The sequence below is a fragment of the Flavobacterium sp. Sd200 genome (genome assembly GCF_009826935.1).
Lineage (GTDB): Bacteria > Bacteroidota > Bacteroidia > Flavobacteriales > Flavobacteriaceae > Flavobacterium.
Genome location: NZ_WUMN01000001.1, coordinates 1037482 through 1095152, shown reverse-complemented (window position 1 = coordinate 1095152; position 57671 = coordinate 1037482). Strand labels below are relative to the sequence as shown.

54 protein-coding genes (2 of these 54 only partly in view) are annotated in these 57671 nt (G+C 37.9%); 26 read left to right on the top strand and 28 right to left on the bottom strand.

The features are described 5' to 3' along the window. The 3 genes in view from GR160_RS05020 to GR160_RS05010 are tightly spaced (at most 53 nt apart) and all read right to left on the bottom strand, a layout consistent with a single transcriptional unit that may run on beyond the window. Positions 1 to 126: the 5' portion of an alanine dehydrogenase gene (locus GR160_RS05020; RefSeq protein WP_160748725.1), read on the bottom strand. The gene continues 1068 nt to the left of window position 1, outside the view; only the first 126 of its 1194 coding nucleotides appear in the window; its start codon is at positions 124 to 126; its stop codon lies off the left edge, out of view. Between the two features lie 52 nt (positions 127 to 178). Next, positions 179 to 586, bottom strand: coding sequence for a tRNA (adenosine(37)-N6)-threonylcarbamoyltransferase complex ATPase subunit type 1 TsaE (gene tsaE / locus GR160_RS05015; protein WP_160748724.1), 408 nt, complete (start codon positions 584 to 586; stop codon positions 179 to 181). Between the two features lie 53 nt (positions 587 to 639). Then, complete coding sequence (locus GR160_RS05010; protein ID WP_160748723.1) at positions 640 to 2193, bottom strand: response regulator; 1554 nt, start codon at positions 2191 to 2193, stop codon at positions 640 to 642. Between the two features lie 132 nt (positions 2194 to 2325). Here GR160_RS05010 and GR160_RS05005 point away from each other — a divergent pair, with 132 nt between their 5' ends. Next, positions 2326 to 4812: a DUF4982 domain-containing protein gene (locus tag GR160_RS05005; RefSeq protein ID WP_160748722.1), complete on the top strand. Its 2487-nt coding sequence runs from the start codon at positions 2326 to 2328 to the stop codon at positions 4810 to 4812. Here the strand turns inward: GR160_RS05005 and GR160_RS05000 are convergent, their stop codons facing one another. Beyond that, a complete protein-coding gene (locus GR160_RS05000) occupies positions 4813 to 5706 on the bottom strand; it encodes an EamA family transporter (protein ID WP_160748721.1) in 894 nt (297 codons plus the stop codon). A gap of 161 nt (positions 5707 to 5867) precedes the next feature. Between GR160_RS05000 and GR160_RS04995 the strand changes: the two genes are divergently transcribed. The 7 genes from GR160_RS04995 (at position 5868) to GR160_RS04965 (ending at position 11879) form a co-directional block, all read left to right on the top strand. Next, positions 5868 to 6476 carry a hypothetical protein gene (locus GR160_RS04995; protein ID WP_160748720.1) on the top strand — a complete coding sequence of 203 codons (609 nt, stop codon included), beginning with the start codon at positions 5868 to 5870 and terminating at the stop codon, positions 6474 to 6476. Between the two features lie 465 nt (positions 6477 to 6941). After that, a complete protein-coding gene (locus GR160_RS04990; protein WP_160748719.1) occupies positions 6942 to 7175 on the top strand; it encodes a hypothetical protein in 234 nt (77 codons plus the stop codon). 160 nt (positions 7176 to 7335) lie between these two features. Then, positions 7336 to 7875: an ATP-binding protein gene (locus GR160_RS04985; RefSeq protein WP_160748718.1), complete on the top strand. Its 540-nt coding sequence runs from the start codon at positions 7336 to 7338 to the stop codon at positions 7873 to 7875. A 4-nt stretch (positions 7876 to 7879) separates the two neighbouring features. Next, positions 7880 to 9778 carry an ATP-dependent DNA helicase RecQ gene (locus GR160_RS04980; RefSeq protein ID WP_160748717.1) on the top strand — a complete coding sequence of 633 codons (1899 nt, stop codon included), beginning with the start codon at positions 7880 to 7882 and terminating at the stop codon, positions 9776 to 9778. Further along, positions 9778 to 10725: a methionyl-tRNA formyltransferase gene (fmt, locus tag GR160_RS04975; RefSeq protein ID WP_160748716.1), complete on the top strand. Its 948-nt coding sequence runs from the start codon at positions 9778 to 9780 to the stop codon at positions 10723 to 10725. The genes GR160_RS04980 and fmt overlap by 1 nt, the downstream gene beginning before the upstream one ends. 189 nt (positions 10726 to 10914) lie before the next feature. Then, positions 10915 to 11193 (top strand): HU family DNA-binding protein, encoded by a 279-nt coding sequence (locus GR160_RS04970; RefSeq protein ID WP_160748715.1) that lies wholly within the window; start codon positions 10915 to 10917, stop codon positions 11191 to 11193. Between the two features lie 125 nt (positions 11194 to 11318). Then, the gene (locus GR160_RS04965; RefSeq protein WP_160748714.1) at positions 11319 to 11879 is read left to right on the top strand and encodes a YqgE/AlgH family protein; all 561 of its coding nucleotides are present in this window, start codon (positions 11319 to 11321) and stop codon (positions 11877 to 11879) included. Positions 11880 to 11959: 80 nt separating this feature from the next. On the opposite strand, the gene GR160_RS04960 is transcribed toward GR160_RS04965, so the two are convergent. After that, positions 11960 to 12691, bottom strand: coding sequence for a DUF4197 domain-containing protein (locus tag GR160_RS04960; protein ID WP_160748713.1), 732 nt, complete (start codon positions 12689 to 12691; stop codon positions 11960 to 11962). 286 nt (positions 12692 to 12977) lie between these two features. Here GR160_RS04960 and GR160_RS04955 point away from each other — a divergent pair, with 286 nt between their 5' ends. The 4 genes from GR160_RS04955 (at position 12978) to GR160_RS04940 (ending at position 17204) form a co-directional block, all read left to right on the top strand. Continuing rightward, positions 12978 to 14459: a catalase gene (locus GR160_RS04955; protein WP_160748712.1), complete on the top strand. Its 1482-nt coding sequence runs from the start codon at positions 12978 to 12980 to the stop codon at positions 14457 to 14459. Between the two features lie 132 nt (positions 14460 to 14591). Further along, on the top strand, positions 14592 to 15107 hold the full coding sequence (locus GR160_RS04950) for a C40 family peptidase (protein ID WP_160748711.1): 516 nt from the start codon (positions 14592 to 14594) through the stop codon (positions 15105 to 15107). A gap of 104 nt (positions 15108 to 15211) precedes the next feature. Further along, positions 15212 to 16087, top strand: coding sequence for a carbon-nitrogen hydrolase (locus GR160_RS04945; protein ID WP_160748710.1), 876 nt, complete (start codon positions 15212 to 15214; stop codon positions 16085 to 16087). 49 nt (positions 16088 to 16136) lie between these two features. Continuing rightward, a complete protein-coding gene (locus GR160_RS04940; RefSeq protein ID WP_160748709.1) occupies positions 16137 to 17204 on the top strand; it encodes an agmatine/peptidylarginine deiminase in 1068 nt (355 codons plus the stop codon). A 34-nt stretch (positions 17205 to 17238) separates the two neighbouring features. Here the strand turns inward: GR160_RS04940 and GR160_RS04935 are convergent, their stop codons facing one another. Further along, positions 17239 to 17619, bottom strand: a complete 381-nt coding sequence (locus tag GR160_RS04935; RefSeq protein ID WP_160748708.1) for a DUF1573 domain-containing protein — start codon at positions 17617 to 17619, stop codon at positions 17239 to 17241. Positions 17620 to 17779: 160 nt separating this feature from the next. Between GR160_RS04935 and GR160_RS04930 the strand changes: the two genes are divergently transcribed. The 4 genes from GR160_RS04930 to GR160_RS04915 all read left to right on the top strand — a co-directional run bounded on the left by GR160_RS04930 (position 17780) and on the right by GR160_RS04915 (position 23722). Then, the gene (locus tag GR160_RS04930; protein WP_160748707.1) at positions 17780 to 20410 is read left to right on the top strand and encodes a valine--tRNA ligase; all 2631 of its coding nucleotides are present in this window, start codon (positions 17780 to 17782) and stop codon (positions 20408 to 20410) included. Between the two features lie 238 nt (positions 20411 to 20648). Then, positions 20649 to 21485: a 5-dehydro-4-deoxy-D-glucuronate isomerase gene (kduI, locus tag GR160_RS04925; RefSeq protein WP_160748706.1), complete on the top strand. Its 837-nt coding sequence runs from the start codon at positions 20649 to 20651 to the stop codon at positions 21483 to 21485. 48 nt (positions 21486 to 21533) lie between these two features. Beyond that, a complete protein-coding gene (locus GR160_RS04920; protein WP_160748705.1) occupies positions 21534 to 22316 on the top strand; it encodes a gluconate 5-dehydrogenase in 783 nt (260 codons plus the stop codon). A gap of 23 nt (positions 22317 to 22339) precedes the next feature. Beyond that, positions 22340 to 23722 carry an MFS transporter gene (locus GR160_RS04915; protein ID WP_202390711.1) on the top strand — a complete coding sequence of 461 codons (1383 nt, stop codon included), beginning with the start codon at positions 22340 to 22342 and terminating at the stop codon, positions 23720 to 23722. Positions 23723 to 24020: 298 nt separating this feature from the next. Here the strand turns inward: GR160_RS04915 and GR160_RS04910 are convergent, their stop codons facing one another. Both GR160_RS04910 and GR160_RS04905 read right to left on the bottom strand, forming a co-directional pair. Then, the gene (locus GR160_RS04910) at positions 24021 to 25193 is read right to left on the bottom strand and encodes a TlpA disulfide reductase family protein (RefSeq protein WP_160748704.1); all 1173 of its coding nucleotides are present in this window, start codon (positions 25191 to 25193) and stop codon (positions 24021 to 24023) included. An 83-nt stretch (positions 25194 to 25276) separates the two neighbouring features. Beyond that, the gene (locus tag GR160_RS04905) at positions 25277 to 26677 is read right to left on the bottom strand and encodes a rhodanese-like domain-containing protein (protein ID WP_160748703.1); all 1401 of its coding nucleotides are present in this window, start codon (positions 26675 to 26677) and stop codon (positions 25277 to 25279) included. A gap of 297 nt (positions 26678 to 26974) precedes the next feature. Here GR160_RS04905 and GR160_RS04900 point away from each other — a divergent pair, with 297 nt between their 5' ends. Continuing rightward, positions 26975 to 28249 (top strand): Glu/Leu/Phe/Val dehydrogenase, encoded by a 1275-nt coding sequence (locus tag GR160_RS04900; RefSeq protein ID WP_160748702.1) that lies wholly within the window; start codon positions 26975 to 26977, stop codon positions 28247 to 28249. 81 nt (positions 28250 to 28330) lie between these two features. Here the strand turns inward: GR160_RS04900 and GR160_RS04895 are convergent, their stop codons facing one another. From GR160_RS04895 to GR160_RS04875, 5 genes are all read right to left on the bottom strand, one after another. Then, entirely contained in the window at positions 28331 to 28813 is a 483-nt protein-coding gene (locus GR160_RS04895; RefSeq protein WP_160748701.1) for a DUF5362 family protein, read from the bottom strand. 26 nt (positions 28814 to 28839) lie between these two features. Continuing rightward, positions 28840 to 30084: an ornithine--oxo-acid transaminase gene (gene rocD, locus GR160_RS04890; RefSeq protein WP_160748700.1), complete on the bottom strand. Its 1245-nt coding sequence runs from the start codon at positions 30082 to 30084 to the stop codon at positions 28840 to 28842. Positions 30085 to 30329: 245 nt separating this feature from the next. Next, complete coding sequence (locus GR160_RS04885; protein ID WP_160748699.1) at positions 30330 to 30836, bottom strand: DinB family protein; 507 nt, start codon at positions 30834 to 30836, stop codon at positions 30330 to 30332. A 45-nt stretch (positions 30837 to 30881) separates the two neighbouring features. Beyond that, positions 30882 to 31865, bottom strand: coding sequence for a YafY family protein (locus GR160_RS04880; RefSeq protein ID WP_160748698.1), 984 nt, complete (start codon positions 31863 to 31865; stop codon positions 30882 to 30884). Positions 31866 to 31867: 2 nt separating this feature from the next. Beyond that, positions 31868 to 32431 (bottom strand): DUF1697 domain-containing protein, encoded by a 564-nt coding sequence (locus tag GR160_RS04875; protein WP_160748697.1) that lies wholly within the window; start codon positions 32429 to 32431, stop codon positions 31868 to 31870. 47 nt (positions 32432 to 32478) lie between these two features. On the opposite strand from GR160_RS04875, the gene rlmD reads away from it, so the two are divergent. From rlmD to GR160_RS04855, 4 genes are read left to right on the top strand one after another with little or no spacing between them, the layout of a single operon-like run. After that, positions 32479 to 33891: a 23S rRNA (uracil(1939)-C(5))-methyltransferase RlmD gene (gene rlmD / locus GR160_RS04870; protein ID WP_160748696.1), complete on the top strand. Its 1413-nt coding sequence runs from the start codon at positions 32479 to 32481 to the stop codon at positions 33889 to 33891. Between the two features lie 16 nt (positions 33892 to 33907). Next, positions 33908 to 34435 (top strand): DUF6452 family protein, encoded by a 528-nt coding sequence (locus GR160_RS04865; RefSeq protein WP_160748695.1) that lies wholly within the window; start codon positions 33908 to 33910, stop codon positions 34433 to 34435. Then, entirely contained in the window at positions 34407 to 35210 is an 804-nt protein-coding gene (locus GR160_RS04860) for a DUF6048 family protein (protein ID WP_202390710.1), read from the top strand. Before GR160_RS04865 ends, GR160_RS04860 begins: the two co-directional genes overlap by 29 nt. A gap of 34 nt (positions 35211 to 35244) precedes the next feature. Beyond that, a complete protein-coding gene (locus tag GR160_RS04855; RefSeq protein ID WP_160748694.1) occupies positions 35245 to 35547 on the top strand; it encodes a hypothetical protein in 303 nt (100 codons plus the stop codon). A gap of 44 nt (positions 35548 to 35591) precedes the next feature. On the opposite strand, the gene GR160_RS04850 is transcribed toward GR160_RS04855, so the two are convergent. The 10 genes from GR160_RS04850 to GR160_RS04805 form a co-directional block, all read right to left on the bottom strand. Next, positions 35592 to 35816 carry a hypothetical protein gene (locus tag GR160_RS04850; RefSeq protein WP_160748693.1) on the bottom strand — a complete coding sequence of 75 codons (225 nt, stop codon included), beginning with the start codon at positions 35814 to 35816 and terminating at the stop codon, positions 35592 to 35594. 113 nt (positions 35817 to 35929) lie between these two features. Next, positions 35930 to 37549 (bottom strand): sigma 54-interacting transcriptional regulator, encoded by a 1620-nt coding sequence (locus GR160_RS04845; RefSeq protein WP_160748692.1) that lies wholly within the window; start codon positions 37547 to 37549, stop codon positions 35930 to 35932. A gap of 76 nt (positions 37550 to 37625) precedes the next feature. Continuing rightward, complete coding sequence (locus tag GR160_RS04840; RefSeq protein ID WP_160748691.1) at positions 37626 to 38240, bottom strand: alpha/beta hydrolase; 615 nt, start codon at positions 38238 to 38240, stop codon at positions 37626 to 37628. Further along, positions 38233 to 38538 carry a GNAT family N-acetyltransferase gene (locus GR160_RS04835; protein WP_160748690.1) on the bottom strand — a complete coding sequence of 102 codons (306 nt, stop codon included), beginning with the start codon at positions 38536 to 38538 and terminating at the stop codon, positions 38233 to 38235. The genes GR160_RS04840 and GR160_RS04835 overlap by 8 nt, the downstream gene beginning before the upstream one ends. 18 nt (positions 38539 to 38556) lie before the next feature. Beyond that, a complete protein-coding gene (locus tag GR160_RS04830; protein WP_160748689.1) occupies positions 38557 to 39936 on the bottom strand; it encodes a sigma-54 dependent transcriptional regulator in 1380 nt (459 codons plus the stop codon). Between the two features lie 14 nt (positions 39937 to 39950). Then, positions 39951 to 40898, bottom strand: a complete 948-nt coding sequence (locus tag GR160_RS04825) for a sensor histidine kinase (RefSeq protein ID WP_160748688.1) — start codon at positions 40896 to 40898, stop codon at positions 39951 to 39953. Between the two features lie 133 nt (positions 40899 to 41031). Further along, complete coding sequence (locus GR160_RS04820; protein ID WP_160748687.1) at positions 41032 to 41901, bottom strand: nucleoside phosphorylase; 870 nt, start codon at positions 41899 to 41901, stop codon at positions 41032 to 41034. 97 nt (positions 41902 to 41998) lie between these two features. After that, positions 41999 to 42349 carry a translation initiation factor gene (locus GR160_RS04815; RefSeq protein WP_160748686.1) on the bottom strand — a complete coding sequence of 117 codons (351 nt, stop codon included), beginning with the start codon at positions 42347 to 42349 and terminating at the stop codon, positions 41999 to 42001. Between the two features lie 51 nt (positions 42350 to 42400). Further along, positions 42401 to 42775 carry a GxxExxY protein gene (locus GR160_RS04810; RefSeq protein ID WP_160748685.1) on the bottom strand — a complete coding sequence of 125 codons (375 nt, stop codon included), beginning with the start codon at positions 42773 to 42775 and terminating at the stop codon, positions 42401 to 42403. 66 nt (positions 42776 to 42841) lie between these two features. After that, positions 42842 to 43792, bottom strand: a complete 951-nt coding sequence (locus GR160_RS04805) for an isopenicillin N synthase family oxygenase (protein WP_160748684.1) — start codon at positions 43790 to 43792, stop codon at positions 42842 to 42844. Positions 43793 to 43989: 197 nt separating this feature from the next. On the opposite strand from GR160_RS04805, the gene GR160_RS04800 reads away from it, so the two are divergent. The 4 genes from GR160_RS04800 to GR160_RS04785 all read left to right on the top strand — a co-directional run bounded on the left by GR160_RS04800 (position 43990) and on the right by GR160_RS04785 (position 51559). After that, positions 43990 to 45288 carry an anthranilate synthase component I family protein gene (locus GR160_RS04800; RefSeq protein ID WP_160748683.1) on the top strand — a complete coding sequence of 433 codons (1299 nt, stop codon included), beginning with the start codon at positions 43990 to 43992 and terminating at the stop codon, positions 45286 to 45288. An 18-nt stretch (positions 45289 to 45306) separates the two neighbouring features. Further along, positions 45307 to 46614, top strand: a complete 1308-nt coding sequence (gene tilS, locus GR160_RS04795) for a tRNA lysidine(34) synthetase TilS (protein WP_160748682.1) — start codon at positions 45307 to 45309, stop codon at positions 46612 to 46614. 2 nt (positions 46615 to 46616) lie between these two features. Next, complete coding sequence (locus tag GR160_RS04790; protein ID WP_160748681.1) at positions 46617 to 48710, top strand: thioredoxin family protein; 2094 nt, start codon at positions 46617 to 46619, stop codon at positions 48708 to 48710. 296 nt (positions 48711 to 49006) lie between these two features. After that, positions 49007 to 51559: a TonB-dependent receptor gene (locus tag GR160_RS04785; protein ID WP_160748680.1), complete on the top strand. Its 2553-nt coding sequence runs from the start codon at positions 49007 to 49009 to the stop codon at positions 51557 to 51559. A gap of 297 nt (positions 51560 to 51856) precedes the next feature. Here the strand turns inward: GR160_RS04785 and GR160_RS04780 are convergent, their stop codons facing one another. The 3 genes from GR160_RS04780 to GR160_RS04770 all read right to left on the bottom strand — a co-directional run bounded on the left by GR160_RS04780 (position 51857) and on the right by GR160_RS04770 (position 53948). Then, complete coding sequence (locus GR160_RS04780) at positions 51857 to 52270, bottom strand: NAD(P)H-dependent oxidoreductase (RefSeq protein ID WP_370519198.1); 414 nt, start codon at positions 52268 to 52270, stop codon at positions 51857 to 51859. Positions 52271 to 52497: 227 nt separating this feature from the next. Further along, entirely contained in the window at positions 52498 to 53316 is an 819-nt protein-coding gene (locus GR160_RS04775) for a helix-turn-helix transcriptional regulator (protein ID WP_160748679.1), read from the bottom strand. Between the two features lie 104 nt (positions 53317 to 53420). Then, a complete protein-coding gene (locus GR160_RS04770; protein WP_160748678.1) occupies positions 53421 to 53948 on the bottom strand; it encodes a hypothetical protein in 528 nt (175 codons plus the stop codon). A 162-nt stretch (positions 53949 to 54110) separates the two neighbouring features. Between GR160_RS04770 and GR160_RS04765 the strand changes: the two genes are divergently transcribed. Continuing rightward, positions 54111 to 56453, top strand: a complete 2343-nt coding sequence (locus GR160_RS04765) for an ATP-dependent helicase (protein ID WP_202390709.1) — start codon at positions 54111 to 54113, stop codon at positions 56451 to 56453. A gap of 110 nt (positions 56454 to 56563) precedes the next feature. On the opposite strand, the gene GR160_RS04760 is transcribed toward GR160_RS04765, so the two are convergent. Together GR160_RS04760 and GR160_RS04755 are read right to left on the bottom strand one after the other, a co-directional pair. Next, the gene (locus GR160_RS04760) at positions 56564 to 57589 is read right to left on the bottom strand and encodes a M28 family metallopeptidase (protein ID WP_160748677.1); all 1026 of its coding nucleotides are present in this window, start codon (positions 57587 to 57589) and stop codon (positions 56564 to 56566) included. A gap of 31 nt (positions 57590 to 57620) precedes the next feature. Continuing rightward, positions 57621 to 57671 carry the final stretch of a DUF3667 domain-containing protein gene (locus tag GR160_RS04755; RefSeq protein WP_160748676.1) on the bottom strand. It continues 936 nt past the right edge of the window, so only the last 51 of its 987 coding nucleotides appear in the window; its start codon lies beyond the right edge, outside the window; its stop codon occupies positions 57621 to 57623.

Sequence of the window (57671 nt, the reverse complement as noted above, 5' to 3'; positions counted from 1 at the left end):
TATCCTGCGTTCCTGATATGATGTTTCTTTGGGCAGGCCAATAAAAAGCTCACCGCGCTGTTTTGCTACTTCGAGCATTTCTTCCTGCGGTAACAGCTGTTGCCTTGTAAAAGGTGTAAATGACATGGATAGGTTATAATAATTGGAGTAATTTACAAAAAACAACAAATATAAACAACTATTTTACAATAAGATGCCTTTGCCCGTTAGGTAAGGCTTTTATAGTAATTGTTGTATGGTCTAAAGGTATAAGATTAGGTGTTTTTTCGGGCCATTCTATAAGGCAGGTATAGCCGCTGTAAAAATACTCATCTATGCCCATATCATAGGCTTCCTCTTCGCTGTTAAGCCTGTAAAGGTCAAAATGATATAATGGTTTACCATCTCCGGTTTCATATTCGTTTACAAGGCTGAAGGTAGGGCTCGAGGTAATATCTTTAACCCCAAATTGTTTGGAAAGGGCTTTTATAAAAGTGGTTTTGCCTGCACCCATACTGCCGTGCAGTAAAATTATATTTTTAAGGTTTAGACCCAGCACCTGTTTTGCAGTGTTGTCTATTTCCGCAAGGGAAAAAGTGATTTCCATTACTAAATCAAAAAATTAAAATAAATACTAAATTAACTGTTTGTCCTTACTTTTTATTTAGGACTTAAAACCAAAAATGGCACGATCATTTCTTCAAGCGAAATACCTCCATGCTGATAGGTATTGCGATAATAGCTAACATAATGGTTGTAATTGTTTACGTAGGCAAGAAAATAATCGTTTTTGGCAAATATATACGAAGAACTCATGTTTATAGCCGGTAGCTGAATGCGTTTAGGATCTTTTACATGATATACGTCACGATCTTCAAACGTTAGGCTGCGTCCGGTTTTGTAACGCAGGTTAAGGCTTGTGTTCCTGTCGCCAATAACTTTGCTTGGGTCTTTTACATTTATAGTGCCATGATCTGTAGTAATAATAAGCTTAAAGCCCATTTGTTGTGCCTGCTGTATAATTTCAAGCAATGGCGAGTTACGGAACCAGCTAAGTGTTAACGATCGGTAAGCCTTGTCATTGCTGGCAAGCTCTTTAACAACATCCATTTCGGTCTTGGCATGCGAAAGCATATCTACAAAATTGTAAACTACTGTAGTAAGATCGTTATTTTTTAATGCCTTAAAGTTGTCAACCAGTTTTTTACCCGATGCAAAATTGGTAATTTTATAATATTCCTGTTTTAGGCCGCTAAGCCCAAGACGTTTTAATTGTTCTGTTAAAAACTCTGCCTCATATAGGTTTTTACCGCCGTCATCGACATCATTTTTCCAGTATTGAGGAAACTTTTTCTCCATTTCTAATGGAGTAAGGCCGCTAAAAATTGCATTACGGGCATATTGTGTTGCAGTTGGCAAAATAGCATAGTATGAAGTTTCTTTTTCAAGTTTATAATGGTTATTTACAACACTTTCAAAAGCTTTCCATTGGTCGTAGCGCAGGTTGTCTATAACAACGAAAAGTATAGGCTGTTTTTTTTGAATTTCGGGTACAACAAGCTCCCTGAAAAGATTGTGCGAAAGCACAGGTTTATCGGCTTTTGGTTCATACCAGTCTTCATAATTGCGTTCTATAAACTTACCAAACTGCGAGTTCGCTTCTACCTTTTGAGATTCTAATATTTCGATCATACTCTGGTCTTCAATATTTTCAAGCTCCATCTCCCAAAAAACAAGGCGTTTATAAAGATCTATCCATTCTTCCCAACTGTTTACCATAGCCATGTCCATAGATATTTTGCGGAACTCTTTTTGGTAATCAAGTGTGGTTTTAGAAGATACCAACCTGGAATGGTCAAGGTTCTTTTTAAGCGAAAGCAGTATTTGGTTTGGGTTTACAGGCTTAATAAGATAATCGGCAATTTTAGAGCCTATGGCATCCTCCATAATATACTCTTCCTCGCTTTTAGTTATCATTATAATAGGCACGGTAGACTTTTTCTCTTTCATTTCGGCCAATACCTCAAGCCCGGTAAGTCCTGGCATGTTTTCGTCAAGAAAAACCACATCAAAGTTTTCCTGATCAAAAAGGTCGAGTGCATCCTGCCCGTTGTTTGCCGTAGTAACATTATAGTTTTTTTTCTCTAAAAACATAATGTGTGGCTTTAGCATATCTATTTCATCGTCTACCCAAAGTATTTTAATCTCATTCATTTTTTATGAGCTATTTTTGTTCTTAAATTATACTGCAAGGTATAGCTATTTACGTAATTTTAGTCCTAATTTTTTTATAAAAATAAAATAGGGAAACCTTCTATAACTCTTGCGTTTACTAAAAACTATAAAATGAAAAAACTATTGTCCCATCCTTATTTTAATATCGCCGATCAAAATATCTTCAGGGTTTTATTATTTTTTGCTGCGGTCGTTTTTAGTGGTTGCTCTGCCAAAAAACAGGATGCTAAAGTTAGAGAAACCGTTTTGCTGACGGAAGGATGGAAGTTTTTTAATGGGCAGAACGATAATGCCTATCTTAAAAGTTTTGATGATTTAGCATGGGAAACCGTAACTGTGCCACACGATTGGGCCATAAAAGGGCCGTTTGATAAAAAATGGGATATGCAAAAAGTGGCCATTGTACAAAATGGCGAGAAAGAAGCGACAGAAAAAACAGGCCGCACCGGGGCATTGCCCCATATTGGTACAGGCTGGTACAGAAAAACATTTAAACTTCCTGAATTTAAAGAAGATAAAAAGGCTCTTTTAGTTTTTGAAGGCGCAATGAGCGAGCCCGAAGTTTACTTAAACGGTAAAAAAGTAGGGGAGTGGGCTTATGGATATAGCTATTTTTATATCGATATTACTAAAGATCTGTTGGTAGGAGAAGAAAATACACTTGCTGTAAAGCTTACCAATAAAGAATATTCGTCAAGATGGTATCCCGGAGCCGGGTTGTTTAGAAAAGTAAGCGTTGTTGTTAAAAACCGCGAGAGCTTTGACCAATGGGGTACATTTATTACCACGCCATTAATAACATCTGATAAAGCTACGGTAAATATTAAGTCGGAAGTTACAGGCAGTGGTGTGGTTATGGTAACAAAAATTTTAGATGCCATCGGTAAAGAAATAGCCACACTTACAAGCGAAGACAAAAAGGGTAAGCTCTTTGAACAGAACATAATGGTGCCAAACCCGCAATTATGGAGTCCGGAAACGCCTTATTTATACACTGCGGTTACCCAATTGTATTTAGGGAAAACACTTAAAGACGAAGTACATACAAAGTTTGGAATACGCGAAATAAAGTATGAGCCCCAAAAAGGTTTCAGCCTAAACGGTAAGGTAACTAAGTTTAAAGGCGTTTGCCTGCATCATGACTTGGGGCCATTGGGAGCGGCCGTAAACAAATCGGCTATGCGCAGGCAACTTACCATTTTAAAAGATCTTGGGTGTAATGCTATTCGCAGTTCGCACAATATGCCGTCTTTTGAGCAATTGGAACTGGCAGATGAAATGGGCTTTATGTTTCTGGCTGAGAGTTTTGACGAGTGGGCAAAACCAAAGGTAGAAAATGGCTATCACCGTTTTTTTGAAGAATATGCCGAAAAAGATATTGTTAACCTTGTGCGTGCTACACGCAACCACCCAAGTATTGTGATGTGGAGCAGTGGTAACGAAGTTCCCGACCAATATGGGGCTGAGGGAATTACAAGGGCTAAATTTTTACAGGATGTTTTTCATAGAGAAGACCCTACAAGGCCGGTAACTGTTGGAATGGACCAGGTAAAGCAAACCATGCAGTCGGGCTTTGGAGCACTTCTCGATGTGCCGGGGCTTAATTACAGGGTACATCTTTATGAAGATGCCTATAAGGCTTTTCCGCAGGGGTTTATATTAGGATCTGAAACGGCCTCTACAGTAAGTTCAAGGGGTATTTATAAATTTCCGGTGGTACAGGCTAAAGAAAAGCAGTATGAAGACCTACAATGCTCATCTTATGACCTTGGAGCCTGTAGCTGGAGTAATGTGCCGGACGAAGATTTTGTATTGCAGGATGATAAACCCTGGGTTATTGGCGAATTTGTATGGACCGGTTTTGATTATCTTGGGGAACCTACGCCTTATGATGAAAGATGGCCTTCGCGCAGTTCATACTTTGGGATTTCTGATCTGGCAGGTTTGCCCAAAGACCGCTTTTATCTGTACAGAAGTCGATGGAATACGAAAGACGAAACCCTGCATATATTGCCGCATTGGAACTGGGATGGGCGTGAGGGGCAAACCACACCTGTTTTTGTGTACACGAACTATGACAGTGCCGAACTTTTTATAAACGGTAAAAGCATGGGAGTGCAAAAAAGGAGCAATGCAACACCGCAAAACAGGTATCGCTTGATGTGGATGGATGTAAAATATGAGCCGGGAACCGTTAAAGTTGTAGCTTTTGATAAGTCAGGTAAACCTGTCGCCGAGAAAGAAATTAAAACAGCCGGGAAGCCACATAAAATTGTCTTGGACCCCGACAGGAAAAGTCTTACTGCCAACGGAGAAGATATAAGTTTTATAACCGCAAGTGTGGTAGATAAAAACGGAGTGCTGTGCCCAACTGCTACTAATCAATTAAACTTTAAAGTAAGTGGTGCCGGTACATACAGAGCAGCCTGCAATGGTGATGCAACTTCTACAGAAATGTTTCATTTAAACACCATGAAACTTTTTAGCGGCAAACTTGTGGTGTTGGTGCAATTGGCTAAAGAAGCAGGAAACATTCAGTTAGAAGTAACTGGAGACGGTTTGGAAACCGCTACTGTAAAACTTATATCGAAAAAATAGTTACTTTGCAGCACTGCGAAGTTTTAAATAACTTCCTATATTAAAAATAATTATAGATATAACTATAATGGAGTAGGCTACTATTTGTATGGCAGATATACTTTCTTTATAATAAAAGGCAGCTAACAAAAAGCCTATTATTGGGTTTATGTACAGTAATATGCCTAATGTTGATGAGTTTATTCCTTTTAATGCAAAAAGGTTTAACAACATTGGTATGATGGTAAACCCAATGGCAATAACTGCTATATAGCCATAGAATGAAGCTTCCTGAGGTAATGGCCCACTGTAAACAGGATAGAAAGGTAATAGTATTGCAGACGTTATTAACAATTGTACTGTTAGCAGCAAAAACTTATCTATACCGATAAACTTTTTTTGAAGCACAAGATAAATAGCATAGGTTGCCGCTACAATTATACTGAAAAACACATCGTTAAAATTATTATAGGATAACAACACGCAACTTACTAAACTAAGGCCTACCGACAACCATTGCAATGGTGTAAGTCGTTCTTTTAAAATTATAAAGGCAAAAACTGTGGTTAATAATGGGCATACCAAATAGGCAAACGATGCCGCCTTAACGCTTATGTGGTTCATTACATAAATAAAAAAGAACCAGTTGCCTGCCAGCATTAAAGAACTGATAACCGTTAGGATCATCAGATTTCTTCGAGTTTCAGGCTTTAGTAAGGCAAGGCTGCTTTTTGTTTCTGCTATGGCCTTTTTCCTGAATAATAAATTAGTGGCTACCATTAGTATAACGCAGCAAAATATACGGTAAAAAAGTATATCAGGAGACGGGTAGTTATGAAGGGGTTTTAGAACAAAGCTGAAACACCCCCATATAGCAAAGGCAGTGGCAGCGGCAAGATAATATTTATAGCGCATTTTTTATACCGGAAATATTGTGCAAAAGTAACAGATATTGATCATAATTTAAATGCTTCTTTTTTAATAAATAAACACTTTGTCTACTAAATGGATTATTGATTTATAATGCCAATATTCTGCACAGTATTGGTTAACTTTGTAATATTAATACTATTGCTATGAAAATTGTCTGTTTGTTTTTGCCATTGCTTATAATTTTGAGTTCGTGTAAATCAACTCCAACCAATGTTGCCGCTGATTTTAAACCTACGTCCGAAAAAGGTGTTGCAATTGCAACCATTACTTTTGAGGGAGATAAACCCGTTAACGAAATTTATCGGTTTTTTTATAGTGCCCAAAATGGTGATAAGGCCTTTAAAAAACGTAACGCTGGTAAGGTGGTTATTAGTGGCAGTGAAGTTAAAGACAGTTTTAACGGAGACTTTAATAATAAGAAATCTTATCTTGTAGTTATTGAGCGTGAGCCTGGTCAATATGCTTTTACCCAGTACGGTTTTTTAGATCATAAAGGGTCTAATGGCATGGTTAGCAGCAGCAGGTTGTTTTCTATTCCGTTTGAAATAAAAAAAGGAGAAATAACCTATATTGGTGAGTTGGATTATAAAGATGTGGTTGAAAAAGGTACGCCACGAATTTATGTAGCAGATTATTTTGATCGAGATCTGCCAGAATTCAAAAAGAAATATCCAATGACCGATTGGGAAAAAGCAATTAACAAATCGGTTAAAGCAGGAGATACCGGAGGTGGTATTGTAGATTTCAGGTAATCCAAAACAGCTTTTTTGAAATTGTATAATGTGTTAATATACAGCAAATGAATGCTTAATTTGACGTTTTATAAATTTACCTTTTTAAATTTTGTAAGACGTTTAATACTAAAAGGGATAGTATTCATATTTTAGATAGTGTTTTTACGTATTTTTACTTAATAGTCTCTTTAAGAAGCATTTGAAAGTAATTGCTGAGCGTAGTTTATTAAACTATTTGTGTATTATGGCATGTTTTCTTAATGTTAACACAGTAGTTAATCATTATTTATAATCTAATTTACACATTCTGCAAAAAATCTTATAATATTCAGTTGTGTTTTTTACTGTTTTTAACAAGATTTTATGTGATTTTTTCTCGTTTTTCTTCTAAAGTGTGTTAAATCGATAATGTTTAACACTTTTAGTGATATTTTATTCAGTTAATTCATTTATTTTTATCCTAACCTAAAAATCTTGAATAGCATGGAGAAAATTACTTTAGACGCAATGCGTAACTTTATTATTGAAAACGAATTGACGGACAGTGTTACAATTGCACTGCACCCGGACAGTTTTGATGTATTGGTACTTGAATACCTTGATACGAATGGAAATCAAATTGAAAGACCATTTGAAATTTTAGGAATCGAGATACTGCAGGATGAAACAGGTAATGTGCCTGTAAATAAAGTTCACCTGCTTGATATGGTAGAATAATAGAGTACCTTACTTTAAAAAGATCTATCCCGTTATGCCCCACCATAACGGGATTTTTTTTGCGCAAAAATCCTGTTAGTTTCTTTAAAGATAAACTATAACCATCATGGTTTTTTTATAAACAATCTTTGAATTAAATTTGCCTTTTTATATAAAAACAGTGGCTAAAGAAATTGTTGTACTTATTGGCGGGCCCGGATCGGGCAAGACAACCGTAATTGAAGAATTATTGCAAAAAGGGCATACGTGTTATCCTGAAATTTCGCGCGAGGTAATTTTAGAAGCGCGCAAACAGGGTATCGAGCAGCTTTTTTTAGAAAAACCTTTACTTTTTAGCGAGCTGTTACTTGAAGGTCGTAAAAAACAATTCCATGAGGCTAAAGCTGATGAAGCACATACTGTTTTTATAGACCGCGGCATCCCTGATGTGTTGGCATATATGCATTATATTGGAGACAGCTATCCTGCTTTTTTTGACCAGGCATGCCGTGATCATGTTTATACTAAAATATTTTTCCTGCCACCATGGGAAGAAATATATACCGCCGATGAAGCACGCTATGAAAACTATGGCCAGGCAAAGCTTATAGCAGACCATCTTCAGGAAACCTATACAAATTATGGATACGAGCTTATAGAAGTACCCAAAGACACTCCTGATAACAGAATTCTTTTTATATTAGAGCATCTTTCTAAATAACACTATGCAGCAACAACAGGCGCTTAGCATACTAAAAGAATATTGGCAACACGATAGTTTTCGCGATCCGCAGGATAAGATCATCCAGTCTGTATTAGATGGTCATGATACTTTTGCACTCATGCCAACCGGTGGTGGCAAATCGATATGTTTTCAGGTTCCGGCCATGATTAAAGAGGGGCTGTGTCTTGTAATATCTCCTCTAATAGCCCTTATGCAGGATCAGGTAGCTAATCTTGACAGACGCAATATTAAGGCCATTGCACTTACCGGAAGCCTAAGTGTTAATGAAATAAGTGATTTACTGGATAATTGCCGTTTTGGTAACTATAAATTTTTATATGTCTCACCTGAGCGACTTCAGGCTGATTGGATCATTGAGCGTTTAAAAGAACTTCCTATAAACCTGGTTGCAGTAGATGAAGCGCATTGCGTTTCACAATGGGGGCACGATTTCAGACCGGCTTACCTAAAAATATCTGTTTTAAAAAAGCACCTGCCACATGTTCCGTTTTTGGCATTAACTGCTTCTGCCACTATAAGAGTTCAGGATGATATTATTAAGCAGCTTGAATTACATAGACCTATTGTTTTTAAAAAATCATTTTACAGGGAAAATATTGCCTACATGGTTTTTGAAACAGAAGATAAACTACATCGCCTACAACAAATATTGACTAAGAACATCGGTCCGTCTATTATATATGTAAGAAACCGAAGGTCCTGCCATGATGTATCCCAGCAATTAAATTCGCTGGGCTTTAAGGCTACGTTTTATCACGGCGGGCTCAAAGAAAAAGAAAAGACGGCTAACATGCAGGCCTGGCTTACAGAGAAAGTTCAGGTAATTGTAGCGACCAACGCATTTGGTATGGGCATAGATAAACCCAACGTAAAAACGGTAATACACATACAGCTTCCTGAAAATTTAGAGAACTATTATCAGGAAGCAGGCAGGGGAGGGCGTAACGGGCAAAAAGCCTTTGCTGTGCTGTTGGTAAATCCTTCGGATATTAAGGCTACCCAAAATCAGTTTATTGAGGTATTGCCCGATAAAAAGTTTTTAAAAGAAGTATATCTTAAACTCAATGCCTATCTCCAAATTGCCTATGGAGAAGGGATGGATGAAACCTATCCTTTTAATTATAACGACTTTTGCCATAAATATAATTTTAATCCTGTAAAAGCATATAATGCACTACAGTTTTTAGAGCGGCAGGGAATACTCACGCTCTCTAAAGAATTTACAGAGAAAATCAACCTGCAGTTTATAATTCCAAGCAAGGAGGTTATTCGCTACATTAGTCTTAATCCGGCCGATGAAGAACCTGTACTGACCATTTTGCGTAACTATACAGGTATTTTTGAAATGGAAACTGCCATCAATGCAAGCCTGATTACAAAAAAATGTAACATCACAGAAGCAGGATTAATCGAATTGCTGCAAAAACTGGAGCAAAAAGGTGTTATAGCTTTAAGAACGTCGGGCAACGACAGCAGTATTGTTTTTAATGAGGTAAGGGAAGACGAACATACAATCAATCGTATTTCAAAGTTTCTTTTACAGCAAAACCAGATTAAAATAAGCCAGTTTGAAAAGGTAGTACAATATGTTAACGATAGCTCACATTGCAAAAGCCGCTTTATACTCGAATATTTCGACGAAAAAGATACTGCTGATTGCGGGATATGTTCGTATTGCATAACTAAAAACAGACAACCCAAAAGTCCTGTAGAGACAGCAAATGCCATACAGCAATTATTAAAGCAAAACAGTTATGATTCCCGTAGTATAGAGAGTCTGCTTAACCTAACACAGCAGGAAACTATTGTGGCGTTAAGGCTTTTGTTAGAAAACAATAAAATTAGTATTAACACGAACAACCAATATATTTTAAAATAATGGAACAATTGCGAATTGTTTTTATGGGTACGCCGGATTTTGCCGTTGGCATACTCGACGCCATTTATCAAAAAAGCTATAATATAGTGGGGGTAATTACAGCACCCGACAAACCTGCCGGACGTGGCCAAAAAGTACAGCACTCTGCGGTAAAAGAATATGCTTTGCAAAAAGGACTTAATCTTTTACAGCCAACAAATCTTAAAGATGAAGCCTTTTTAGCAGAACTGAAATCACTTGAGGCTAATTTGCAGGTAGTAGTGGCTTTCAGGATGTTGCCTGAAGTAGTTTGGCGTATGCCAAAATTGGGTACGTTTAACCTGCATGCATCGTTACTGCCACAATACAGAGGTGCTGCACCTATAAACTGGGCAATTATTAATGGCGAAGAAAAAACTGGGGTGACCACATTTTTTATTGATGATAAAATAGATACGGGTGCCATGATTTTAAGGGCTGAAACAGAGATTGGCGATACTGAAACCGCTGGAGAACTGCACGACCGATTAATGGATCTTGGTAAAGATACCGTAGTAAAAACACTTACGCTTATTGAACAGGGTAATGTTGAAACTACTGTTCAGCCATTAGAAGCTGATGTGAAAACAGCTTATAAACTTAATAAAGATAACTGTAAAATAGACTGGACTAAACCGGGATTTGAAGTATTTAACCACATCAGGGGGCTTAGCCCATATCCGGCGGCATATACATTTATTAAAGATAATGAACACGAGTGGAGTGTAAAGATATATGAATGTGAGTATATAAAAGATGAACATAAATATATGCCTGGAGCTGTTTTATCTGATAAAAAGGAAATAAAAGTAGCCGTAAACGACGGTTTTATAAGGATTTTGACGCTACAGATGCCGGGACGAAAAAAAATGTCTGTTAAAGAACTGTTAAACGGTACTACTTTTAGTGAGAATGCAACGGCTTTTTAATCGCAAAAACGGTTAATTTTAAATAATTGTAATTAAAAAAGAGTGTTTGTTAACAATACAAAAAAAGTTATCAACAATTAAAGCGAAAAATGCATAAAAGGCTTGCATAGTATCTATTTCCTATTAAATTTGTATAACAGGAATTAAAAAAACATAAATTTTTAACCAAACAATTAATTAGAACGTATTATGAACAAATCAGAATTAATCGACGCTATAGCTGCAGATGCAGGAATTTCTAAAGGAGCTGCAAAAAAAGCATTAGAATCTTTTGTAGAGCATGTGAGCGGTGCTCTTAGCAAAGGTGGCAGGGTTTCTTTAGTAGGTTTCGGGTCTTTCTCTGTATCAAGCCGTGCTGCGAGAGAAGGTAGAAATCCTCAAACAGGAGATACCATTAGCATTGCTGCTAAAAATGTAGTTAAATTTAAACCGGGTGCAGAACTTGAAACTCAGGTTAATACAAAATAATTCAAATAGATTATTTGTTCTATAAGTTAAAGCTTCTCAAAAATGAGAAGCTTTTTTTTTAAATCTTTGTGAATTTCTTTGCAGGCGACGTTTTTTTAGTTAAATTTATTTCAAATTGTAAGAAGATGATTTCACTAAAACCCAAAAAAGGACATCTGCTTATTGCAGAGCCTTCCACTATCGGAGATCTTTCTTTCAACAGGTCAGTAGTACTTCTTGCCGACCATAATGACGAAGGCTCCGTTGGATTTATTCTCAACAAGCCTTTAGATTATTCTATTAATGACCTCGTTCCGGAAATTAAAGCCAGCTTTAAAATATATAATGGCGGACCTGTAGAACAGGACAATCTTTATTTTATTCATAATATTCCAGAGCTTATTCCGGGTAGTATTGAAATTTCCAATGGTATTTATTGGGGTGGTGATTTCGATTCTGCCAGAGATCTTATTAATCAGGGCTCTATAAAGAAAGGAAATATACGTTTCTTTTTAGGCTATAGTGGCTGGAATGCACACCAGCTTGAAGATGAACTTGAAGACAATTCCTGGATCGTATCTGAAAACAGTTATAAAAACAAAATTATAGGGAAATCGAGCGCAACTTTTTGGAAAGAAAAGATATTAGAGCTTGGTGGCGAATATGTTATTTGGAGTAATGCCCCCGAAAATCCTGCATTAAATTAAAGTGTAAATATAGATTTTCACGGCTCTTGATAAATAATGGTAAATTACTAAGATCCGTGAAATCAATATAAAATTTGCAATTAATCCTGCATTGCAAATACTTTTTTCAACAGGTCAGTTGTACGGGACGAAAGATCAGTCCTTATTTCTTTTTCTTCAACAGTTATCATAGTAAATACACCGTCAAGAGCTTTGTTGGTAACATAATCAGTTAGATCGGGATTTACTTTAGTAACAAATGGTAAGCCATTGTACTTGGTAATAATTTTATCCCATATTTCATCTGCACCAACATCGCTTAATGATGTTTTAACTACAGGGCTAAATTTTGCATAAAGAGGTGTGGTGGTTGTTTTTTGCAGGTAAGCTGTAGCAGAGTTATCGGCACCCATTAATATATTTTTAGCATCAGTAATGGTCATGCTTGTAATAGCGTTAACAAAAATGGGAGTTGCTTCTTTAACGGCACTCTCGGCAGCACGGTTAAGCAGCTTTATACCTTCATCGGCCATACTTCCCAAGCCTATCTGGCGAAGTTTTGTGTCTACCTTTTGCAATTCGGCAGGCAGTAATATTTTAACCGCTTCGTTTTTATAGAAACCATCTTCGGCAGTAAGTTTCGTTACCTGTTCGGTTACCCCTTTGTTTAGTGCCTCTTTTAAAGCACTGCCAATATCGGTGTTTGTAATACCTTTAGAACCCGTGGCAGTGGTTGCTTTGGCTTTAGCCTTGCTTAGAACATTTTTTAACTGGGCTTGTGCACCAAAACTTATTCCTGCTAAAAGCAACGCACAGAATACTATTTTTTTCATTATAATGTTGTTTAATATTCAAAGATAGTTCAAAAACCATTCCTGTTTTTATTGGTTTACCGCTGTTATATCTGCATATACCTATTAAGGCCATATAAAATTACGATATATCGTTTTAACCATATTTAAGATTTCGTTATAGTTTTCTGTTTTTCAAATGCTTAAATTTATGGATATACAATTGCTAATGGCACTATAGCCAAAATTGATAGTTTTTGGTATAATCAAAATCTATCGACGGCTATTTTTGTATAAATAAATTAATAACTAATAAACAATTACTATAATGGAACAACAAAAACTTACTACAGCATCCGGTCGTCCTTATTCCGAACATGAAAACTCACAAACCGTTGGCCCACGAGGTCCCATACTTTTACAGGATGTTATACTTCACGAAAAAATGGCACACTTTAATCGTGAACGTATTCCGGAAAGAGTAGTACATGCTAAAGGGTCTGCTGCATTTGGTACATTCACCGTAACACACGATATTACCAAATATACTAAGGCTAAGATATTTAGCGAAGTAGGAAAGAAAACCGAAATGGTATTGCGCTTTAGTACTGTTGGGGGCGAAAAGGGATCGGCAGATACTGAGCGCGATCCGCGTGGCTTTGCTCTAAAATTTTATACCGAAGACGGCAACTGGGATCTTGTGGGTAATAACACCCCTGTATTTTTTGTGAAAGACCCTAAAAAGTTCAGTGATTTTATACATACACAAAAACGTGACCCTCAAACCAATTTAAAATCGCCAACTATGATGTGGGATTTTTGGTCGTTAAATCCCGAAAGCCTGCATCAGGTACTGATACTTATGAGCGATAGGGGCACTCCTTTAGGATATCGTCACATGCATGGGTTCAGCAGTCATACGTATAGCTTTATCAATGCTGCAAATGAACGTTTTTATGTAAAATTTCATTTTCTGACAAAACAGGGAATCAAGAATTTTACCGATAGCGAAGCTGCAGACATGAAAAGTAAAGATCTTGATTTTGCACAACGTGATCTGTTTGAGGCTATAGAAGATGGTAATTTCCCTAAATGGGATTTTAAAATTCAGGTAATGACTGAGGAGGAGGCCAAAACGTATCACATTAATCCGTTCGACCTAACAAAGGTTTGGCCTCATGGAGATTATCCGCTTATAGAGGTTGGAGAAATAGAGCTTAACCGCAACCCAATAAATTATTTCCAGGATGTAGAGCAGGCGGCATTCTCTCCATCCCGCATTGTAGACGGTATTGGTTTTTCGCCAGATAAGATGTTACAGGGCAGGTTGTTGTCTTATCCGGATGCACAGCGTTACCGTCTGGGTGTTAACTTTGAACAAATTCCGGTAAACCGTTGCCCATTTGCTACAAATAATTATCATAGGGATGGTTATATGCGTACCGATGGCAATGGTGGCAATCATCCAAACTACTATCCAAACAGTTTTGGCAGTATAGTGCCCGACAGCAGTTATAAAGAACCTGCGTGGGAACTGGAAAGCCTTACTGCCGACTGGTATGATCGTAATGCAGAGGGCGAAAACGACCACTACACTCAGCCGGGCAACCTGTTCAGGTTAATGGATGCAGAAGCTAAACAAAATACCATCAATAATATAGTAGGCGCAATGAGCGGTATTACAGGACCTAAACGTGAAGAAATTATAAACAGGCAGCTTTGCCATTGGTTTAGGGCAGATGTGGCTCTTGGAATGGGTGTTGCACAGGGTTTAAAAATAAACCTTGACCCATCTATGATGAAACATTAAGATATACAGATAATTTTATTATTGAACCCTTACTTGTAAAAAGCAGGTAAGGGTTTTGTTTTTAATGCGTTGATAATTGTTAAACACTATTCAAAACACAATGCAGGCATGCATTTTGTTATACATGCAGTTATGAAACTACTCAATTTCACTGTTATTGGTTTTATAGCACTTTCGTTTTTTTTAATCGAGCATTCAGTTAAAAATGTAATGCGCAACACTTTAATAAGTGAGCCAAAAGTGCAAAATTCAAAACGAGAAGCGGTTGTTAATTTCGCCAGGAAATATATGGGGGTACGTTACTGTTATGCTTCAAATAATCCTAAGAAAGGATTTGACTGTTCAGGTTTTGTAAATTTTGTATATAACCATTTTGATATAGGGTTGCCCAGAAGCTCATCGGGATTTAAAGATATTGGAAAAGCACTCAACCCAAAGGATTTTAATGTAAGGGAAGTACTAATATTTTATGGATACCGAGATAAAAACTCAATAGGGCATGTAGGCATAATTTGCGAAGCCAATGGCATGCAGTCTAAATTTATTCATGCTTCATCTGGCAAAGAAATGGCTGTTATTGTCAGCGAACTTGGTTCTGCTGCATATACAAGACGTTTTTATAAATGTATAGATCCGTTTACTTTGTAATCAGTAGGTTATCATCTAACAGTGATTTAAGAAAAGGCTAACGGTGGGCGGTAATATAAAAACAAACTTTTTTAGTAAATTTGCACCTCAATTTATAGAAAACTATGGGTAAAGTAAAAATAGGATTAGTACAAATGAGCTGTGTTGCAGAGAGACAGCCCAATATGGATAAGGCTATTAGAGAGATTCGTAATGCTGCAGCTCAGGGCGCAAATATTGTTTGCCTTCAGGAGCTTTTTACATCGCTTTATTTTTGCGATGTGGAAGATTATGAAAATTTTAAATTGGCTGAGGCTATTCCCGGTCCTTCTACCGAAACGTTAAGTGAAGTTGCTAAAGAGCTTAATGTTGTGATAATTGCATCGTTGTTTGAAAAACGTACCGAAGGCTTGTATCATAACACTACTGCAGTTATTGATGCTGACGGAACGTATCTTGGCAAATACCGCAAAATGCACATTCCGGATGATCCTGCCTTTTATGAAAAATTCTATTTTACACCCGGCGACCTTGGTTATAAAGTATTCCAGACTAAGTTTGCTAAAATTGGGGTGCTTATTTGCTGGGATCAGTGGTATCCGGAGGCAAGCCGCATAACTGCCCTTATGGGTGCAGAGGTTATGTTCTATCCTACGGCTATTGGTTGGGCTACTACTCAGGATGAAGATACTAACAAAGAACAATATGATGCATGGCAAACCATACAGCGTTCGCATGCTGTTGCAAACGGTGTACACGTTGTAAGTGTAAACCGTGTGGGTTTTGAGCAGGACGGTGCCATGAAATTTTGGGGTGGTAGCTTTGTAGCCAACCCACAAGGCAAGTTGTTGTATTTAGCATCACATGAGAATGAAGAGACTACCGTGGTAGAAGTAGATACAAAAGCTACAGACCATTATCGTACGCACTGGCCTTTCCTTCGTGATAGGAGGATAGACAGCTACCAGCCTATTACCAAGAGATATCTTGACGGGGAGTAGTTTGTTTGAGGTTTAAAATTCCAGGTTCTTTACAGTTGATATTCTTAAAATGACATTACATACAGCAAATACCCCTAAACAATTAGGGTATCATTTTCCGGCAGAGTTTGAACCACAACGTGCTTTATGGCTCTCGTGGCCGCACAAAGAAGCATCCTGGCCGGGTAAATTACATACAATTTATAAACCGTATTGCGAATTTATTTTGCAGGTTTCGCGCCATCAAAAGGTTTGTATTAACGTAGCCGATACTGCTATGCAGCAGTTTGCTGTTGCTGAGATAGAAAAATTTGCTCCGCTTGTTCAGGGTGCAAAGCTTAGCGAGATCTCTTTTTACCATCATCCTACTAACGATGCATGGTGCAGAGACCATGGCCCTGCATTTGTAGTAAACCGTACTACTAGTGAAAAAGCAATTGTAGATTGGGGCTATAATGCCTGGGGAGATAAATATCCTCCTTATGACCTTGATGATGTTATACCTACACGCATTGGTGAGGCATTGGGGCTAAAAGTATTTAATCCCGGTATTGTTATGGAAGGAGGCAGCGTAGAGTTTAACGGTAAAGGAACTTTGCTTACAACTACTGCCTGTTTGCTGAACAAAAACCGTAATCCACATTTATCGCAGGCACAAATAGAAGAATATCTTATGCAATACTATGGTTCTGAGCATATTTTATGGCTTGGCGATGGTATTGTTGGCGATGATACCGACGGACATATTGATGATATTACCCGTTTTGTAAACAACGATACCGTTGTTACAGTTGTTGAGGAGGATAAAAATGATGATAATTATGAGCTGCTACAGGAAAACCTGAAAAGCCTTAATACAATGCGACTTCAGGATGGCAAACAGTTAAATGTTATTGAGTTGCCAATGCCTAAGGCTGTAATTTATGAAGATCAAAGACTTCCGGCATCTTATGCAAACTTTTATATAGCCAATAAAACGGTTATAGTTCCTACCTTTAGAGATAGTATTAATGATGATAAAGCTTTAGGCATCTTGCAGGATTGCTTTAAAGACAGGGAAATTGTTGGTATAGATTCTACCGATCTAATATGGGGATTAGGCAGTTTTCATTGTCTTAGTCAGCAGGAACCTGTATAGTAAAAATAAGAATGGGTGCTTAGAGCACCCATTTTTATTTTTTAACATCGCCCTTAACCTTAAGGGCAAGTATACTCCCGGGCACATTAGCTGCATTGCTGTGCACAGTAATGGTTTTGCGTATAGGTCCGGGTGTCATATTATATTTAACCTCTATTTTACCGCTTTTTCCCGGGGCAATAGGCTCTTTAGGTTTAGTAGCTACTATGCATGAACAGGTTGATTTTACGTCGGTAATAATAAGCGGAGCATCGCCGGTATTGGTAAATTCAAAAAATCTTATGCCGTTGTCAGTATCTTTACTAACGGTACCATAATCAATTGTATCGGCTTTAAATTCTATTTTTGCTCCCGTTTGTGCATAAGTTGCAGTAGTAAAAAGAACAAGGACAGTAAGGCGTAGAAGAATTTTCATGATTAGCGCTGATTTGATGATGTGTAAATGTACTTAGTTTAGATTAATGTGCAAATATTGGTTTACGTTTTTTTGAAATTGTAGTTATATGGTTACTTTTGCATATAATTTACAAAAACCGCACCAATTTTTTGGTCAAATATTTTAGAACCATAACGTTATGATGATCCCAGCGCAGTTTGATGCCAAAGCAGCAGAAAGTAAATGGTATGACTATTGGATGAAAAACAACTATTTTCATTCAAAACCAGACCACCGTACACCATATACCATTGTAATTCCGCCACCTAACGTCACCGGAGTGCTGCATATGGGGCACATGCTCAATAACACTATACAGGATGTTTTAATTCGTCGTGCACGTCTAAAGGGCTTCAACGCATGTTGGGTTCCGGGTACAGACCATGCATCTATTGCTACAGAAGCTAAAGTTGTTGCCAAACTTAAAGAGCAGGGCATTAATAAGGCCGACCTTACACGCGAAGAGTTTTTAAAGCATGCATGGGAATGGACCGACAAATATGGCGGAGTAATATTAGAGCAGCTTAAAAAGCTTGGAGCATCATGCGATTGGGAGCGTACTAAATTTACGCTTGACGACGATATGTATGCTTCGGTTATAAAATCGTTTGTTGACTTATATAATAAAGGGCTTATTTATCGTGGTTATCGTATGGTTAACTGGGATCCTGAAGCAAAGACAACGCTGAGTGACGAAGAAGTTATTTATGAAGAAAGACAGGGCAAGCTGTACCATTTAAAATATAAAATAGAGGGTACAGAAGATTTTGTTATTGTGGCGACTACACGTCCGGAAACTATTTTGGGCGATACTGCAATATGTATTAACCCTAATGATGAACGATATACACATTTAAAAGGTAAAAATGCCATTGTGCCAATTGCAAACCGTGTTATACCTATTATTTTTGATGAATATGTAGACATGGAGTTTGGTACAGGCTGCCTTAAAGTTACACCTGCTCACGATGTTAACGACAAGGAACTGGGTGAAAGGCACAATCTTGAAATTATAGATATTTTTAATGAAGATGCTACGCTAAACAGTTTCGGGCTTCAGTATGAAGGTAAAGACCGTTTTGTGGTTCGTGAGGAAATCGCTAAAGAATTAGAGTCTATTGGTAATCTTGAAAAAATAGAAAACCATATTAATAAGGTAGGAACATCTGAAAGGACAAAGGCGGTTATTGAGCCAAGGCTTAGCGACCAATGGTTCCTTAAAATGGAAGACCTGGTAAAACCGGCAATAAAAGCGGTACTTGAAACCGAAGAAGTAAAACTGTATCCAAGTCGTTTTAACAATACTTATCGCCATTGGATGGAAAACATCCGCGACTGGAATATTTCGCGTCAGCTGTGGTGGGGACAGCAAATACCTGCCTATTACTATGGTGATGGTAAAGAAGATTTTGTAGTTGCCGAAACTAAGGAGGCAGCTTTAGAGCTTGCAAAACAAAAAAAAGGAAATCAGGGTCTTACAGTGGCTGATTTAAAACAGGATGTTGATGCGCTTGATACCTGGTTTAGTTCATGGCTGTGGCCTATGGCAGTTTTTGGTGGTGTTTTAGATCCTGAAAGCGAAGATTTTAAATATTATTATCCTACTAACGACCTTGTTACGGGGCCAGATATTCTTTTCTTTTGGGTAGCCCGTATGATTATTGCAGGATATGAGTTTGGCGGTGCCAAGCCGTTTACTAATGTATATCTTACAGGTATAGTACGCGATAAGCAACGCAGGAAGATGAGTAAGTCGTTAGGTAACTCACCTGATCCGCTGGATCTTATAGAGAATTTTGGCGCCGATGGAGTAAGGGCAGGTTTGTTGCTTAGTGCCTCTGCAGGTAACGACATTTTATTTGATGAAGAGCTATGCAATCAGGGTAAAGGATTTGCCAATAAAATATGGAACGCATTCCGTCTGATAAAAGGGTGGGAGATAGCCGATATTGCACAGCCCGACCATGCTGTCAAAGCGATTGCCTGGTATGAGGCTAAACTGAATAGTACTGTTGCAGAGATTGAAGACCATTTTGAAAAATACCGTATTAGCGATGCGCTAATGGCTACTTATAAATTGGTATGGGATGATTTTTGTTCGTGGTTCCTTGAAATGATTAAGCCGGGCTATCAGCAGCCAATAGACAGTATAACCTTTGCTAAAGCTATCGAGTTGCTTGAGGCTAATCTTAAGTTGCTACATCCATTTATGCCGTTCCTTACAGAAGAAATATGGCAGCATATTGCAGAAAGATCTACTGAAGAAGCGCTTATAATATCGGCATGGCCGGAAATTAAACCAGCTAATACACAAATATTGGCTGATTTTGAACTGGCATCTGAAGTAATTTCAGGTATACGCACTATTCGTAAAGACAAAAATATTCCGTTTAAAGATGCCATTGAACTTAAGGTTATCAATAATGATAACACTTCTGACTACTTTGATACTATAATTTGTAAGTTAGGCAATGTATCCGGTTTAGAATATGTATCCGATAAAGTGGGAGGCGCACTAACCTTCAGGGCAAGGTCTAACGAATATTTTGTTCCGGTAGGCGGCAATATAAATATAGCTGAAGAAATTGCCAAGCTTGAAGAAGAACTTAAATATACTCAGGGTTTCCTGAAATCGGTACAGGCAAAACTTAGCAATGAGAAATTTGTTGGCAATGCTCCGGAAAAAGTATTGGCTAATGAAAGGCAGAAAGAAGCCGATGCGCTTGCTAAAATTGCCACATTAGAACAAAGTCTTGCAGGCTTAAAATAATGCAAGTACATAAATGTAAATGTTCCCCGGCTCATTGAGTTGGGGAATTTTTTTATATACCCGTATAATTTTTAAATAATTAATTTCAAAATACTGTTTTCTATTCCTTTAATGTAAATTTATTAAGAAGAATACTCAATAAATTTGGTTAAAGGAGTTTTTTCTGTATCTTCGGCAATCGATTACAACGTTGTAGTCGCAAGATTTAGAATCTTACAGCTAAACTAACATAATAATAATGACAACATCAGAATTTCGCTACGCGCACCATCCTGCCGATGTAAAAAAGTACACTACAAACGAGCTAAGAGAACATTTCCTTATTCCAACATTATTTATCGAAGATACTATTAAACTTGTTTATACTATGTATGACAGGTATATAGTAGGAGGGGTATTTCCTGTAAATAAAGCCCTTACTCTTGAAACTATAGATGAACTTAAATCCGAGAACTTTCTTGACAGAAGAGAACTGGGTATTGTAAATGTAGGTGGCAAAGGAAAAGTAACCGTAGACGGTACTGTATACGAGCTTGACAAAAAAGAAGCGCTATATGTTGGTAAAGGTGTTAAAGAAGTAATTTTTGATAAGGCAGGCAATGAGCAGCCTTATTTTTATATCAATTCAGCTCCTGCGCATCATGCATATCCAACAAAGAAAGTAGGTAAAGAGAATGCCGAGATCATTGAACTTGGCGATCAAAAAACAGCTAACAGGCGTACACTTAACAAGCTAATTGTTAATAGTATTGTAGAAACCTGCCAGTTACAAATGGGTTTAACAGAACTGCACCCTGGCAATGTTTGGAATACTATGCCGGCACACACCCACACCCGCAGGATGGAAGCTTATTTTTATTTTGATCTTGAGGAGGGACAAACTATTAGCCATTTTATGGGACAGACCGATGAAACGAGGCACATTTTTATGCAAAGTCATCAGGCAGTCATTTCTCCTGAATGGTCTATCCACTCAGGTGCCGGTACTTCAAACTACTCATTCATTTGGGGTATGGCCGGAGAGAATTTAGATTATGGCGATATGGACAGCCTTAGCCCAAGCGAATTAAAATAATTGCTATAAAACAATACCCGTAACCCAATCATCTTAAATATTATAAAAATGAATCCATTTAGTTTAGAAGGAAAAACAGCGGTAGTAACAGGCGGAACCCACGGCCTTGGTATGGCTATGGCAGAAGGTCTTGCAGACGCAGGAGCAGAGCTTATTATTACCAGTATTACAGAATCTTTACTTGAAGAATCGCTGGCCTATTACAGAGAAAAAGGCTATAAAGCAACAGGTTATATTTTTGATGTAACCGATGAAGTTGAAGCAGAAAAACAGGTTGCCACTATTGAGGCTGCCCACGGAAAAATAGATATTCTTATTAATAATGCGGGTATCATAAAAAGGGTACTTGCCTTAGATATGTCTGTAGAAGATTTTAGAAAAGTTGTAGATGTAGACCTTGTAGGCGCATTCATTATGTCAAAATTTGTGGCAAAAGGAATGATTGCACGCGGAGGCGGAAAAATAATCAATATTTGCTCTATGATGAGTGAGTTGGGCAGGGATAATGTTAGTGCTTATGCATCGGCTAAAGGCGGACTTAAAATGCTTACTAAAAACCTTGCCACAGAGTGGGCTAAATACAACATTCAGGTAAACGGTATTGGTCCCGGCTATTTTGCTACAATACAAACAGAGCCTATACGTGTAGACGGGCATCCTTTTAACGAATTCATTATTAGCCGTACACCGGCCGGAAGATGGGGAGAGCCTAAAGACCTTGCAGGCACAGCCGTTTTCCTTTCGTCTGAAGCAAGTTCATTTGTAAATGGTCAGATCATTTATGTAGACGGTGGTATATTGGCAACAATAGGCAAACCGGCTAATGAATAGCAATTCATAACAAAGTTATTTTCATGGAACAATCTACAATTTCAGCATCTGTAGGAAAGTATCGCTGGACCATTTGTGCATTGCTTTTTGCAGCAACGACAATCAATTATTTAGACCGTCAGGTATTGAGTCTTTTGGCTCCGGCACTTTCGGAAGAATTTAACTGGAGCAACACTGACTATGCTAATATTACAGCTGTGTTTCAGTTTGTATATGCCTTTTCTATGCTTTTTGCAGGTAGGCTTATAGATAAACTGGGAACCAAATGGGGCTTTATACTGGCAATAGTTATATGGTCTCTCGGTGCAATAATGCATGCATATGCCATTCCTATAGGTACTGCTTTTGCCGGATTGCTTGCCGTTGTAGGTATAGCAGCAGTTCCGGTTTCAATTATCGGGTTTATGATCTCAAGAGCTGTATTAGGCTTTGGAGAATCAGGTAATTTTCCGGCAGCCATAAAAGCTACAGCAGAGTATTTCCCGAAGAAAGAACGTTCGTTAGCTACCGGGATATTTAATTCAGGATCTAACATTGGTGCCATACTTGCTCCGCTTACCATTCCGTGGATAGCTGTAAACTGGGGCTGGCAAATGGCATTTATAATAATAGGTGCTGTAGGTTTTATCTGGATGCTGTTTTGGTATGCTTTTTATGAGCGACCGGACAGACAAAAAAGACTTTCGGCTGAAGAATATAACTACATAAGACTTGCTGACGGAGATAGTAGTGATGCTGTTGCGGCATCAGTCGATACCGAAAAAATATCATGGTTTAAACTTCTAGGCTACAGGCAAACATGGGCTTTTGTATTTGGTAAATTTATGACCGATGGTATTTGGTGGTTCTTTTTATTCTGGCTGCCAAAATATCTTGAAGCGCAGTTTGGTATGGTAAAAACGGATATTGTTTTTCCTATTGCAGTTCTTTACAGCATGACTATGGTAGGCAGTATTGGCGGTGGATGGTTTCCTGTTTATTTTATAAAAAAAGGATATAATCCATACGAAGGCCGTATGCGTGCTATGCTTATTATAGCGCTGTTTCCGCTAGTGGTACTGCTTGCACAGCCTTTTGGTGATGTTAGCTTTTGGATACCCGTATTGCTAATAGGGGTTGGAGCTTCTGCGCATCAGGCATGGAGTGCTAATATTTTTACAACAGTTTCAGATATGTTCCCCAAAAAGGCTATTGGATCTATTGTGGGCATTGGCGGTATGGCAGGAGGCATTGGCGGTGTACTGGTTACCAAACTTGGCGGTGCATTGTTTGATTATTATGAAGCCCAAGGGCATATACAAACGGGCTATTCTATAATGTTTGCTTTATGTGCAACTGCCTATCTTATAGCGTGGTTCGTAATGAAATTGTTAGTACCAAAATACAGTCCTATTACAAATTTGTAATCTGATTGATTATATAAAATACTAAAGCAGCCTGTACGGGCTGCTTTTTTTGTTTAGATTGTCCTGTCCTGAAATAAATTGATACCAATAAATTTACTATGAAAAACAATGGAACTTCTAGTATCTTAGTGTATCTGGCGCAAAGTAGATGAGACTTTTATGAATAATTTAGATATAGAAATCAGCGCTTAGAGGCATCAGCAAAAGTTTACTTTAATGACTGACTATTAATACAAAAGGCTGTCTAAAATAAATTTAGACAGCCTTTTGTGTATTTTATGTTATGTAAAGAAAAATACTATTTTAAAAGCTCCTGTACTTTTGCTTTAAGTTCAGCACCTCTAAGGTCTTTAGCAATAACTTTACCACTTGCATCAAGTATAAAAGTTGCAGGAATTCCCTGTACACCATATTGTTTTGCTATAGCATCATCCCAAAATTTAAGATTAGAGATGTGGTTCCATGTAAGTTTATCATCGGCAATAGCCTTTTTCCATGCAGCGGCTTCTTTATCAAGAGATACTCCTATAATGTTAAGGCCTTTACCGTGTAGTTCATTATATAAAGCTACTACATTAGGATTTTCTGCCCTGCATGGTTTACACCATGATGCCCAAAAATCTATAATAGTAACCTTACCCATAGCCTGTTTTAGCGATAGGGTTTTTCCGTCAGGTGTTGGTGCAGAAAAATCAGGAGCAATATCGCCCACTTTTACACCCACTGCGGGTGTTGATTCGGTTTCCTGTGGTTGTGGAGTTGCATTTTTTTGCTTTTCGTATTCCACAAAATACTCTCCAATTTGTTTACCCTCTTTACTATTTTTAACTTCAGGATCAAGAGCATCGAATAATTTCTTGATTTCCTCCATCGGTTTTATCTGCATTTGTGCAACCTGACCAAGTACAATTACATTACAATATGCTTTAGGGTTCTTTTTCATAAAGTTTACAAGCTCACCTTCCCATTCTTCGGTAATCTTTCTGTATTCTTTACCAATCCTGTTAGCTGTAACAGTATCGTTAGCCTGTAAAGCCTGACTGCGTTTTTCGTTATTCTCTTTTTGGAATTTTTGGGTCTTCTGATACATTTTAAATCCAATTTGCTTAAATTCTTCAAGCTTTTCGTTATTAAAAGTACCGCCAACTTTAGACTTAAATAAAGTGTCTTTATCCATTTTAATTTCAATCGCTCCCGGCTCAAGTATAAAGTTTAGTTTATCCTGTTTGCCTTCAAGGCTAATAAAATTGATCGATGGGGCAGATGTAGTATCTTTAAAAACAAATTTACCTCCTTCAATTTTTACAGTGTCTACCGGCATAAAACCCATAGGTCCCTGTTTTTCTAATATAACATTTTTACCATCTAAAGAAGCGTCTACTTCACCGGTAATTTCAAATTCATTATCTGCCAGGTTTTTGCAAGATACCACTAAGGCCGCTGCTGCCAGAAATAACGTTATTCTTTTCATTTTTAAAGTTTGATTATTAAGTTTTTTAAGCTGCAAAAGTATTTAAAATACTATATCTGTTTTAAAATGCAGTAATTATTTTATTATACGGTTTGGTTAGCGGTTGTTTTTACTGTAGTATTTTTAATTCCGCCAAACCCTTTTTCTACATTTATAAGGTTATGATAGCCTCTTGATTTAAGTATAGAAGCCATGATAACAGAGCGGTAACCACCTGCACAATGTATATAAAAAGTCCCGTCTTTCGGAATTCTGTCAAATTGTTCATTAACAAAATCTAAAGGAATATTTATGGCATCAACAACATGGCCAGATTCATATTCTCCTGGTTTACGGGAATCTACCACAATAATGTCGTCACTGTAAATATCAGCAAAAATTTCAGGAGATATAGATTCTATACTGTCCGTCTCAAATCCTGAATTTGCCCATGCTTCAATACCACCGTTTAAGAATCCAAGAGTATTATCAAACCCAACACGGGCAAGGCGTGTAATGGTCTCTTTTTCTTTTCCTTCAGGCGTTAGCAGCAATAGCGGTTGTTTTACATCCATTATAAGAGCACCAACCCATGGAGCAAAAGTTCCGTTAAGACCTATAAAAATAGAGTTAGGTATGTGTGCTTTTACAAAATCACTTTCGTGCCTTACATCAAGAACAAGCGCACCCGAAGAATTTGCCAGAGCCTCAAATTCGGCAGGATCTAAAGCCCTACAGCCACTTTCTAAAACGGTATCAAGGCTTTGATAACCTTTAATATTCATCAATACGTTTTGCGGAAAATAGGCCGGTGGTCTGCCAAGTCCATCAAGCAATTCGGCAATAAACTCTTCTTTAGTCATATTGGCGCGAAGAGCATAGTTTATTTTTTTTTGGTTGCCCAGTGTATCAGTGGTTTCTTTGCTTAAATTTTTTCCGCACGAACTGCCTGCCCCATGGCTCGGATAAACAATAATATCGTCAGGCAGTGGCATTATTTTATTTCGCAAAGAATCATATAAATGAGAAGCCAGCAGTTCCTGAGTCAGGTCGCTGCTTAAAGCCTGCGCAAGGTCGGGTCTTCCTACATCACCTATAAAAAGAGTATCTCCCGTAATAATTCCATGCATATTTCCGGTCTCGTCAATAAGCAGGTAGCAGGTGCTCTCCATAGTGTGCCCCGGTGTATGTATGGCTTTAATAGTGTAGCTGCCTAATTTAAATTCCTGCCCATCGGCAGCAATAGTGGCGTCGAATTCAGGTTTCGCGGTTGGTCCATAAATAATCTGAGCTCCTGTTTTTTTGGCAAGGTCTAAATGCCCCGAAACAAAATCTGCGTGAAAATGTGTTTCAAAAATATATTTTATTTCAGCATTATTTTTAGAAGCTTTGTCAATATATGGTTGTACTTCCCTTAGCGGATCGAAAATGGCAGCTTCGCCGTTACTCTCAAGATAATAAGCGGCCTGTGCAATGCAGCCCGTGTATATTTGTTCAATTTTCATGTTGTATAAATAAATGCCATACTATGGCTATGCAAATATACCCATAAACACAAATATTATAAAGCTAAAACGGCATACTTTATAAACATATAAAAATGTTAATTGTTAACTAATTAGAGAATATATATTTATGATTTTTTTAGCTAAAAGGTGTTAATAAAATGTAAAATTAAACTAATCTCAATTTAAGTCTTTATTTTTTGAAAAATTAATAATTTGAATAAAATAAGTTATTATCTTTGTATTGCATTTTATGAGCAAAAAAACTATAACAAACTAAGTTGTAATTTATTAATTATGGCAACAACTGCAAAGTCCCGCAAGACGGGAATGTATGAAAACGTTAAGAATCAGTTTGATAAGGCTGCTGCCGTTATGAATCTTGATGAGAGCGTTAAAAAGATCTTATCTATAACAAATAACGAAATAATTGTACACTTCCCTGTAAAAATGGATAACGGTGATGTAGAGGTCTTTACCGGATATCGTGTACAGCACAACAATGCATTGGGGCCATATAAAGGCGGATTGCGCTATCATGACACGGTAGATATTGATGCTGCGCGTGCGCTTGCTACATGGATGACCTGGAAAACTGCTCTTGCAGGACTGCCTTATGGTGGTGGTAAAGGTGGTATACAGATCGATCCTAAAAAATATTCTACTGCAGAACTTGAGAGAATTACAAGGCGTTTTACTTTCGCTTTAGGCGATAATATTGGTCCTGAGCACGATATTCCTGCACCGGATGTAAATACTACACCGCAAATGATGGCTTGGATCGCTGATACTTATATGAGTACAAAGTCGCCATCAGAGCGTTCTAAAAACCAACACGTTGTTACAGGTAAACCTGTAGGATCGGGAGGCCTTGAAGGGCGCGACAGGGCAACCGGCTTTGGAGTGGTTGTAACTATTGAAGCATGGGCTAAAATGAAAGGCATAAGCCTTCAGGGAATGAAATATATTGTTCAGGGATTTGGTAATGTAGGTTACTGGAGTGCTCATTTTATGAGTAAAAATGGCGCTATACTTGTTGGTGTACAGGATGCTACAGGAACAATTTACAATCCTGACGGTATGGATCCTGAAGATTTATTGCAATATCAAAAAGAAAATGCAACGATACATGGCTACACTAACCATGACTTTGATTCAGACAAGTTCTTTGGTATAGATTGCGATATTATTATACCTGCAGCCCTTGGTAACCAGATTACAGAAGAAAATGCAGGTTCTATAAAGGCTAAACTTATTGCAGAAGGTGCCAATGGCCCAACAGATACAGAAGGGGAGACTATTTTACTGGAAAAAGGGGTTGAGATAATTCCTGATATTTTATGTAACTCTGGAGGTGTAATTGGCAGCTACTATGAGTGGTTACAAAACCGTAATGGAGAAATATGGTATATGGATGACGTTATTGGCAAACTGAGAAGGAAACTTGAGGATGCCTTTGAAAAAGTTGTTCATACTTCTGAAGAATATAAAACTGACTGGAGAACTGCCGCTTATATTGTTGCATTAACCAGAATAGAAATGGCTTATAAACAAAGAGGTATATTCCCATAAATAAAACTGTTACAGAATATAAATATAAAATGGCCGGAAATTCTCCGGCCATTTTTATATCATAATGCATTTTAGTACTATTTAAACAAAGGCAGCTAATCCTGCTGCTATGCCAAAAATAAACATTAGTACAAACAGTGCTATAAAAACTATCATTAAGATACCTATAAACTTGTAATGCGATTTAAGGTTTCCAAATGCAATAGTTAGTCTTTCGGTATTGTTACTGTTAAGTGCATCTTTAATACCTGAAGCAAATTTAAAAAGGTACATTAAAGGGAAAAAGTAAAACACAGCAACAACAATATAGAAAATACCTAGTGCTCCCATTGGAATAGGCGAAGATTGTCCCATAGCTGCCTGGGCTTCGGCCATCTGGCTTCCCATTGCACTTACAAACAGCCCCATCAGTATCATGAAACCAAGCCCTATAAAACCTAAAATAGTAATAAAAGTTGCCCATTTGGCGGTCTCCCTTAAAAAGTCTTTGGCCTGCTCCGTAAGCTGTAATTCAAAATTGTCGAAAGAAGATTTCTCGTCATTGAAAGAGGAATAATTTTCCATAATAATATATTAGTTTTAAAAATTGGTTACTTTTCAAACGCCTTTAATGTATGGGTAATAATATCTACACATTCTAAAAGTTGTTCTTCGTTCATCACCAATGGCGGTGCAAAACGAATAATATTGCCGTGCGTAGGTTTAGCCAGCAAGCCGTTTTGGGCAAGCTCAAGGCAAATATCCCAGGCAGTGGAGCTGTCTTCGGTGTCGTTTATTACAATAGCATTCAGTAGCCCTTTGCCGCGCACAAGGTTTACAATAGAGCTGTATTCTATATAATCGTTCATCTTTTCGCGGAAAAGTTCGCCCAGTCTTTCGGCATTCTTAGCAAGGTTTTCTTCAGTAACAACCTCAAGAGCCGCAATAGCAACAGCTGCAGCTATGGGATTTCCTCCAAATGTAGAGCCATGCTGCCCGGGTTTTATAACGGTCATAATATCATCATTAGCCAATACAGCCGACACAGGATAAGCTCCACCCGAAAGTGCTTTCCCTAAAATCAGTATGTCAGGCTGTACATTTTCATGGTGTACTGCTAGTAATTTACCTGTGCGTGCAATACCTGTCTGGACTTCGTCTGCAATAAATAAAACATTATGCTCTTCACACAGCTGTTTGGCTTTGGCAAGGTAACCTTCCTGTGGTACATACACCCCGGCCTCGCCCTGTATAGGCTCTATTAAAAATCCGGCAATGTTTTTAGATAATGTCAATGCTTTTTTTAATGCATCAATATCATCATAAGGTATTTTTATAAAGCCTGCGGTATAGGGACCAAAATTTTTACGCGCATTTTCGTCGTTAGAGAACGATATTATAGTGGTTGTTCGCCCATGGAAGTTGTTCTCGCACACAATTATTTGTGCTTCCTGTTCTGCAATACCTTTGCGCTCGTAAGCCCATTTGCGGCAAAGCTTTATAGCAGTTTCTACTGCTTCAGCACCGGTATTCATGGGCAACACTTTGTCAAAGCCAAAATATTGTGTAACAAACTGCTCATATTGGCCCAATTTATCGTTATAAAAAGCGCGTGATGTAAGCGTAAGGGTTTGCGCTTGCTGTACCAGCGCATTTATAATTTTTGGATGGCAATGCCCCTGGTTAACGGCAGAGTAGGCCGAAAGGAAATCGTAATATTTTTTGCCTTCTGTATCCCAAACATATACTCCTTCTCCTTTTGCAAGTACTACTGGCAGTGGGTGGTAGTTGTGGGCACCAAATTTGTCTTCTAAGGCAATGGCATCAGTAGCGTTTAATTTTTCTAAAACCGACATGAATTGTATTTTATCTTTACTAAAAATCAATTCCTACTTGTGGAGAGAAATCATCCTTCTTTTTTAGCCATTAATTACACGAATCAAACGAATTTAATATTGATAAACTCGCGGATTAGTGAAAATTCGTGTAATTAGTGGCTAAACATAATACGATGCAAAATACAAAAAATAAAATTATCAGTAATACAGATTATATTAAATGATAAGCCCTATCGTGTTAGGATAGGGCTTTATTTATTTATTTATGCAAACTGAAAAGTGACTTCATCTGCTGTAGGGCCATAGCTGCCGGGAACGGGTATACCCAACAACCTGAAATAAACACCAAGTTGCGCACGGTGGTGTATAGTTTGAGAGATAGCAACCCTTATAACACCGTAACGAGTGTCGCGATCATAAATATCATCGCCATTACGCAATATCCATTCTTCAGTAAAAGTGTTTACATCGGCCTGTGCCAAACTTTCGCGTCCGCTTTTAAGACACTCTTCAAAAAAATCAAGAATTTCTCCTGTGCTATTTACTTCTTTAGGAGTATAAGGATTTTTAGCGAAGTCAAGCTCATCGGTAGTAAGCGCCATAGTTATCCATCCCGGCAATTCGGCAATGTGTGTGGCAAGATGCACAAGCGTCATGCTTTTAGGGTGTGGCTGCCAGCTAAATTTTTCGGGAGGTATGCGGCTTAAAAATTTGCGTGTTGTAGCAGCTTCGGCATTTAGTTCCTGTTGTAATAACTCAATGATTTCCATAATAACTGTGGTTTAATGTGATTATGGTACAAAGTAACAGTGCGGTTATGACAACCCTTTGTCAGCAGTAATTTGTAAAGATGTATTTTTTTGTAAATACGTTTCCAAAAGCTCATTTACCCTATTTTTGAGTGATTGCGGTTCTAAGATTTCTGCATAGTCGGCAAACATCATAAACCAGCGCGCAATCCCATCATCTGCCCATTGCGACAGAAATGTCATATCGATATATTCATCAGTAACAATTTCAGATACAAAACCATAAAAATGTTTTTGATCCTGTATGTATGGTGCAGCCTTTTTATCTATCCTTATAACTGATTTATGCAGTGCAAAGCTTTTTACTTTGGCAACAGTATCTCTGTATTCTTTTAAAGAAGTATGCTCCTGTTGTGATTGAGCGGTTAAGGTAATTGATATTATGCGGTCTATGCGAAACTGGCGGTAAGTTTTCCTTAAATGACAGTAGGCAATAGTATGCCAAAAATTATTTTCATGAAAAATGCCAATAGGCTCGATAATTCTTTCGGTATTATCTTCTTTGGCAAATGCACGATAAGTTATGGCGACAGCTTTTTTATCTGCAATGGCTTTGAGTAAAACATCGAGCGTATTGCCTGTAGATGATGAAGTATTGCCTGGTTTGTTGCTAACGATTATTTGATCCTCAAGGTTTTCTATAAGATCTTTTTCGCTTCCGCGAAGCACTGCCTTAATTTTAAACATGGCTTCTGTATAATGTTTTTGCAGGGCGGCATCGGCAAAGTTGCCCATAAGTTTTTCAGCGGTAATAAATGCTATGGCCTCATTTGGTGTAAACATAACAGGAGGAAGCCTGTAGCCATCTACCAACGAATATCCTACACCGGCTTCGCCATACAATGGCACACCTGCTTCTTCGAGCGAGCGTATGTCTCTATAAACTGTGCGCAGGCTAATGCCAAAGCGGTTGGCTAAGTCCTGTGCTTTTACAACCTTTTTAGATTGCAATTGTATGAGTATGGCAGTTATTCGGTCAAAGCGGTTCATTATTATTCTTTTTTGTGCCTTGCCTGTAGCATTTCAAGCATTTTTAAGGTAGTGTTCCAGTTGCGTACGGTGCTTTTTAAGCCCAGTTTGCTTTCAATAAAAGCATTGGTAAGTTTACTGTCTGCTGCACTTTGTGCCAGTTTTAAATACAATACTGCGCCAATGGTTTTAAATTCATCATCACTGCGGTTATACTTTTTCATCTGATCCATGCCCTGCACAGTGGGCTCTCCTGTTAAAAAAGCCACATGAAATTTTTTAATTCCCGATGGCTCGGGTTCGGCACTGGTATAAGGGTTATTGGCAATAGCCTTTGCCACCTCGGCCTCTTCAAATACAAAAATGCCTACATTATGCCCATATTCTTTATACATAAGCATTTCAAGGTCTTTGGCAATTTTAGGCTTGCTTGTTTCTTCACTTTCAAAAACCACATTGCCGCTTTGAATATAGGTTTCTACATTTTTATATCCCTCGGCATGCATTAATTTTTTTAAGGCATCCATTTTTATAATGTTGTGTCCGCTTACGTTAATGCCGCGAAAAAGTGCTAAATATACAGGCATAGTATTTTGCTAAATGATTAATAGCAAAAATAGCTTATTTTTGCCGCATGGGAAGAAAGACAACAGATAAGATTATATTTAATAATGTAGATGTGCTTGATGCGGGTGCCAAAGGTGTATCTGTAGCTAAAGCACCTGACGGAAAAGTTATTTTTATACCTAATGTAGTGCCGGGTGATGTGGTAGATGTGCAAACATTTAAAAAACGTAAAGCATATTATGAGGGCAAGGCAGTACATTTTCATGAATACAGTGCCGACAGAGTTATACCTCCATGCCAGCATTTTGGTGCCTGTGGTGGCTGCAAATGGCAAAACATGCAGTATGAAAAGCAGCTATATTACAAAAACCGTGAGGTATATAATCATCTCAAACGTATTGGTAAAGTAGAATTACCGGACTTTGAACCAATTAAAGGCAGCGAGAAGGAGTTTTATTACCGCAATAAAATGGAGTTTTCGTTCTCTAACGCACGCTGGATGACAGAAGAAGAGGTTAAGAGCGGTGCTGAGTTTGATAATCGCAATGCGCTCGGTTTTCACATTCCGCGCATGTGGGATAAGATTTTAGATATTACCCATTGCCACCTGCAGGAAGACCCAAGCAACGCTATTCGTAACGCAGTGAGGGATTTTGCAAATGAGCATGGCATGGAATTCTTTAACCCTCGCGAACACAGTGGTCTGTTGAGAACGCTTATGTTGCGTACAGCAAGCACTGGCGAAATAATGGTTCTTATACAGTTTTTTGATGATAACAAAGAACAGCGCGAAGCCCTGCTTGATCATCTTGCTTATACATTTCCGGCAATAACATCGTTACAATATGTTATTAACCAAAAGGCTAACGACACCCTTTATGACCAAAAGATAGTTTTATATAAAGGACGTGATTATATTCTTGAAGAGATGGAAGGCTTAAAATTTAGCATTAATGCTAAATCTTTCTACCAAACTAATAGCGAGCAGGCATACCAGCTTTACAGTATTACCCGCGATTTTGCAGGCTTAACAGGTAATGAGCTCGTGTATGACCTTTACACAGGTACCGGTACAATTGCCCAGTTTGTGTCACGTGATGCAAGAAAAGTGGTAGGGGTAGAGTCGGTTCCGGAAGCTATTGCTGATGCAAAAGAGAATGCAAAACGCAATAATATTACCAATTGCGAGTTTTTTGTGGGAGACATGAAAGATGTGTTTAATGCGGAATTTATTGATACCCATGGACACCCGGATGTTATTATTACCGACCCACCGCGCGATGGTATGCATAAAGATGTGGTTGACCAAATATTGCGTATAGCACCTGAAAAAGTAGTATATGTTAGCTGTAATTCAGCCACTCAGGCGCGCGACCTTGCCCTAATGGACGGGGTTTATAAAGTTGTGCGTGTGCGTCCGGTAGATATGTTTCCGCAAACACACCACGTAGAAAATGTTGTACTTTTACAAAAACGATAATTAAGGCATTGCCATAATGAAAAGACTTATAGGTTCTGTTTCGCTGTTACTGGTTCTTAGCTGCTATTTGCTTAGTTGCGAAAAGGACGACCTTTGCCCTGAAACAACTCAAACCACATCACGTTTGGTACTTGGTTTTTATAGCGAAACCAATCATGAAGCCCCACAGGCAGTTACAAGACTTCAGGTATTTACAGAAGGGAGCCAGGATACTATACAACTAAGCACAATCGATGAAGTAAGCCTGCCACTGAGAACAGATGCTACTTCTACAAAATGGGGGTTGATATATAACAGACCAGTAGCTGATGGGTATGAACCAAATACTGATTTTTTAGAGTTTAAGTACACGACACGTGAGGAGTATGTATCGAGAGCGTGTGGATATAAAGTGCTTTTTACTCTAGAAGACGATACCGATCTTTTGCCTAACCCTGTTTTAACCGATACTCCTGCCGGAGGTGGCCGATGGATAGACGGAACCGAGATTTTAGAAACTAATATAGAAAACGAAAATGACATACATATCAAGGTTTATTGGTAGCCTGCTGTTGTTGCTGTCTTTTTCGGTAATGGCACAACAAAATGAAAAACAGCTGCCCAAAACTCCTGCCGATAGTGTGGCAGTTGCTGCTGCACCTGTAAAAAAAGACCGTTATGGTATAAGGGTTGGGCTGGACCTGTACAGACTTAGCCGTTCTTTTTATGAAGACGGTTTTAGGGGAATTGAGGTTGTGGCTGATTACAGGCTTACCAAAAAATGGTATGCCGCAGCCGAACTTGGTAATGTAAAATTTACTGTAGATGATACCCAGCTTAATTTTACAACAAACGGAAGCTATTTAAAAGTAGGTTTTGATCATAATGTTTACGAGAATTGGCTTGACATGGAGAATATGATATATGTGGGTTTCCGTTACGGCTTTGCATCATTTAGCCAAAACCTTAATTCTTATAAAATATATCAAAATTCTGCGTTGGATGATATTGACGATACTACCACTCCAACTAATTATTTTGATGAAGTGACTGTGTATACTGATCGAAATTACAGCGGTTTAACAGCCCATTGGGTTGAATTAATAGGTGGTGTAAAAGCAAAGCTTTTTAATAACCTGTTTCTTGGATTTAGTGTGCGCCTTAACGGGTTGTTGTCTGAAACTAAACCATCTGGTTTTGACAATCTTTACCTGCCAGGTTTTAACCGTACTTATGATGGCAAGTTTGGCGTAGGATTCAACTACACGCTTTCGTATTTTATTCCGTTATATAAAAAGCAAATAGCTAAAAAGGAAGAAGCTCCCACACCTAAAAATTAGAAAAGTAAACTGAATTGCCGTAAAGTATTTTGTTATGAAGAAGAAAATAAACGAACAGGCACTAAGAAAAGACAGTACGGTTAATAAAATACAATTTGACAAAGAATGGTTTTATGCTGTAAAAGATATGGAAGATTATCTTGACGAAGATCTTACAGGAATTGAGTGTATTACATTACCCATGACGATTGACGGTTTTAGGTATAATGTTAAATGCTCTACCTGGGAAGACATAACAAGATTTTTGCAAAAAGAACCCCTTGAAGATTTTAAAGGCAGTGTTTTGAAAGATAAAAAATTACTGAGCAAAACGTTGAAGACCAATAAGAAAACCTGACAATGTAATAATTGTCAGGTTTTTTATGTTTGACGAAAAAACTTTTAAATGAATTTTACTTCAAGAATGTCAATTTCGTTCTCTTTTACTTCGTTATCAGTATCTGCAATAATGTTAATGCCCGAAACACAAAGCGATTTCACTTTTTTAGTTCCTGTTTTAGCAAGTTTTTCAAAATTAGAAGGATGCAGCATCAGCATTACATTTTCTGACAGGGCATTGGCAAGAATAAAATTTTTAATAGTGGCTAAGTCAATGTTCGTTCTCATGTCAATAAATTTTTTAGGTTGTTTGTTTTACAAATATCCCTTTTAAACTTTTAAAAAATTTGTAATACAATCCTAATAAAACTTTAAAATTGATAAACAGGTTTTAAGAACAATTAAGTATCGTGTCTAAATGCGTGCCCTTTCTGTATTCCCAGTTTTTGCATTTTAGAAATCAGGGTAGTGGAGGGCAAACCCAATTTTATTGCTGCACCATTTGGACCTGAGATCCTGCCATTACACATTTTTACAACCTTTAAAATGTGTTCTTTTTCAACCTCTTCGAGTTTCTTTATATAATGATCGCTGTCTGTGCTGTTTAAAATACTACTTGTTTTAGGAAATGCCATTTCGGTTATTGTCTTTCCTTTTGTTAGCAGAATACTTCTTTCGAGCGTATTCTTTAATTCCCTAACATTCCCCGGCCAGGTATAAACCATCATTGCCCTCAATACTTTTGGTGATAGAGTCATATTCTTACGACCGCTTTTACTGCAAAAGCTGTCAATAAAATAGGAGCTAAGTGTTTCTATATCTTCTTTTCGTTCTCTCAGTGCGGGCAATTCTATCGGAAAGATATTGAGCCTGTAAAACAGATCGGCCCTGAATGAGCCTTTTTCTACTTGCTGAGCAAGATTTAGGTTTGTAGCAGCAATAATACGCACATTCACTTTTATTGTAGTAGTGCTGCCTATGCGCTCAAACTCGTTTTCCTGCAACACACGCAGCAACTTTGTTTGAAGTATTAATGGCAGTTCTCCAACTTCGTCAAGAAAAAGAGTGCTGTTATTTGCCTGCTCAAACTTACCTATACGTCTTTCGGTCGCTCCTGTAAAACTTCCTTTTTCATGCCCAAAAAGTTCGCTTTCAATAAGGTTAGCTGGTATAGCAGCACAGTTTACCCGGATCATTTTTTTATCGCGGCAAAATGAGTTGTTATGAATGGCCGTTGCAATAACTTCTTTACCCGTACCGCTTTCGCCCAAAAGCAATACTCCCGAATGTGATGGAGCTACCTGTTGTACTAAGCTTAAAACTTTTTGCATGGCTTCACCACGACCAATAATACCTGAAAGGCCGTCCCTATTAATAACCTCCAAATCGGGAGTTTCATTTACTACCTGCACGTCGGGACTTAATTTTTCATTTGCTTTCAGGGTTTTAAGATGTTCCTGAATTTGTTGGGTTACAATAATATTGGTCACCGTTAATGCAAGTTGCATCGATATGCCTTTTAAAAGCCGAAGCGCAGCTCTTGTAAAACTATCTGGTCTTTTGTAAAAAGCAAATACTACTGTAGGGTTGTTTGGTTGATAATGAAGGGGTATAGTGACCATTTGTTTTATACCCGAATTATAGGCCGTTTCTATAAAGGCAGGTAGGTTGCCTTTTTTATAATTTAAGTTCGAAAGATTCTGGACAACCGGATCCGCCGAATGAAGTGCGGTACCAAAAAGTCCATCGCTAACATTGTATTTTTTCTCTGCTAACTCAGAAGATACAGACAGACCATCCTGAAAAAAAACAAAATATTCTTTTTCTTCGCTGTTACTAACACATATAGCAAAGCTTTCGCATTCAATATTTTCACTAACCTTTTTTATTACCGCCTGTAAGGTTTTTACATCGGTTACCTGAGACAATGCATTACAAATGGTCAATTGCAGCAAATGGTCTTTTTCCCTTTCCTGAATGGCTTTCAAAATAGCATCGGCCTGGGGATTTTTTTGCTGCATATTGGTTTAGGGTTGATTGATACAATTTCGTGAAAATACTTATATTAAATTCTATAAATACAGGGCCGAAGAACGATCAGTTTTTAAAAACTAATTGGTTTGCCTGTTCTATTTCGTCCTGTATGATTGTGTGCGGAATATTGTCATATACTTTTACATTTACCGTAGCTCCCATAGTTTTAAACAACTCGGCAGTATCGTTAGCACGTTCCACAGGTACATGAAAATCAGGATCACCGGTTCCTATAAAAACAGGTGTGCCATCAAAATTGCCTGTATAATTTTCATCATATATTTTATCGCCAATAACACCACCTGTAAATATAACGATACCTCCATATTTTGCAGCATTACGGGCTGTAAATTCGGCAGTAAGGCATGCCCCCTGAGAAAAGCCCAGAAAGTATATATTTTCTTTACCTATTCCTTGATTTTCAATATATGATACTGTTTCACTTATTGTGTTAAGTGCATTGGTCAAATGAGGTTCATTATCGGTGGGTTTGGCAAGAAACGACAAAGGATACCATGTGTTGCCCGGAGCCTGTGGGGCAACTAACGAAAAACCATCAACATTTAAATAGTTGGCTATAGAAAGTATATCCTGTGCCGCGGCACCGCGGCCATGTATCATTATTAAAGCTTTTTTGGAACTGGCCAAAGGTTCTCCTTTTATAACTGTATTATTCATTTTCATTTTGTTTTAGCCAAATATCGCTGTATTCTTCGGGATGTTTTTTAAATTGTGCATGTACATATGGGCAAAGCGGAATAACTTTCATGTTGTTTTGCCTTACATGTGCAACCATAGCATCGAGCAATAGTTTGGCATATCCTTTACCCGATGCACTTTCGTCAACTCCTGTATGATATACTGTGAGTTCATCGTTTTTAATACTTATTACCATTTCACCAATTTTTGCATTATCCTCATAAAGATTAAATGCACCATGGTTTTTTTCGTTAAGTTCAAGTTTTATATCTGCCATATGTATTTTAATTTTTGATTAATAATATTCCTGCTGAATGCCCAGTTTTTTCATTTTAGAGTAAAGCGTAGTGGCAGGTATTTTAAGTATTTCGGCAGCACCACCATTACCAAATACTTTGCCTCCGCACATTTTTAATGCAGCCATAATATGTTCACGTTCCATGTCTTCCATCGAAAGTAATACTCCTGATTGTTGAGCAACTACATTATTTCCTGTTGCAATACTTTCGGTATTTTTAATATCAAAAGTTTCTATCTCATTAAAGGGCGTTAGCAATACATAGCGTTCTATAAGATGTTCAAGCTCCCGTATATTGCCCGGCCAGCTATAGTTGAGCAATTGTTGCATGGCGTTATCAGATATTATAGTAACATCTTTTTTTGCTTTAGAAGCGTATTTCCTTAAAAAGTAATAGGCAAGGCTCTCTATATCTTCTTTGCGCTCTTTGAGGGGAGGCAATTCTATTGGGAACACATTGAGCCTGTAATACAGGTCGAGCCTGAAGCGGCCTTCGGCAACTTCTTTTTCGAGAGAGCGGTTGGTAGCCGCAATAACACGAACATTCACTTTTATAGTGTTATTAGCTCCAATGCGCTCAATTTCTTTTTCCTGTAAAACCCTCAACAGTTTTACCTGCGAGTCTAAAGGCAATTCGCCAATTTCGTCAAGAAAGATAGTGCCGTTGTGGGCTTGCTCAAATTTTCCGGTGCGTTGGCTATTGGCACCTGTAAAAGCTCCACGTTCATGTCCAAAAAGTTCTGATTCTATCAATGATTCAGGTAATGCTGCACAGTTTACAATTACAAAAGGAGCATTTTTTCCAGAAGATAATTCGTGTACAGAATGTGCTATCCGTTCTTTACCCGTACCGCTTTCGCCAAGTATTAAAACAGAGGTATCGGTTGGGGCAACAACCCTTATTTTATTGAGTACATCTAATAATTTAGGGCTTTGCCCAATAATACCTTCAATACTTTTAGATACGGGTGCTTTTTTATTTTCATTAATATCGGCAATGCCTTTGTGTATTCCATTGCGATAGCGTGCAATATCAAGCATTACAAGCAGGTCCTTTTCCCTAAAGGGTTTTACCATAAAACCATAGGGTTGTGTGGCCTTAACTGCTTCGAGGGTGGTTTGGTTTGTATTGGCCGATATATACAGGAATGGAATATCCTGTGTGATAAGCTCCCATGCAAGGTCTATACCAGTGAGGTCTCCTTTAAGCATAATATCGAGCAATACCCAGTTTGGCCTTTTAGCATCGATAAGTTTTCGCGCCTGTACTACAGACGATGCTATGCCAATAACCTCATAACCGCTTTTTAAAAGCATTATTTTCAGGTCGTTGGCTACAATAAACTCATCTTCAACTATTAATATTTTTTCTTTCATCAGTACACTATTCGTTATTGTTGTACCAGTTTATTATTCTCCTGAAGGCCTCTGAACAATACAGTAACAGTAAGCCCATTATCATTTTGTACTGTAAATGTTCCGTCAATTTGTGTGCTTAGCCCGGTCATAAGATTCATTCCCAATGAGTTTACGTTGTCAATATCAAAATCATTCGGCAGTCCTATGCCATTATCTGTAACAGTTAATTCATACGACTCTTTTTTTGTCCTTTGTAAAGATATTCTTATTTCAGGATTATCTATACCGTTAAAAGCATGTTTTACACTGTTACTTATGGCTTCATTTAATATAAGTGCCAAGGGTACAGCAATCTCAACATCAAATTCAAAACGGTCGGTGTCTATATCAAAGTTAATCTTTCTCTCAACATCTATATTATCACTAAGATAATTAACCAGCTCGTTAATATACCACGATATGTTTACAACTGCTAAGCTTTCTGACAGATAAAGTTTTTGATGAATTAACGATATGGCATGTATGCGGTGCTGACTGTTTTGTATTGCCATATAGGCATCTTTATTTTCGAGATACGCCAATTGCGAATTGAGCAGGCTTATTACTATTTGCAGATTATTTTTTACACGGTGGTGCATTTCGCCCACCAGCCATTCTTTTTCGTTTAACAGCTTTTGCAGCAGTTCTTTTTGCTGATCTATTTGTTGTTGCTTAAAGAGTATCTTTTTGTTTTTAAACTTTCTGGATCTGTATCCTCCATAAAGTAAAACAAAAATTAGTACAAGCAGTATAAGCTTACCGGCATCCATCATCGTTCCTTCATTTTTAGCATTGCCTATGGTTTGTTTTGATATTTCTGAAATGAGGATTTTCTCTTCATCCTCGTTTTTCTGAGCATCAGAGAATTGTCCTGATATGCTTAACAGCACTATCAGATACCTGCGTATTTTATAAATATCCTGCTCCTTTTCCTTGTTCATAAAAAAACACCTTTACAGTTATTAAACCATAAAGGTGCCTTAATTATAAGATGCTGATAATTAAAAGGGAGCTTATTTATACGAGTCTATTTTATTACGATATGTCGTAAATTTATTGCGTTTTTTTGAAATATTATTTCACAAGTTTATCAAGAGTATATTCAATAAGCTTGTTTACTGCAGCATACGGATCATCACTAAAAGTGCCTGTAGCGCGGTTGGCTATAATGGCATTAAGGGATAATGCATTGTGTCCAAGCAGAGCACAAAGGCCATAAATAGCGGCAGTTTCCATTTCAAGATTGGTAATGCGCTTGCCGTTAAAGTTAAAAATATCCATTTTGTTGTTTAATTCGGCATCCTGTATTGCTAATCTTAATACACGTCCCTGAGGCCCGTAAAACCCTCCGGCAGTAGCTGTTATACCTTTGTGAATATAATCGGTTTCAATAAGTTTCTCAAGCTTTTCGCTGCATTTTATAACATAAGGTTTTCCTTTGCGTATATCCCATTTGGTGTGGTTTAAAAAAGCTTCTTCCATTGCATATTCAGATACTTCCTCTATAAGATAGGAGCGAAGCATGTTGTCAAGACCAAGTCCGTATTGCGACATTACAAAACTGTCTACGGGTATATCGGCCTGTAAAGATCCTGATGTGCCAATTCGCACAATATTAAGCGATGTAAACTCTTTTTTAGGTTGCCTTGTTTTTAGGTCTATATTAACAAGAGCGTCCAGTTCGTTAATAACAATATCAATGTTGTCCGGGCCAATGCCAGTAGACTGTACTGTTAATCTTTTACCTTTATAAATGCCTGTCTGGGTTTTAAACTCACGTTTTTGGGTAGTAAATTCTATACTATCAAAATGTGCGGTAATTTTTTCCACGCGATCCTGGTCTCCAACAAAAATAATATCGTGGGCAATATTTTCGGGTTTAAGGTTAAGGTGGTAAACGCTGCCATCAGGGTTTAATATCAGTTCAGACTGTTTAATTTCCATGGGGAATATTATGTGTTTCTTTAAAAAATATTATTGCTAAAATAAAGAAAGCATTTGCGTTGTGCAAATGCCTTCTATGCTAAATATTTGCAAAGTTTTACCCTCCCACACGCTTTACTTTATAGCCTTCTTTAGTTAGGTAATCCATTACCTTATCCCTAAAGTTGCCCTGTATAATTATCTCTCCATCTTTAGCCGACCCACCCACACCACAAAGCGTTTTAAGCTGTTTGGCGAGAATTTTTAGATCATCATCTGTTCCTTCAAAACCTTTTATAACTGTAGCTACTTTGCCACCACGGTTTTTTTTGTCAAGATGAGCTTCCAGTTTTTGTTGGTTATTAGGCAGGGTTTCCTGTGCCTCATCATTACTGCTAAGGTCAAAATCTTTATTGGTGGAAAATACAAATCCGCCAAGGTCTTCAAGACTGTTTACTTTTTTTGCCATATTTTTGTGGTGGAACGCGGATACCGCAGATTAGGCGGATTTTCGCGGATTTTATTTATTCTTATTTTCAAAAACTTTTCTGATAAACTCAGGCTTTTTACCAAAGTTTAATAAAAGACCGACTTCACAATCAGTGCTTCTAAGATAATTTATGATTTGATGTTCAAACTCTTCAGTTAAGTAATCACACGCTTTTAGTTCAAGTATTACAACATCATTTACAATTATATCAGCAAAATAATCTCCTACAGGTAAATCTTTGTAGTAAACTGTAATTTTTCGTTGTGCCTCAACTTCAAGTCCTCTTGATTTTAACTCGTAGAACATAGCATTTTGATATACCCTTTCCAAAAATCCATAACCAAGTTCATTGTAAACATCGTAAAAAGCTTTTAATATCTCAGATGTCAATTCTTTATAAAGCATTACAGTAATATTTATTGAAAATCTGCAAAAATCCGCCTAATCTGCGGTATCCGCGTTCCATATCTTTTACTTTTTAATCAATCCCAAATCAACCAGCCTTTCATACAAAAACTCTCCCGCAGTAATATCATCATAAAGTTTAGGATGTTCGGTATCAATACAGTTGTCAAGACAGTCCAGTTTCATTTCGCTAACGGGATGCATAAAGAACGGAATAGAATAGCGGGACGTTCCCCAAAGCTCTCTTGGAGGGTTAACAACCTGATGTATAGTAGATTTTAATTTATTGTTGGTATGGCGGCTTAGCATGTCGCCTACATTAATAACCAGTTCGTCCGGCTCAGCAATGGCATCTATCCATTCGCCATTATGGTTTTGAACCTGCAATCCTTTGCCTTGTGCTCCCATAAGCAACGTTATAAGGTTTATATCGCCATGCGCAGCGGCACGCACTGCATTATCAGGCTCGGTGGTTATAGGAGGGTAGTGTATAGGGCGCAATATGCTGTTGCCTTCTGCCACATATTTATCAAAATAAAACTCGTCAAGCCCTAGATATAATGCCAGCGCACGCAAAACATATATTCCGGTTTTTTCAAGCATTTTGTAGGCTTCTTCGCCCACTTTATTAAACTCAGGCAATTCTTTTACTTCTACATTCTCAGGATATTCGCTAAGATATTTAGAACCTTCCTCAAGATACTGGCCAAAGTGCCAAAACTCTTTAAGATCGCCTTCTTTGCGGCCTTTTGCATGTTCTTTTCCAAACGATACATAACCTCGCTGACCGCCAATGCCCGGAATTTCGTACTGTTCTTTAACTTCTACAGGAAGGTTAAAAAAGTTCCTGACTTCAGCATAAAGGCCCTCTACAAGATTGTCGTCAAGAAAATGACCTTTAAGTGCCACAAAGCCTATTTCTTCATATGCTTTTCCGATTTCATTTACAAATTTTTGCTTGCGTTCCGGGTTACCCGAAAGGAAATCACGCAGATCCACGCTGGGAATGTTTTGCATACAATTAGTTTAATTGTTAATAACTTAATTTGGCTTAAAGCCTTGTTAATACAAAGCTAAGCATATTTTTTAAGATAGGCATTGCTAAGTTATTAACAGTACATTATGTTGCTACTTATGTGGTGATATCAGGATATCTACAATTTTTTAATCTCTTAATTTAATGTGTTATTTTTGTGCTATCAAAAATAGATTGATTGAGAACTTCAGTTTTTCCGGCAGTACAAAATATAGATGTTTTTAAAAAGCAGTTGTTGCAATGGGCACAACAGTTTAGAGAAGTAGTTTTTTTAGACAGCAATAATTACCATCAAAAATACAGCAGTTATGATGCAATTTTAGCTGTTGATGCTTTGACATCTATACAAACCGATTACAGTAATGCCTTTGACGATTTCAATACATATCAGCAAACTACAAAAGACTGGATATTCGGATATCTTTCTTATGATCTTAAAAATGATACAGAGGCTTTGCGCTCTGATAACCATGATGATTTAGGGTTTCCTGATCTTTTCTTTTTTCAGCCAAAAAAAATATTTCTGATCAAAGATGATGTCGTTGAGATAAAATATCTTGCAATGTGCGACGACGAGATCGATTTGGATATAGAGGAAATTATGAACTTAAATTCTGACTTTCCAAATCTAAGTTCTCAATTCCCTATAAAGAGCAGAATTTCTAAAGAAGACTACCTCAATAAAGCCCAAAAAATGTTAGAATACATTTACAGGGGCGATATTTATGAGGCCAATTTTTGTATGGAATTTTATGCTGAAGATGCTTTTATCAATCCTCTTAATACTTTTACAAAGCTTAACAATATTTCAGAACCGCCTTTTGCAGTTTATTTTAAAAACTATAAACAGTACCTTTTGTGTGCGTCGCCTGAGCGTTATTTGAAAAAGGAGGGAAATACAGTAATCACACAGCCTATTAAAGGAACGGCAAGGCGTAGTGATAATGCCGTTGAAGATGAAACAATTAAAAATGAATTGCTTAACAACGAAAAGGAACGTTCTGAGAACATTATGATCGTAGATTTGGTGCGCAACGACCTTTCCCATACTGCTAAAAAAGCATCAGTAAGGGTTGAAGAACTTTGCGGAGCCTATGCATTTAAGCAGGTACATCATTTAATTTCTACCGTAATTTCCGAAGCTATCCCTGAGTTCTCTCCTGTTGATATTATCAAAACGACTTTCCCGATGGGGAGTATGACCGGTGCTCCAAAAATATCGGCCATGAAAATTATAGAAGAGTTAGAGGAAACCAAGCGTGGACTTTATAGCGGAGCAGTTGGCTATTTTACTCCGGATGGCAACTTTGATTTTAATGTGGTAATCCGCAGTATTTTGTATAATGAGGCTAACAGATATGTTTCGTTCTCGGTGGGCAGTGCTATAACGGCTGAGGCAATACCTGAAAAAGAGTATGAAGAGTGTTTGCTGAAGGCTCATGCCATGCGTACAGTACTGGAGAATAATCTGTCGTAAAAATTCTTACCTTTGGGAATGCTTTTCGAATTAAAAGACCACTTAAATAAAAAATTACACTTCCTTGCAGGAAAAAAACTTCTGCTTGCCGTTAGCGGTGGTATAGACAGCATGGTTTTGGCACATGTGTTTAAGGAACTTGGTTATGATATTCATATTGCGCATTGCAACTTTGGGCTTAGGGCAGAGGAGAGTGATGGCGACGAACAGTTCATCAGGGATTATGCCACCGGAAATAATATAAAAATATTTGTAACTCACTTTGATACAAAAGCTTTTGCTGATGATACTAAAGTATCTATTCAAATTGCAGCAAGGCAGCTACGCTATGCCTGGTTTAATGAACTGTTAGATCAAAACCAACTTGACTACCTGCTTACAGCACATCATTTGGATGATTCTGCTGAGACATTTCTTATCAATTTTACACGTGGCACCGGCCTTGAAGGATTAACAGGAATACCACAAATAAACGACAGGATTGTAAGGCCATTACTGCATTTTACACGAAGTAATGTTGAGGCTTATGCTATACAAAACAACATACAATGGCGGGAAGACAGCAGTAATGCTTCGAATAAATATTTACGTAATAAAATAAGGCATGATGTAGTGCCGATATTAAAAGAACTTAACCCGTCTTTTGCGGCATCTTTTTTGCAAACACTTACAAACCTGCAGCAGGCACAGTCGCTTGTTCAGGATGCGGCTGTTCTGGTTTACAAACAGGTAGTTACAGAAGAGCATAATCAAAAGCATTTTAATATAGAGCAATTAAAACGCCTGCCTAATTATACAGCCTATTTATATCAATGGTTGTCGCCTTTTGGGTTTGCTGCCTGGGATGATATTTATGCTTTAGCAGATGCTCAATCGGGCAAGTACATTTTATCGGCCAATTACAGGCTTTTAAAAGATAGGAATGTGCTGATCTTAGAGCCATTGTCTCAGGATAATAGTATTGTTTATGAGATAAGTAAAGGGCAGGAAAAAGTAAGTGTACCTTTGCCTATAAAATTTATAATAGCAGAGAAATTAGAAAATGCCACAAAAAATGTAATTTTTGTTAATAATGAATTAATAAAATATCCATTAAACATACGAAAATGGCAGGATGGTGATTATTTTTACCCTTTGGGCATGAATGGCCAAAAAAAGAAGCTTTCTAAGTACTTTAAAGATGAGAAGATGTCTTTGAGTGACAAGGAAAATATATGGCTTTTATGCTCTGAAAATCAGGTAATATGGGTGATAGGAAAACGTGCCGATAACCGATTTAAAGCAACCGAAAAAACAACACAAATTTTAAAAATAGAAGTTTTATAGAAATGAAAAAACTTACAACGGTATTCTTTTTTTTAATTGCAATAGCCCTTCAGGCTCAGGTAAAAGATCCTGTAAAGTGGACATCTAAAATAGAAAAGAAATCAGCTACCGAATTTATACTTGTATTTAACGCCACTATAGAGAACGAGTGGCATATGTATTCTCAGTTTAGCGACGAAAACGGTGCCCTGCCTATGGAAGTGCTGTTTAACAACAGTAAAGGCAATTATACTCCGGTAGGCAAAGCTGCTGAAAGCAAAACCGAAAAAGCTTTTAATGATGTTTTTGGAGTTACAGAAACGTTTTGGAGTCATAATGCCCAGCTTAGGCAAACCATTAAGATTACCAATCCGGCCAATGAAGTTGTTCAGGTCGAATTGGCTTATCAGGTTTGTAAAGAGGTTTGTATACAGGGCAGCAATTTGTTTGAATTCAATATTAAAACTCTCACTTCTAAAGAGGTTAAGAAGTTTGATAAGATAGTACCTGTAGCTGCACCTTTAACAACAACCGTTACTGCCACAGATGCCAATAAAGAAACGAAAACTACTGTTGATACTACAATAGTTACTACCCAAACGGTGTCAGCAGATACAACTGTAATACTATCTTCTAATGAGAAAAAACAGGAAGTAACGACAACTAAATCGACAACAAAGAAAGAAGCAGAAACAGAGAAAGGTTTATTTGCTATTTTCTTTATTGCATTTTTATCTGGTTTTGCTGCATTGCTAACACCTTGTGTATTTCCTATGATACCAATGACGGTTAGTTTTTTTACTAAACAAAGCAAGTCTAAAGCTGCCGGAGTGCGCAACGCCATTATTTATGGTATATCGATAATAGTTATCTATGTGCTTCTGGGGTCTTTGGTAACCGGTATTTTTGGTGCCGACTCGCTTAATGCATTATCTACCAATGTATTATTTAACCTTGTTTTCTTTGTATTGCTTGTTGTTTTCGCCTGTTCTTTCCTTGGGGCTTTCGAAATCATGCTGCCTAATTCGTGGGCAAATAAAGTAGACCGTCAGGCCGATAGGGGCGGTATAGTAGGCATCCTGTTCATGGCACTTGCATTGGCAATAGTTTCTTTTTCATGTACAGGCCCAATAGTAGGTACATTGTTGGTAGAAGCTGCTTCTAAAGGAGGTATAGCCCCAGTGGTTGGTATGTTTGGTTTTTCGTTGGCTTTAGCTTTGCCATTCATGCTTTTCGCTATGTTCCCGGGATGGATGAACAGCCTTCCAAAATCAGGAGGATGGCTTAATACTGTAAAAGTTTTTCTTGGTTTCTTAGAACTGGCTCTTGCTTTTAAATTTTTAAGTAATGCCGATCTTGTATTACAGCTTCATTGGTTGGAAAGAGAAACATTTCTTGCTATATGGATAGCTGTTTTTGGAGCATTGGCTTTATATATGTTTGGAAAAATAACACTGCCACACGATACACCGGGTGGCTACATATCGGTAGGCAGGCTGCTTTTAGGGCTTTTGATATTAAGTTTTACAGTTTACCTGATTCCCGGTTTGTGGGGAGCACCTCTAAAACTTATAAGTGGCTTTCCTCCATCACAAACCTATAGCGAGAGTCCTAATGGTTTTGGTTCAGGCGGCGGCGTTGCATCAGTAGCTGTAGCTTTGCCGGAAAGTGCACATAGCGGCCCTCATGGAATTGCTGCCTTTGAAGATTACAATAAAGCACTTGCTTACGCTAAACAACAAGGCAAACCATTGTTGATTGATTTTACAGGACACGCCTGTGTTAACTGCCGAAAAATGGAGGAAAAAGTTTGGAGTGAAGAGCGTGTATTGTCTATACTTAAAAATGATGTTGTATTGGTTTCTTTATATGTTGACTCGAAAATAGATCTTCCTGAAAGCGAACAATATGAATCTAAAGCGACAGGCAAGTTTGTGAAAACAATTGGCAATAAATGGAGCGATTTTCAAATATCTAAATACAAAACCAATTCGCAGCCATATTATGTTTTAGTAAACGGTGCTGAAGAAAACCTTAATGAACCTGTAGGCTACACCCCCGATGTTGAAGAATATCTTATATGGCTTCAGGGTGGAGTAACAAATTTTAAAAAATAAACCTTACTAAACTATAGCAAAACGGTGTGTCCTTTAAAGATACACCGTTTTTTATTTCAATTCATATTGATTATCAGGTTGTTATTTTTACCGATTTAAAAAATATTTTATTACCCTACTAAATCTATAGGATAATAGTTTTTTATTATATATTTGCGGCAATAAAACACTCACCAATGATACAATACCGACTCTTTAAGAGACCTTACTGTTGTTTTTATCAAAAGCAAAAAAGTTTTAAACGATAAATAACAACAGGCCTATTGATAAATCAGGGCAACAACATTCTCTTAAAAATGAATAAATATTTACAAGTATTATCAATTGCACTTATTACAGGCACAGGTGCTTACGCACAGACTGATATTAATGGAACAATAAAAGACATAGACGGCATTGCCATACCAAAAGCTGTAGTAAGCATTAAAGGCAGCACTACAGTTATAATTGCCGCTACCGATGGTAGTTTTAGTATAACAGGCCTTCAAAGTTTTCCTGTAACATTACAGGTGGCAGCATCAGGTTTTAAAACGCAGGAACTAACTGTAAGCGAGCTACCTGCACAGCCATTAGAGATTGTGCTTTTGGCAGATTTTGATAACAAACAGCTCTCTGAAGTAATGATAACTTCAAGGCGCAGAAAGGAAAATGCGCAGCAGGTGCCAATTCCTATATCTGTAATAGGTGGGAAACTTGCCGAAGATGCAGGTGCATTCAATGTAAACCGTTTGAAAGAGCTCGTGCCATCGGTACAATTATATTCTTCGAATCCAAGAAATACGGGATTAAGCATTCGCGGCCTTGGTACAACTTTCGGGCTTACTAACGATGGTATAGATCCCGGTGTAGGCTTTTATGTAGATGGTGTGTATTATGCCCGTCCTGCCGCTACAACCCTCGACTTTATTGATATAGAACAGATAGAAGTATTGCGTGGCCCACAGGGAACATTATTTGGAAAGAACACTACAGCAGGTGCTTTTAATATTACTACCCGTAAACCCGAGTTTAATTTTGGTGCCAATGTAGAGAGCAGCTATGGCAACTATGGTTTTGTACAGGCTAAGGCTTCATTTACAGGTCAGGTAGCAAAAAACCTGGCTGCACGTTTCTCATTTTCAGGAACGCAACGCGACGGGCTTTTATATAATGTAGCAACAAAAAAGCGCGTAAACGACCTTAATAATCTTGGTCTTCGCGGACAGTTATTGTTTAAACCGTCTAATGAGTTTGATATATTGTTTGCCGTAGATTATTCGCGTCAGCGACCTGATGGTTATGCTCAGGTTATTGCAGGAGTTGCACCCACACAGCGCGCTGCTTATAGCCAATTTAACCAAATTATTGCCGATCTTAACTACTCGTTACCGTCTACAAATGCTTTCGACCGCATTATAGATCAGGATACTCCGTGGCGTTCTTATCAGGATTTGGGTGGTGCATCGGCAACCATTAACTACAAAATTGGTTCCGGAACTTTAACATCAACGACTGCATGGAGGTTTTGGGACTGGAATCCTTCTAACGACCGCGATTTTACAGGATTACAGGGACTTGCATTATCTGAAGCACCATCAAAGCACAAACAATGGAGCCAGGAAATTCGTTGGGCGGGTGCTTTAAGCGAAAGCCTTAGCGGTGTATTTGGAGTATTTTTAATTGATCAGGATCTGCGACCTGACGGGGCACATACAGAAGAAGCCGGTCGTGATCAATGGCGTTTTTCTCAAAACAGTACCAGCACACTATGGCAAACACCCGGGTTGCTGGATGGCTATGGCATTAAAACCTATCCGTTTTTAAAAACATTAAGTGCTGCGGTTTTTGGCCAGTTAGATTATGCTGTTACCGATAAATTCTCTGTCTTACCGGGCATACGCCTAAACTATGACAAAAAAGAAGTAAACTTTAGAAGGGAAACCTATGGAGGGTTGCAAACAGATGATCCTGCATTAATTGCACTAAAAAATGCGGTGTACAGCAATCAGGCATTCCAGAAAGAAATAGACGATACTAATTTTTCAGGTCAGTTAACGGCTGCTTATAAGCCGTCGGCTAAAATAAATACTTTTGCAACTTTTTCGACCGGGTTTAAACCCGTTGGTCTTAACCTTGGCGGATTGCCAAACTCAGGCGGACAACCAATGACCGAACTTGCGGTAATTAAGCCTGAAAGGGTAACACATTATGAGGTTGGTGTAAAAACAATTCCGTTTAAAAACTCTACACTAAATCTTGTGGTGTACAATACTGATATTAAAGATTATCAAACCCAGGTTCAGGCCGCCGACCTATCTGTAAACCGTGGTTACCTTTCTAATGCCGAAAAAGTTAGGGTTAGGGGAGTGGAGCTTGACGGAAACATAAGCGTAACCCATAATTTAAAGTTTTATGGAGCAGTAGCTTATACCGACGGTATTTACAAAACATTTAGAAATGCTCCGGTGCCGTTAGAAGAAACAGGGAGTGCAAACTTTAAAGATATTTCTGGCAGCCGTTTGCCGGGAATTTCAAAATGGGCAGGATCATTGGGTGGAGAAGTGGCTCAACCGGGTAAATTTTTAAGCAGGACAGGAGAGTTTTTCCTTGCGGTAGACAGTTACCACAGGTCAGAGTTTTCGTCTAACCCTACACCGTCAAAATACCTGGTAGTTGAAGGCTATTCGTTAGTAAATGCAAGGCTTGGCTTTAGAGTGGCCGATAAGTTTACAGTATTCCTGTGGGGCCGTAATATTTTTGATAAAGACTATTATGAGCAATTGCTACCGGGTGCAGGCAACGCCGGCCATTATGCAGGTGTGCTTGGAGACCAGCGCACCTATGGGGTTACACTACGATTTTCTATTTAATAAATATATTGTTAGTTCGTTCGTTTGTTTAGATTTTATTGTTTGTGAGTTTAAAGGCAGGAGTTTTATAATTCCTGCCTTTTGTTTTGATAAAGGCATATATCGTACTGTTGATGAATTCTAAGTTTTTATTTTCAAACCATAAAACATGTATAGGCAAAATGTATTATTAGAATATAAGTACTGAATTTGAAAAGTTTCTTTACGATTTTATATCCTTTAAACATTATAGGATTATAAGATGATTTGTCGAATGAAGTTTTTTCTTTCGTTTCCATTTTTAATTCTTTTTTTAATTTAGAGTATTTCTTTTATCTGCTCAATCCATGCTTCAATATTTTTAATATTTGTTCGGTCTGCCTTCTCAAAAAAGAAATGTCTTTTTAAATCAAAACCACAATAATTGTAGATACCATTATCAGACGTTAGCGATAAAGCTTTATCAATTCCTGATTCTTTATATTCTGCATGAGATTTTCCATGCGTATTTATAACAATAGCCTTTTTGCCGATTAGCAACCCTTTCTGAATCCCCTGATCATATCTGTATGCAAAACCATAACTGAAAACACGATCTATATACCCTTTTAAAATAGCTGGCAGACCGGTCCACCAAATGGGATATATAAATATTATACACTCTGCCCATGTAATAAGTTCCTGTTCCAGCTTCACATCACTTGCAACTTCAAGTTTTCTCTGCCCAGCCATATCTTCAAGTGAAAGAACCGGATCAAAGCCGAGTTGATATAGTCCCGGATTTTTACATTGTGTATATTTTGCTTAAGATATTCTGCAATAGTAGTTTTTAAATACCCATTTAAACTTTGTGGGTTTGGATGGGCGTAAATAATTAAATAATTCATTTTCTGCTTCTTTAAAATTAACATTTCAAAAATAGAATGATAAAAGCAGCTAAAATTGTATGAAAACGAAAGTCAGTTTTTAGAATTGCAAATATCCTGCTGGAATTTTATGTACTTTAAAGGGCTTAGATTTATATAGTGTTTAAAATCTCTAATCAGTTGGCTTTGGTCATAATAGCCGCAATAATTAATAATTGTAAACCAATCTACTTTTTTCTTTTTTATAACTGTATTATCTATGAGTTCAATTGCTTTTAAAAAACGCTTATATCTATTAATTTCTTTATTAGAGTAGCCAAAATATGTTTTTTGATAAATTTGAATATTTCGCTGGGTTTGATCATTAGATTCGGCGATTGTCTTTATAGGGTCTAAAGAACTTTCTTCAAAATTAGATAATTGTTCTGCAATACAATTGCGTTCTTTTAAATAGGGCTTGCAGAACTCAAGAATATAGTTTATCTGCATATCTACTCTTTCAATTTCATTGAGTTTTTTACGAAGTAAAGTAAAACAATTTTCTCTTAAAAGCTTATCAGGCTCTATGGTCGAATTTTGTGAGATTAATGCATGTCCAAAAAAACGATAGAAAGCATCATTTTTAAAATTGACAACCAAAATTTTAGAATTAGGAGGAAGAGAATAATCAAAAGCTTTTTTAATTGTTCTTAAAATAACACACTCAGCTATTTCTATATGTGTATTTTGAGAATGTAGTAAAACATTATTGCCAAAACTCAAAACTAAAATAGTTTGATATGATGGCAGGAATGTTTTTCTGAATGTGGTATCCGTATTATTTTCGGCAAAATAAAAATGAGAAAAAATTTCCCTATACGAGGGAGGTACATCTATTCTTAAGCTTTCATATTCTTCGTTGTGCTTTGTCATCTGCAATTCGCAAAATAATTATGATAAATATAAAAAATAACCTATAAAAAAAGCATCCCTAAAGATGCCTTATATAGTAATTTTCAGTAGAATTGAAATAATAATTAGTCTGTCCAAAGCCCTGATACTTCATTTTTTAAATGGGCAAGGGCAATGCTGCTTGGGCTTTGCTTTTCAAAAAGGTCGGTTAGCATCACTTCCCTGAATTTATTGGCAGAATCTACACGCTCGCTCATATTTGTTTTACGAATGGTTTGTATAGTAGCATTCTTGGCGGTAGTAATAATATTCCAGCATTCTGCAGATACATATATTTGCTGAGTCAGGTTGTGTTCATATTCCTGTTCTATCTGGCTTATAACATAGTCTTCATAGTCATGTTTGTTGCTGCCCTGAGGACTAAGGCGAATCAGCAGTTTGCCCGGGTCTATGCGTTCTAAAAATAAGGCAAGCCTTTCATAAGCCTGTAGTCTTAGTGGCAATGCAGCTCGCTGTGCTTCTTTATGTATAATATATCGGCGGCGGCCTTCCTCATTATCGGTGTGCATTTTAAAAAAAGAATAAGCCACAAAACCCACAATTACAGCGGGTATAACAGCAAAAACAACTTGCAGAAAATCCTGTAGTTCCATACGTTACGGTTAATGTTTTACGGCATTATAACGCTGCCGTGTTTATTTTAATTGTGAAAAAGCGAAAATAGCGAAATAACTTTTTTAACCGTGCTGTTTCCGGTAAATATTTTGGCAAAAATTCCCGTCAAAAATAATTATTTTTGCAGTTAAAGCATTACAATGGATATCCACAATTATATAAGCCAGTTAAACGAAGCACAACAGGCACCTACATTGCAAAAAGACGGTCCCATGATCATTATTGCAGGTGCAGGATCGGGCAAAACAAGGGTACTTACTATTCGAATTGCCTACCTCATGAGTCAGGGGGTTGATTCTTTTAATATACTTGCACTTACTTTTACCAATAAGGCTGCCCGCGAAATGAAAAAGCGTATTGCCGATATTGTGGGTGCATCTGAAGCTAAAAACCTTTGGATGGGGACTTTTCACTCCATTTTTGCAAAAATATTGCGTTTCGAGGCCGATAAACTTGGTTTTCCGTCTAACTTCAGTATCTATGATTCTCAGGACAGTGTCCGTCTTATATCATCTATCATAAAAGAGTTACAGCTTGATAAGGATGTTTATAAGCCAAAGCAGGTACTTAGCCGTATATCATCTTATAAAAACAGCCTGATAACAGTAAAAGCCTACTTTAATAACCCCGAATTACAGGAGGCAGATGCCATGAGCAAAAAGCCACGTTTGGGAGAGATTTACCAGCATTATGTAGACCGTTGCTTTAAAGCAGGAGCAATGGATTTTGATGACCTGTTGTTGAGAACCAACGAATTGCTTAACCGTTTTCCGGATGTGCTTGCAAAATATCAGGATCGTTTTAGGTATATAATGGTAGATGAGTATCAGGATACCAACCACTCGCAGTATCTTATTGTTCGTGCACTAAGCGATCGTTTTCAGAATATATGCGTGGTGGGAGACGACGCACAGAGTATCTATGCTTTTAGGGGAGCTAACATTAACAACATTCTTAACTTTCAAAAAGATTATGAGGGTGTGCAAATGTACCGCCTTGAGCAAAACTACCGCTCGTCAAGAAATATAGTTGAGGCTGCCAATGCCATTATAGATAAAAATAAGGTTAAACTCGATAAGGTGGTTTGGACAGCTAACGATGATGGCCCGCCAATTCGTGTTCACCGAAGCCTTACCGATGCCGAAGAAGGCCGCTTTGTAGCGAGTACTATTTTTGAGCAAAAAATGCAAAACCAGCTTAAAAACAGCAGCTTTGCTATATTGTACCGAACCAATGCCCAGAGTCGTGCCATGGAGGATGCACTGCGAAAGCGCGATATTCCGTATCGTATTTATGGAGGACTATCATTTTATCAGCGCAAAGAAATTAAAGATGTGCTGGCCTATTTACGTTTGGTAATAAACCCTAAAGACGAAGAGGCTTTAATGCGTGTTATAAACTATCCGGCGAGGGGTATAGGCGACAGTACTTTAGAAAAACTTACTGTTGCGGCAAACCACTATGGCAGATCGGTTTTTGAAGTAATGGAAGTTATAGACCGTATAGACCTCAAGTTAAACAGTGGTACACGAAATAAACTGAACGACTTTGTTACCATGGTAAAGAGTTTTCAGGTAATAAACGAAACGCAGGATGCTTTTTATCTTGCCGATCATATTACCAAAAAAACAGGTTTGGTACAGGAACTTAAAAAAGATGCTACCCCGGAAGGTATTGCCCGTATAGAAAATATTGAGGAGCTTTTGAACGGTATCCGTGATTTTATTGAAGGCCAACGCGAGGTAGACGGAGCAAGAGGTGCACTATCTGAATTTTTGGAAGATGTGGCACTGGCCACCGATCTTGATAAAGATACCGGAGACGATGACCGCGTGGCATTGATGACCATTCACCTTGCCAAAGGGCTTGAATTTCCGTACGTGTTTATTGTAGGTATGGAAGAAGATCTTTTTCCGAGTGCCATGAGTCTTAATACCCGCAGCGAACTTGAAGAAGAACGTCGCCTGTTCTATGTGGCATTAACGCGTGCAGAACATCAGGCTTACCTGACTTATGCACAATCCCGTTACCGCTGGGGCAAGCTGGTAGATAGTGAGCCATCACGATTTATAGAAGAAATTACCGATAAGTTTTTGGATTATCTTACGCCAACCGAAACCAACTATCGTTATAAACCGATGATAGATGCGGATATTTTTGGCGACGTAGATAAGTCTAAATTCAGGCAACAAAAGCCCACCAATACACCACCTCCGGCATGGGCAACTGCTAACGACCCTAAGCCAGACAGCAGTATACGCCGATTAAAACCAATGTCGAATCCGGCACCGCAGCAAAGTGCCGCCGCATTGCCCGACAGTAAACTGGCTCCCGGCAATGTAGTAATGCACGAGCGTTTTGGTAAAGGAAAAGTTATAAACCTTGAAGGTGTTGGTGCCGATAAGAAAGCCGAAATACAGTTTGAAGTGGGAGGGGTTAAGAAGCTGTTACTGAGGTTTGCAAAGCTTGATGTAATTGGGTAAATCGTAAAATTTATAATGTTATAAAAGCCCTGACTTTTAAAGCATAAAAAAGGTCGGTAACATAAACGTTACCGACCTTTTGTTATTATATTATAGTAATAAACTCTTTATTATTTACCGTCTTTGTCTACAACAGGGCGGTTTTCGCGGTTGGCAAGTTCCCAGGCAGTGGCAAAGGCAAGTTGTGCACGTTTGGCGAGTAAATCATATTCAATTTTATCGGGTTCGTCTGTTGCCTGATGGTAATCGTCGTGAACACCGTTAAAGTAAAAAATAATAGGAATGCCCTTTTTTGCAAAGTTGTAGTGGTCGCTCCTAAAATAAAACTGGTTAGGGTCGTTCCTGTCGTTAAAAGTATAGTCTAAAGCCAGGTGAGTGTATTTTTTATTTGCCTCTTCGTTAATGTTATGGAGATCGGTGCTTAAACGGTCAGATCCTATAACATATATATAGTTACCATCGGCTTTATGGGCATCATCCCTGCGGCCTATCATATCGATATTAAGGTCGGCAATTGTATTGCTGATAGGGAACAGCGGATTTTCTGAATAGAAGCGCGAACCGTGCAGGCCGTGCTCTTCCCCGGTAACATGTAAAAACAATATAGATCGCTTAGGGCCATAGCCGTCTTTTTTTGCCTGCATAAATGCCTGTGCAATTTCCAATAAAGATACTGTTCCAGAACCATCGTCGTCTGCACCGTTATATACTTCCCCGTTTTTCATGCCCACATGGTCGTAGTGTGCAGATATCACCAATACTTCATCAGGTTTTTCGGTTCCTTCTATATAAGCCCATATATTTTCAGAGTCGGGTAGCTTCGGACTAAAATTACGCGCCATAAATGCCGATGGTACTTTTTGGTAAAAATCCGTAGCTCCCTTTGGAAACGACATACCTATGGCTTCGTACTGGCTTATAAGATATTTTCCCGCTTTTTTCTGGCCTTCGCTACCGGTATTGCGCCCCTCCATTTCGTCAGATGCTACAATATACAGGTGCTTTTTAAGATCGGCCTCAGTAATAGAACCCATGTATTTTGCGACATCGGCTTTGGCGTAGTCTTTTTTTGAGTTTTTAGCCGGACCGCATGCAACCAGCAGGCAGGACAGGACTATAAAAGATATTTTTTTCATGTTTTAATTTAAAGGTTATAAATATACCAATTTAATGAGCATTTAGTGCCGAATAGAATAATGATAGTAAAAGAACTATGAT

Coding starts and splice junctions, on each gene's coding strand:
- GR160_RS04790 (WP_160748681.1), top strand. CDS start 46,617: ATGAAAAAACTTACAACGGTATTCTTTTTTTTAATTGCAATAGCCCTT.
- GR160_RS04955 (WP_160748712.1), top strand. CDS start 12,978: ATGGAACAACAAAAACTTACTACAGCATCCGGTCGTCCTTATTCCGAA.
- GR160_RS04885 (WP_160748699.1), bottom strand. CDS start 30,836: ATGGAAATCATTGAGTTATTACAACAGGAACTAAATGCCGAAGCTGCT.
- rocD (WP_160748700.1), bottom strand. CDS start 30,084: ATGTCGGTTTTAGAAAAATTAAACGCTACTGATGCCATTGCCTTAGAA.
- GR160_RS04825 (WP_160748688.1), bottom strand. CDS start 40,898: ATGAACAAGGAAAAGGAGCAGGATATTTATAAAATACGCAGGTATCTG.
- GR160_RS04845 (WP_160748692.1), bottom strand. CDS start 37,549: ATGCAGCAAAAAAATCCCCAGGCCGATGCTATTTTGAAAGCCATTCAG.
- GR160_RS04945 (WP_160748710.1), top strand. CDS start 15,212: ATGGGTAAAGTAAAAATAGGATTAGTACAAATGAGCTGTGTTGCAGAG.
- GR160_RS04860 (WP_202390710.1), top strand. CDS start 34,407: ATGACATACATATCAAGGTTTATTGGTAGCCTGCTGTTGTTGCTGTCT.
- GR160_RS04910 (WP_160748704.1), bottom strand. CDS start 25,193: ATGAAAAGAATAACGTTATTTCTGGCAGCAGCGGCCTTAGTGGTATCT.
- GR160_RS04830 (WP_160748689.1), bottom strand. CDS start 39,936: ATGAAAGAAAAAATATTAATAGTTGAAGATGAGTTTATTGTAGCCAAC.
- GR160_RS04965 (WP_160748714.1), top strand. CDS start 11,319: ATGATTTCACTAAAACCCAAAAAAGGACATCTGCTTATTGCAGAGCCT.
- GR160_RS04835 (WP_160748690.1), bottom strand. CDS start 38,538: ATGGCAGATATAAAACTTGAACTTAACGAAAAAAACCATGGTGCATTT.
- GR160_RS04820 (WP_160748687.1), bottom strand. CDS start 41,901: ATGGAAATTAAACAGTCTGAACTGATATTAAACCCTGATGGCAGCGTT.
- GR160_RS04930 (WP_160748707.1), top strand. CDS start 17,780: ATGATGATCCCAGCGCAGTTTGATGCCAAAGCAGCAGAAAGTAAATGG.
- GR160_RS04990 (WP_160748719.1), top strand. CDS start 6,942: ATGGAGAAAATTACTTTAGACGCAATGCGTAACTTTATTATTGAAAAC.
- GR160_RS04915 (WP_202390711.1), top strand. CDS start 22,340: ATGGAACAATCTACAATTTCAGCATCTGTAGGAAAGTATCGCTGGACC.
- GR160_RS04855 (WP_160748694.1), top strand. CDS start 35,245: ATGAAGAAGAAAATAAACGAACAGGCACTAAGAAAAGACAGTACGGTT.
- GR160_RS04960 (WP_160748713.1), bottom strand. CDS start 12,691: ATGAAAAAAATAGTATTCTGTGCGTTGCTTTTAGCAGGAATAAGTTTT.
- GR160_RS05010 (WP_160748723.1), bottom strand. CDS start 2,193: ATGAATGAGATTAAAATACTTTGGGTAGACGATGAAATAGATATGCTA.
- GR160_RS04865 (WP_160748695.1), top strand. CDS start 33,908: ATGAAAAGACTTATAGGTTCTGTTTCGCTGTTACTGGTTCTTAGCTGC.
- GR160_RS04815 (WP_160748686.1), bottom strand. CDS start 42,349: ATGGCAAAAAAAGTAAACAGTCTTGAAGACCTTGGCGGATTTGTATTT.
- GR160_RS05005 (WP_160748722.1), top strand. CDS start 2,326: ATGAAAAAACTATTGTCCCATCCTTATTTTAATATCGCCGATCAAAAT.
- GR160_RS04810 (WP_160748685.1), bottom strand. CDS start 42,775: ATGCTTTATAAAGAATTGACATCTGAGATATTAAAAGCTTTTTACGAT.
- GR160_RS04780 (WP_370519198.1), bottom strand. CDS start 52,270: ATGGCTGGGCAGAGAAAACTTGAAGTTGCAAGTGATGTGAAGCTGGAA.
- GR160_RS04900 (WP_160748702.1), top strand. CDS start 26,975: ATGGCAACAACTGCAAAGTCCCGCAAGACGGGAATGTATGAAAACGTT.
- GR160_RS04880 (WP_160748698.1), bottom strand. CDS start 31,865: ATGAACCGCTTTGACCGAATAACTGCCATACTCATACAATTGCAATCT.
- GR160_RS05000 (WP_160748721.1), bottom strand. CDS start 5,706: ATGCGCTATAAATATTATCTTGCCGCTGCCACTGCCTTTGCTATATGG.
- GR160_RS04840 (WP_160748691.1), bottom strand. CDS start 38,240: ATGAATAATACAGTTATAAAAGGAGAACCTTTGGCCAGTTCCAAAAAA.
- GR160_RS04765 (WP_202390709.1), top strand. CDS start 54,111: ATGGATATCCACAATTATATAAGCCAGTTAAACGAAGCACAACAGGCA.
- GR160_RS04995 (WP_160748720.1), top strand. CDS start 5,868: ATGAAAATTGTCTGTTTGTTTTTGCCATTGCTTATAATTTTGAGTTCG.
- GR160_RS04940 (WP_160748709.1), top strand. CDS start 16,137: ATGACATTACATACAGCAAATACCCCTAAACAATTAGGGTATCATTTT.
- kduI (WP_160748706.1), top strand. CDS start 20,649: ATGACAACATCAGAATTTCGCTACGCGCACCATCCTGCCGATGTAAAA.
- GR160_RS04850 (WP_160748693.1), bottom strand. CDS start 35,816: ATGAGAACGAACATTGACTTAGCCACTATTAAAAATTTTATTCTTGCC.
- tsaE (WP_160748724.1), bottom strand. CDS start 586: ATGGAAATCACTTTTTCCCTTGCGGAAATAGACAACACTGCAAAACAG.
- GR160_RS04970 (WP_160748715.1), top strand. CDS start 10,915: ATGAACAAATCAGAATTAATCGACGCTATAGCTGCAGATGCAGGAATT.
- GR160_RS04895 (WP_160748701.1), bottom strand. CDS start 28,813: ATGGAAAATTATTCCTCTTTCAATGACGAGAAATCTTCTTTCGACAAT.
- GR160_RS04980 (WP_160748717.1), top strand. CDS start 7,880: ATGCAGCAACAACAGGCGCTTAGCATACTAAAAGAATATTGGCAACAC.
- fmt (WP_160748716.1), top strand. CDS start 9,778: ATGGAACAATTGCGAATTGTTTTTATGGGTACGCCGGATTTTGCCGTT.
- tilS (WP_160748682.1), top strand. CDS start 45,307: ATGCTTTTCGAATTAAAAGACCACTTAAATAAAAAATTACACTTCCTT.
- GR160_RS04950 (WP_160748711.1), top strand. CDS start 14,592: ATGAAACTACTCAATTTCACTGTTATTGGTTTTATAGCACTTTCGTTT.
- GR160_RS04785 (WP_160748680.1), top strand. CDS start 49,007: ATGAATAAATATTTACAAGTATTATCAATTGCACTTATTACAGGCACA.
- GR160_RS04935 (WP_160748708.1), bottom strand. CDS start 17,619: ATGAAAATTCTTCTACGCCTTACTGTCCTTGTTCTTTTTACTACTGCA.
- GR160_RS04905 (WP_160748703.1), bottom strand. CDS start 26,677: ATGAAAATTGAACAAATATACACGGGCTGCATTGCACAGGCCGCTTAT.
- GR160_RS04920 (WP_160748705.1), top strand. CDS start 21,534: ATGAATCCATTTAGTTTAGAAGGAAAAACAGCGGTAGTAACAGGCGGA.
- GR160_RS04770 (WP_160748678.1), bottom strand. CDS start 53,948: ATGGAACTACAGGATTTTCTGCAAGTTGTTTTTGCTGTTATACCCGCT.
- GR160_RS04760 (WP_160748677.1), bottom strand. CDS start 57,589: ATGAAAAAAATATCTTTTATAGTCCTGTCCTGCCTGCTGGTTGCATGC.
- GR160_RS04875 (WP_160748697.1), bottom strand. CDS start 32,431: ATGCCTGTATATTTAGCACTTTTTCGCGGCATTAACGTAAGCGGACAC.
- GR160_RS04775 (WP_160748679.1), bottom strand. CDS start 53,316: ATGACAAAGCACAACGAAGAATATGAAAGCTTAAGAATAGATGTACCT.
- rlmD (WP_160748696.1), top strand. CDS start 32,479: ATGGGAAGAAAGACAACAGATAAGATTATATTTAATAATGTAGATGTG.
- GR160_RS04805 (WP_160748684.1), bottom strand. CDS start 43,792: ATGCAAAACATTCCCAGCGTGGATCTGCGTGATTTCCTTTCGGGTAAC.